Raw genomic sequence first — 56,601 nt, 5'->3', positions numbered from 1 at the left:
GTCGGGCGGCGTCCTGATCGGCCTCACCTCAGGGTCGACCGGGCGGCCCAAAGGCGTCGTCCAGTCCGAGCGGTCACTGCGCTATGCCGCCACGAGCACCATGACCGTCAACGGCCTGTCGCCCGGGGACGCCGTCGCCGCGATCGTGCCGCTGTCGTCGACGGCGGCGTACTGCTTCGGCGTCTACCTCTCCCTCCTGCTGCGCGGGCCACTCGTCATGACGGGGAAGTGGGACCGGGCCGTCGTCCTGCGGCGGATGGCCGAGGCCGACGTCCGCTGGACCATGTGCGTGCCGACCATGGCGCTGCAGATGGGCACCGAGGCTGCCGGCTCCGGCATCCTCCGAGGTGTCCGGTCGATCACCGTCGGCGGCGGACCCATGGACCGCGGCGCCCTGGCCCGGGCCGAGCAATCCCTGGGCACGAAGATCCTCCGCGTCTTCGGCATGTCCGAATGCCTCGGCCACACCTCGCCGAGCCCCGACGAACCCGAGGAGATCCGGCTCGGCAGAGACGGCCGCCCCTTCCCGGGTACGGAGCTCCGCGCGCTGACCCCCGACGGGCGGACCGCGGGCCCAGGCGTGACCGGACGGGCGCATGTGCGCGGCCCTTCGCTTTTCCTGGGCTACGCCCGCGACGGCAAGGTCGAGCCGCCGGCGCTGACGGAGGACGGCTTCCTGCCCACCGGCGACCTGTTGATGACCCATGAGGATGGCAGCATCAGCATCATGGGCCGCGAGAAGGACATCATCATCCGCGGTGGGCGCAACATCGACATCACCGAGATCGAGCGCGCGGTGGCCAGTTACCCGCGCGTGGCCAGGGCCTGTGTCGTGGCGGTTCCCGACGATGTCCTCGGCGAACGTGTGGCGCTGCTCGTCGTCACCGAGGACGGCGGAGGCATCGACCTCGCCGAAGTGACCGGACACCTGGAGAACGTCGGCCTGTCCAAGACCAAGTGGCCGGAATTCGTGTACGGCATAGGGGAGTTGCCCCAGACAAAGGTCGGCAAGCTCGACCGGCGCGGGGCCCGGGACCTGGCGGCCAGACTCCATACTCGTACGTCCGGGCGGTCCGGGTCCCGTCACTACGACCCGGCCTGACGAGGCAACATATTCGCGAACCGTGCCGCCGCGCACGCCCTCCGGCGTGATCCACGCGGCGGCACACCGATGAGGAGGATCATGACAGCGCGGTTCGACCAGGGCCCGTGGGCCGCAGCCGGAGTGCAGACCGTACAGCCCGGGGTGCACCGCGTTCCTCTGCCGCTTCCCAACGACGGCCTGCACGCCGTCAACGTCTACCTGCTGGAGGACCTGGCCGACGACGGCGGCATCGTCATGATCGACGGCGGCTGGGCGATCCCTGAGGCACGCAAGGCGCTCGAGGAGGCGCTGGCCGCCATCGGCCGCGACCTCGGCGACATCAGCCACATCCTGGTCACCCACATCCACCGCGACCACTACACGAACGCGGTGGAACTCCGCCGGCTGCTCGGCTCGCGCGTCTACCTCGGCGCGGGCGAACGCCCGGGCCTGGAGATGCTCGACCGACTGCGCAGCGACGTACCCGCCGGCTCACTGGAGACCCTGCGCACCGCAGGAGCCGGCGAACTCGCCGACCGTATCCAGGCGATGGACCACGGCGGCTACGACCCGAGCGTGTGGGAGGGGCCCGATCGCTGGCTCGCCGCCGAGACGCTCCGCTTCGGCGAGCGCGAACTGCATGTCGTACCAACTCCCGGACACACCAAGGGACATGTCGTCTTCCTGGACGAGCAACGGGAGCTGCTGTTCTCCGGCGACCACGTCCTGCCGCACATCACCCCGTCCATCGGTTTCGAGCTGGCCGAGCCGGGCGGCCGCCCGCTCGCCGACTACCTGGACTCACTGCGGCTGATGACCCGGTACGCCGACGCCCGCCTGCTGCCCGCGCACGGGCCGGTCGCCGACAGCGCCCACACACGTGTCGCCGAGCTGCTCGACCACCACGACGACCGGCTGGCCAAGAGCCTGACGGCGCTGGGCGAGGACACGCTCGACGCCCACGCGGTGGCGCGCAAGCTCGGATGGACGCGCCGGGCGGTGCCGTTCGGCGAACTGAACGCCTTCAACCAGATGCTCGCGGTCAACGAGACCGCGGCGCACCTGGATGTCCTGGTGCTGCGAGGGCGGGCGACGATGGCGTTCGTGGGCGGCGTGAACCAGTACACGCGCCTGCGATGACACCTATTCCTGCGATGACACCCAGGAAGATCACTCGTCCAGGTCCGGCAGCCGTGCCGGGGCCGGGCTGATGCGTTCGCCGTGCTGGTCGAAGACGAAGAGATGGGCCAGGTCGACCAGCAGGGGGACCTGCATGCCGAGGCGAAGCTCGATGTCGGGGGTGGTGCGGACCACCAGGTCACCGGGCAGGCGGTTCTCCTGAGCCGCCGGCTGATCCGGCCGCTCGTTCGGCTCGTCCGGCTCATCCAGGACCACGACCGGGCCGGCACGCAGGGCGCCCGCCCGACCCCGGATGCGATCCAGGACCGTACCGTCACGGCGGCGTCGACGGACGGCGCGTACGGGATGCGGGGCTTCCAAGTCCGGCACGAAGGCGGGCTGGGAGCCCGTGTTGAAGTGGACGAGGACCTCGTGCCCCTGGAACTCCAGATGCTCGACCAGGCCGCTGATCGCCACCTCTCCAGGACGCGCGGAGCCGGGCTTGGCGATGCGCACCGCCTCCGAGCGCAGCCCGACGATGACCTCCCGACCCTGCTGCACGCGCAGCAACTGGTGGTCCAGGGAGAGGGGTTCGGGCAGGCGCAGGTACTGGCGGCCCAGGCTGATGGACATCGCGCCGTCGAGCGGGGCGCGGACCAGGCCGCGCAGCAGGTTGATGCGGGGCGTGCCGATGAAGGCCGCGACGAACACGTTCCGGGGCAGCGAGTACACCGAGCGCGGGGTGCCCACCTGCTGGAGCACACCGCCGCGCAGTACGGCCACCCGGTCGCCGAGCGACATGGCCTCGGCCTGGTCATGGGTGACGTACACCGTCGTCACGCCGAGCTGCCGGGTGAGCGTGGAGATCTCGGCCCGCAGGTGGTTGCGGAGCTTGGCGTCGAGGTTGGACAGCGGTTCGTCCATGAGGAACGCGGTGGGATGGCGCACGATGGCCCGGCCCATGGCCACGCGCTGGCGCTCGCCGCCGGAGAGCTGGCGGGGGTAGCGGTCGAGCAGGTCCTCGATGCCGAGCATGCGGGCCGTCGCGTCCACGCGGGGGCCCCGGTCTTCGCCCGGGTTCTCGACGCGCAGCGGGAAGCCGATGTTGCCGCGGGTGGTCATGTTCGGGTAGAGGGCGAAGTTCTGGAACACCATCGCCATCGCCCGCTCCGACGGCTGCAGATCGTCGGCGGGCTCGCCGTCGAGCAGCAGCTCGCCCTCGGTGATCTCCTCGAGTCCGGCGATCATCCGGAGCACGGTGGACTTCCCGCAGCCGGACGGCCCGAGCAGCACGAGGAACTCGCCGGGCGCGATGTCGAGCGAGAGCCGGTCCACCACGCGGACGCCCCGCGTATAGGCCTTGCTCACGTGGTGCAGAGAGATGGCGCGTGTCATGGCAGGTGCCCCCGAGGGCTTGCTGAGCGCTGGTGCTCCGCTGTCGGAGGTCCCGGGCGGTCGCACGGGACTTCTTCAGTCACGGAAATTACACGCGACTTGAGTCACGGAAATTAACGGACCGCACATGTCCGAGGGAAGACCCCGCCGGTACCGGAATTCGAATGGTCCCGTCCCGCAACCAAGAAAGCGGACAGATCGCGTGCCGGATCTCTCTGTCTTGGGTACTCGGGATGGCCAGAGCCCAGCGAGTATCACGGTGGGAGGACGAAGATGATCTCCGACTTGGTGTTGGTGCCCGCAAGCGGCGCCCCGCTCGCAGGCGATCTGGTCGTCCCCGGCCCGGTGCGGTCGGTGGTGGTCATCACCGAGGGCAGCAGCAGCTCCCGGGGCAGTTCGCGCGACCGTGCGCTCGCCGATACGTTCCACCGGGCAGGCATGGGCACGTTGCTCCTTGATCTCCTCACCGAACTGGAGAAGCGGCAGGACGCGCGCTCGGCTCGGCATCTCTTCGACATCCCGTTCCTGGCCCAGCGGCTGGTGGATGCCATCGACTGGCTGGACCAGCGGCCGGAGACCGCCGGTGTCCCGGTGTGCCTGTTCGGCGGCGATTCATCGGCTCTGTTGGCGGCCGCGGAGCGCCCCCAACGCGTTGCTGCCGTGGTCGTCCGAGGCGGACGTCCGGACCTCACGTACGACGCGCTGCAGAGCGTCCGCGCCCCGGTGCTGTTCGTGGTCGGCGGCAACGAAGAGGCAGACCCACGCCTCAACCAGGAGGCTGCCGGAAAGCTCGGCGCGCCGACCCAGATCTACGTCGTGCGCGGCGCAACGCATCTGTTCCATGAGCCAGGGGCGCTGGAGGAAATCGCTGCCGCGGCCCGGCAGTGGTTCGCATCCCATGTGGAGAGCGGACCTCGCGCGGGGACAGGCCGGTGACGGCTGGGGCGGTACCTTCCGTACGCCGCCCCAACCGGCACCGGCTCGCGATCAGGCGGTGGTACGGAACGGGCCGGTCACCTCGTAGGTGATGCCGCCGGAGGAGCTGCCGCTCGTACCGCGCTGGCTGGAGAAGTACAGCCGCTTGCCGTCGGGCGAGAAGGCGGGGCCACAGATCTCCGAGCCGGACTGGCCGGTGATGCGCAGGAAGGGAGCCACGATGTCGTCGGGGGTGATGATGCAGATCTCCATGTTGCCGCCGTCCTCGGCGACGAACAGGTCGCCCGAGGAGCTGCCGGTGACGTTGTCGACGCCGGTCAGCGGTGCGGCTCCGTTGGTGACCAGGCTGTCGTCGTAGGCCAGTTCGTAGGTGCTGTTGAGCAGGTTGAGCTGCCAGACGCGGTTGTCGCCCTTGGTGGTGAACCAGACGGTGTCGCTGGCGTAGTGGCAGCCCTCGCCGCCATTGAAGATCTTGGCGCCGGAGACCTGGTCGCGGGTGTAGGTGGGGGAGCCGTCAGGGTCGGGCACGTTCGCCCAGGTGAAGGAGCCGGAGGTGCCGGTGCCGGCTCTCAGCACCTGGAGGGTGCCGGAGGCCAGGTCGCCCCAGGTGGTGGGGATGAACCGGTAGAAGCAGCCGTCCGACTCGTCCTCGGTCAGGTAGATCACCTTGCGCACCGGGTCGGTGGCGGCCGCCTCGTGCTTGAAGCGGCCCATCGCGGCGCGGCGGACGGCGGCCTTGGCGCCCCACGGGTCGGTCTCGTAGACGTAGCCGCGGCTGACCTCCTCGCAGGACAGCCAGGTGTTCCACGGGGTGGCGCCGCCCGCGCAGTTGTTCCGCGTGTTGGACAGGATGCGGTAAGCGCCGGCGATGGCGCCCGAGGAGCTGAACTTGACGGCACTCGCGCCGCCACCCGTTCCGACCTCCGAGTTGGAGACGTAGATCCAGCCGCTGCCGTCGGCGAAGCAGGCGCCGCCGTCGGGCGCGCTGTGCCAGGTGTACGAAGTGCCGGGGACCGTCTGGCTGGAACGGGCGATGACTCTGCTGGTGAAGCCGCTGGGCAGCATGATCCCGTTGGCGTCCGCGGCCAGCAGACCGCCGTACGGGCTGGTGCCGTTCTGGGCGGGGGCCGCATACGCGACGCCGTGCATGAGCGTGCCGCCGAAGACGGCGGCCGAGGTGCCGATCACTGCACCGCGCAGGAAGTTGCGACGTTCCACAGCTACTCCTTCGTCAAAGAAGAGCGAACGATGACTTGTTGAGCGCCGCCGACTGGTCACCGGGACCTTAGGGCCCCTGGCAGAGGCCCGTAAGGAGCCTTTGAACCAACTCTTCCTGGCCAACTGGTGGGCAGATGACGCGCAGAAACGATCAGTCCGGCACCAAATGAACGGACAGGGAATCCTCACGGACCAACTGATGGAGATCTTTTACGGCGTCGTCAGGCCCGGGCGCAGGACAGGACGAACGGCGTGCAGACGGCATGGTGGCCCAGGTGGACCTTGCGGCTGGTGTTGACGAACGTGGCGTGGCCGCCCAGGAGTTCGCTGCCGTGCGCCTCGCGGGCGTAGATCGGGGTAAGGCGGATACGCGCCCTCGGCAGCAGGCACAGCTGTCTGCTCTGCGGGTGCAGGAACTCCACGTCGAACCGGTCGCTGTCGACCAGGTCACTGATCACGAAACGGGAGCCGGTGGCCTCGGGACACCCAGGGACGTGACCGGCGGCGGCCGCGTCCAGCGCGCCCCGCCACCGCCCGGCCGAGTGGTCGCCGAAGAAGACCCCCCGGCTTCCCCAGGTGAACTCCGAGGCGTCGGAGTCGATCACCTTCAGCACCTTCTCGCGGCCACACGGCTTGAACTGCTCGACAAGCTCCGGGTCGGGCCGGGTCGGCAACACCTGCGACCACGGGACGCAGGCGCGGAGCACGCTCGTGGCCTCTGCCCCGAGCCGCTCGGCGATCGGGGACTCCAGGGCCGGGTCCCAGACCAGCGGGAGCAGGGCCTTGGTGCCGAAGCCGTGGAACAGCGGGTTGATCAGCCGCTCCGCCGCGGCGAAGATCTCCCGGCGCAGGGGCGCTCCGTACTGCCGCAGCTCCTTGACGTAGCAGAAACGCCAGCCCCTGCGCCCGTCGTCATGGAAACGGGAGAAGAACTCCACCTCCACCGGGCGGCCGAACTGCTCCCGCATGCGGCGGGCGGCGAGTTCGTTCTCCGGCAGGTACGTCGGGTACTGGTCGTCCATCCAGATCCGCTCGATTCCGCGCCGATGGAAGGCACGGAACAGCTCGTCGGCACCCACGCCGTACGCCCGCTCGAAGGCGTGCATCTTCCCGACGTTGCCGAAGGCCTCCTCGACCTCGGTCACCCGCGGTATGCCCTGGCTCACGACGACATCGAGCCGGAACAACTCGATACGGCGCTCCAGGTCGCGACCGCGCAGATCCTCGGGCACACCGATGTCCAGGGCGGCCCGGACGTGCGGATCCCCCTCCGCATACAGATCCTGCGCCGTGTCGCACAGCGCGAAGACGGCGGCCCCGAGGCGTTCGAGCTGCCGCGTCAGACCCGGCCCGAGCGGGAAGGGACGCGCGGCAACGAGCCATGGCGCGTGCTCCGGGTCGGACCCGCCGTACCGCACCTGCAGTGCGACGAGCGCGTCCTCGGCCCGCAGCGCCGCTCCGAGCCGGTCGGGGTCCTGCGCGGCAGGTACGTACACGACACCGGCCAGATCGCGCCGCAGCTCGGCCCGCGCGAAGGCCTTCACACAAGAACCCTAAGTCCATCGGCGCCGGGCGGCAGTAAGCCGTATGGCGGCCCTGCCGGAGACGGAGGGCACCCCACGGAAGAAAGCTGGGGAGGAAGCGCAACCACATGGATGTACTGGACGTGAGTGAAAGGCCGAGCCGATGTCGAAATACCTCTTCAAGGTCAAGCTGACGGTGGATGGACTGCAAGGACTGCTCAAAGAAGGCGGTACCGCGCGTCGCGAGGTCGTCGATCGCATGGTCCAGAGCCTCGGGGGCCGGGTCGAGTCGATGTACTGGGCTTTCGGTGACGAAGACGCCTACGTCACCGTGGACCTGCCCAGCAACACCTCTGCCGCGGCCATGGGTCTGATCACGTCGGCGGCCGGTGGCGTACGCACGAGCACGGTCGTCCTGCTGTCGCCCGACGAGATCGACGACGCGGCCCGTCAGAAAGTCGACTACCGCGCGCCGGGTGCGTGACGCACCGCTCCTCAAAACGGCCATGGCCCGCCGAGAGACTCGACCACCAGGGGAACCGGACCAGGCCACCGCGCTGTCTTCAGAGACACCATCCGATCTGCCGGTACGGGGGACTTCTGATGAGGCGGGTACGAGCATCGGTCTGGGCGGCGGCCGTGGCACTGGCTGCGGGAAGCCTTCTTGTGGGCTGTTCTCAGGAGTACGACGACAAGCGGGGCAAGGGCGACGCCCCGGTGAAGGGCAAGAAGGGCGACGACACCCCGGCCGAGGTCTACAACATGCCGGACGGCTTCGGGAATCTCGCCACCAAGTGCGTGGGGCACGGCTTCCGCGCGTATGTCACGACGAACGCGGGCGCTCCGTCGAACGTCCAGATCGTCGAGGACAAGTCATGCGCCGGCTGAGCACGACGGGCATCGCCACCTGCGGTGCGCTGCTGTTCGCCGTCCTGCTCACCGGCTGCTCCCAGGAGCGCGACGACGAGCGGGGCAAGGGCGACGCCCCGGTGAAGGGCCGGGCAGGGGAGGACACCGCGGCGGAGGTCTACAACTTCCCCGACGGCTTCGGGAACCTGGCCACGAAGTGCGTCGGGGCCGGCAAGCGGGGCTACGTCACCACAAGGTTCGAGGAGGACGCGGTGATCCTTCCGTCGAACGCGGTGATCGTCGACGACCCGCAGTGCGCGGCACCCTGACGCACCCCGCACTCGCCCCAAAAGGGACGGCGCACTTGGATCTCCCGTACCCCACACCCGCCTGCCACCGCCTCGAGTGGTGACGTCACTCGGGCGGGCGTACCGTCGAACGGTGCAAGCAGGAGTGGACGGAACCGCTCGCTGATCCCTCGCGAGGGTTCGACCTCCGGGGGTGCGACACGCCATGACCAGCAGCCCGCAGCCGGCCCCTTCAGCGCAGGCCACCACCAAGGAACCCGGCGGTGGCGGAAACGCGATGGCTCTGCTGGTCATCGCGTCCTGCCAGCTGATGGTGGTCCTGGACATCACCATCGTGAACATCGCGCTGCCGCACATTCAGCGCTCTCTGGAGTTCTCCACCACCAGCCTGTCCTGGGTGGTCAACGCGTACACGCTCACCTTCGGCGGGCTGTTGCTGCTCGGCGGCCGGACCGGTGACATCCTCGGCCGGCGGCGCGTCTTCATCTTCGGCGTGCTGCTCTTTGTGCTCGCCTCCCTGCTCGGCGGACTCGCGCAGAACGCCGGCCAACTCCTCGCCGCCCGCGCCCTCCAGGGCGTCGGCGGTGCCATCGCGTCCCCGACCGCCCTCTCCCTGGTCAGTACAACCTTCCGCGAAGGCCCCGAACGCAACCGGGCCTTCGGGGTGTTCGCCGCGGTCTCGGCGGGCGGCGGTGCCATCGGCCTGCTCGCGGGCGGAGTCCTCGTCGAGTGGCTGAACTGGCGCTGGGTGCTCTTCGTCAACGTCCCCATCGGGCTGCTCATCGCTCTCGCCATACCCCGCTGGATCAAGGAGTCGGAACGCCATCCCGGCCACTTCGACATCGCCGGCGCGCTGACCTCCACCGTGGGCATGGTGCTGCTGGTGTACGGATTCATCAGGGCTGCGCAGGAGGGCTGGCGGGACGGGCTCACGGTGGCCTCGTTCGCGGCGGCCGTCGTCATCCTCACGGTGTTCATCCTGATCGAGAGGCAGTCCAGACAGCCGATCACGCCCCTGCACATGTTCGCGGACCGTAACCGCGCGGGCACCTACGGCATGATGCTGTGCCTGGCCGCCGCGATCTTCGGCATGTTCTTCTTCCTCACCCTCTTCACCCAGAACGTGCTGGACTTCAGCCCGCTGCAGACCGGTCTCGCCTTCCTGCCGGTCAGCGCGGTCATCGCGATCGGCGCCGGGCTGGCCTCACAGTTCCTGCCCAGATACGGCCCCAAGCCCTTCATGGTGGTGGGCGGCATCCTGGCGGCGACCGGCCTGGCCTGGCTTACCCTGACCGACGTCCACTCCACCTACGCGGGCAGCGTCCTCGGCCCGATCCTCGTCTTCAGCCTGGGCATGGGCATGGAGTTCGTCTCGCTCACGCTCATGGCGCTCTCCAACGTCTCCACACACGAGACCGGCGCCGCCTCCGGACTCCTCAACGCCACCCAGCAGGTCGGCGGTTCGCTCGGCCTGTCCATCCTGGTCACGATGTTCGGCACGGCCAGCGGAAACGAGGCCGACAAGCAGGTCCCGCGCTTCCTCGAGCAAGCAACCCCGGCCGAACGCCTGCGGTTCGAGCGCACCGGGGACCTCCCGCCGCCCTGGGCCGACGAGGTCCTCACCGCAGGCGTCTCAGCCGCCTTCATCATGGCGGCGATCTTCGCCATACTCGCCGCACTGATCGCCGTCGTGGTCATCCAGGTCCGCCCCGCCGACCTGGAACGCCTGGGCGGAAAGGGCCTCGGCCCGGTCTGACACCGAGGCCCTTCAGGGCGGGCGATTCAGCGGTACGTGACCTTCAGGCCTCGCATTCGCCCGATGTTGTCGAACGACCCGAAGCCCACCCTGCCGGAGCCGAGCGTGGTGTCGACGGCCGTCATCAGCGGATACTTCGAGCCGTCGACGTACACCGCGATCTCACCGTTGCCCGCGCAGCGCACCACCCGCACCTTGTGCCAGTCGCTGTCGGTGATGGCCGGTGGGGCGCCCGTCCTGCCGTTCCACTGGTCCTCGATCCGGAGCCGGTCGGCGTCGTTGACGACGAAGATGCCGTTGTGCGGATAGATGGTGTTGTCCGTCGACAGATGGGCGTAGGAGAACTTCGTGTCCGACTGGTAGTCGAAGACGATGATCACGTCCCGGTTGGTGATCTCGACGGGGGTGTCGATACGGACCTCGGCATCGATCCGTACGGAGCCGAGAGCCGCCGGACCCGCGGTCAGCACGGCGTACTCGAAGGGCCGGCGCGGTCCGGGCCGCTGGACTCCGGGCTCGGCGAGGACGGCCTCATGGCCGGGGAACCGCCACTTCGACGGGGTGACAGGAGCCCAGTTCCGTCCGGCCATGACGTTACGGAGCGTGGAGCCGCCGGTGTCGCAGGAGGCGAACGTCCGGGTCCCGGTGACCTTCCAGATCTTGCCGTTGGCCTTGGAGAGCAGATACAGCTCGCCGTCCGCGTCCTGCCCGAAGCGCAGGTCCACCCGGGTGTCCCCGGCCAGGTCCCGCATGGTGACGCGCTTGCCGCTCTCGTCGTACACCATCAGGTCGTACAGCTGGGCCAGTTTCTTGCCGCGCCGCATGTCCTTGGAGTCGGCGAAGAGCAGACGGCCGTCGACGATGTCACCGAAGACGTACTTGCCGCGCAGCTGAGGCACGTCGTGGCCGCGGTAGACGAAGCCGCCCACGATGGCGCGGCCCACGTCGGAGGTGCAGTTCCAGTCGGCGGGCGGGTCGTGGTCGTAGGCGGCGACGGGATAGGTGTAGCCGTACTTCTCGTCGTCCTCGGGAAGCGGGAGCATCTGGTCGCAGGGGTCGGCGGCCGTCTTGTCGAAGATGAACGCGCCTTCGCGCTCGCTCCAGCCCAAGTTGTCGCCCGCGCGCACCTCGTAGACGGATTCGACGGCGTGCTGTCCGATGTGACCGAGGTACATGCGGTGGCCGCCACCGGTGTCCCAGCTGAAGCGGTGCGGGTCGCGCATGCCGTACGCGTAGATCTCGCCCAGTGCGCCGGGGGTGCGGGTGAACGGGTTCCGAGCCGGGATGCCGTACTCGCCGTTGGCGCTGTTCGTGCCGCGTGGGTCGATGCGCAGGATCTTGCCGTGGGGGAGGGAGAGGTCCTGCGGCTCGGTGTTCCTGACACCTTGACCGCCGTCTCCGACGGCGACATAGAGGAGCCCGTAATCGGAGCTGTAGGGGCGGGCATTGGGGTTGAAGTCGATCTGCTGGATGCCGTGGATCCGGCCCGCGAAGCCGATGCGCAGGACCTCTCGGCGGCTGCCCTGGAAGGTGTCGGCCGAGGGGTCGTCGGCGGTCCATTCGGTGATGATGCCGTGGTAGTTGGTCGCCGCCTGCTGCCGGAAGTCGGGTACGGCGGTGGTGGCGGAGGCCAGTTCGGTGTGGACGGTGTAGAAGCGGCCGTTGCGCTTGAAGCCGGGGTCGAAGGTGACGAACCCGAAGCCCTGGCCGAGGCCCTGGCTGGCGAAGAAGGCGGGGGAGAAGGTGGCGGCGATGTCGAGGTAGACGTGCGGGCTGCCGCCGCCGTCCTCGACGAAGTACAGCTTGCCGTTGAGGTCGGGGACGGCCATCCGGCCCGAACCGTCGGGGAGTTCGCTCAAGTAGTTGATCCGGGCGTGACGTATCAGCCGTGGATCGGTGACCGGGCCGGGCGGCGGCTCGGTCTTCGGGAAGGAGGCGTACTCCTCGACGGTCAGCCCGATGCCGGAGGTGGCGGGCCGCTCGGGGATGGGGTCGGTGATGGGCTCGGCCGCGGCGTGCGCCGTGCCGGGCAGGAAGACGAGGGCCGACAGCAGTAGGGAGAGGACAAGGAGAGGGGCCAGTACGAGGGATCTCGGTCTGACGCCAGGGGATGTGGTCATCGGTATCACTCCTTCGGTGCGCTCAGTGCCGGCCAGAGTTCGCCAGTCGGTACTGAGCCCGGACGCGGTCGCCGTCCACGGCCCGGTTGAGGAACATCAAGCTGTCCATGCGGCAGTCGCAGGGATTGCGTTCACCGGTGTTCTGCGGAAAGCTCCCGCCGATCTTGATGCCCCGGGGATCGGTCGGTGAGGCCCGGTGCGGTCCGGGTCCCGAGAGGTCCCAGGGGTCGCCGGAGACGGTGTAGAAACCGTCCAGCCGCTGCCCGTTGCGGTAGAGCGCCATGGCTCCGGTGTCGAAGTCGAAGCTCGCGGCGAGGAAGACCCACTTACCGTCGGGCAGCAGGGTCCGCCAGTCCTCGGAGGCGGCGAAGGTCTGGGAGCTCGCCCCATCTATGCGCCGGCCGAGGGCGACCAGCCGCAGTTCGCCGTTCACCTCGATGATCTCCAGCAGGCCGCGGACCGCGTGCCCGTCGGAGTCCCCGGAGAGCACGCCCGCCAGGCCGACGGCGCCGTAATAGTCGCCCGGGGCAGCCGTGTTGCTGTTCCGGCCCGGGTTCGGACCGGTCGCCTTGAACCAGCCCATGACGGTCATCCCCTTGGCCGCGTTGAAGGCCCGCAGACTCGGCACACCCGAAGCCCCGTACACGCCCGCCTTCCAGTCGTCGTTGCCGGCGGCGTCCGGATTCACCTGCCGCACCTGGAGCGAGGTCCGGCTGCCCCCGTGCGCCCCGTCCCGCGTACGCATCGCCGCACCGCCGCCCACCAGGTCGATGTCGGTACGCGAAAAACCCTGATCCCGCTCCCTCGCGGGGTTGCCGCGCACCGGGTGCTCGAAGTCGTAGTACGCCGCCAAGTACGGCCTGAGGGACGGGAGTACGGCACCCCGGTCCACCCCGGCTTCGGCAGGTGCCGATGCCAGTGCGGTCAGGGCTGTCAGAAAGGCGGCGAGAGCCACCGCCGTGTGCCGTCTGCGTCGCGTGAACATTCCACTCGCTCCTTTGCGAGGCGTTTCTACGAGCCGTGACTACGAGCCATGCCTGCGAGGCGCGTCATCGGCGGGCGGGCCGGCCCCCGAGATACAGCTCGCCCAGTTGCGGATCGGCCAGCAACTCCCGTGCCGGGCCCGAGACATGGACCCGGCCCAGGTCGAGGACGCAGCCGGTGTCGGCGGCCTCCAGGGCGCGCCGCGCGTTCTGCTCGACGAGCAGGACGGCGGTGCCCGCATCCCGCATCCGTACGATCTGCTCGAAGACGACACCGGTCGCCTTGGGATCGAGCCCCATCGACGGCTCGTCGAGCAGCACCACCCGGGGCTTGACCATCAGCGAACGCGCGAACTCCACCTGCTTCTGCTGCCCTCCGGAGAGCAGCCCGGCCAGGCTCGTCCACCGCTCCCCGACGACCGGGAAGAGGTCCCGTACGAACTCCACCCGCTCGGCGATGAGTTGCTTGTCCCGGAGGGTGTAGCCGCCGAGCAGCACGTTCTCGGCGACCGTCATCTCCCGGAACACGCTGTGCCCTTGGAGGACATGGGCGACTCCGGCGGCCAGCATCCGCTGAGGTCCATGGCCGGTGAGGTCCTTACCGTCGACCAGCACCCGGCCCGAGCGCGGGGCGAGAAGTCCGCTGGCGACCTTCAGGACGGTGGACTTGCCCGCGCCGTTCGGCCCGACCAGGCAGACGATCGCCCCGGCGGGGACCTGGACGGTCAGCCCGCGCAGCACCAGAGCTGCCCGGCCGTATCCGGCCCGAATGTCGTCGAGTTCGAGAAGGAAGGGAGAGGCAGGCGATGCGGAGTCAGTGTCGGTGTGCGTGTCAGACGCCAAGGTATGCCCCGAGGACTCGTTCGTCGGACTGGATCACGGAGGGCGGGCCCTCGGCTATCGGCCTGCCGCGGTCGAACACGACGACGTGGTCGCTCAGGCTCATGACCAGGTCCATGTTGTGCTCGACGATCAGGAAGGTGCGTCCCTCGGCGTTGAGCTCGCGCACCAGGTCGCAGATGCGGTCGATGAGCGCCGGGTTGACCCCGCCGGCCGGCTCGTCCAGCAGGATCAGTTCGGGCTCGCTCATCAGCACACCCGCGAGTTCCAGCAACTTCTGCTGCCCCCAGGACAGTTGGCGCGCCTCGGCCCGCTCCAGATGCTCGATGCCCATCCGCGACAGCCAGCCACGGGCCCGCTCGGTCTCCTCCCTCCGGCCCGCGCGGGCGAGCTGCCCCGCGAGGGAGGACGGCTGTACGGCGGCGAGGAGGTTGTCGAGCACGCTCATCCGCGGGAAGACACGGCACAGCTGGAAGGAACGCCCGATGCCGGCGCGGGCGATCCGGTGCGGAGGTTTTCGGGTGATGTCGCGCCCGCGGTAGGTGGTACGGCCCGCGTCCGCGCGGATCATCCCGGTGACGCAGTTGAAGAAGGTGGTCTTGCCGGAGCCGTTGGGACCGATCAGGGCGTTGACCTTGCCGTGGTGGAAGGTCACGGTGGCCGAGTCGAGCGCGGTGACACCGCCGAAGGCCTTGCTGAGGCCGACGGTTGCCAGACTCGGCCGAGTCCCGGGCTCAGCCGCCGCTTCCGCTTCGTTCACTGTTCCTCACCTCCGAACCGTCCGAACCATCCGAACCGTCCGAACCGTCCGTTCCGTCGTTTCCGTCGCGCTGTCCGTGCCGCTGCTTCAGTTCGGCGGCGGTCACCTCGCGAATGGAGGTCTCGCCGGACTTGCGGAAGCGGCCAAGCAGCGCGGTGGCGGCCGGGATGACCCCGTCCGGCATGAACATCACGACGACGCCCAGCAGCAGCCCCGCCACGACCAGATGCAGGGGCGTGTCGCCGTACTCGACCTTGGAGTACTCCAGGGCGTACCCGACGATCACGGCGCCGAGCAGCGGCCCGTACAGATGGCGTACGCCGCCCAGCAGCGCCATCAGCACCATGTACGCCCCGCTGAGGATGGAGAACTGGAAGACCGGATCGAGATCGCCGAACCAGAGCGCGTAGAGCCCGCCGGCCAGCGAGGTGAAGGCGGCGGAGACCACGAAGACGATGAGCTTGTAGGCGAAGGTGGGCGTGCCCAGCGACTGGGCCTTGTCCTCGTCCTCGCGGATCGCCTTCAGACCCATGCCGAATCGCGAGCGGTCGATGATCCACCAGGTCAGCAGGGCCACCGCGAGCAGTGCGGCGAACAGGAAATAGAAGGTCCGGTGGTGCTCGGAGCGCAGCATGCCCGGGAACGGCCGCGGTACGACCAGTCCCCGGGAGCCGCCGGTGAAGGAGGCCCAGCTCTGGAATACCAGCAGCAGGATGAGGACCAGGGCGATGGAGACGATGACGAAGGAGGCGCCGCGTACGCGCAGGGCGGCGTAGCCCACCGGCACGGCGAGCGCGGCCACCAGGGCGGCTGCCACGAACAGCGCGGCGAACGGCGGGAGTTCGGCCTTGGTGACCAGCAACCCCGTGCCGTAGGCGCCGAGTCCGGCGAAGGCGCCGTGCCCGAGCGAGATATAGCCGGTGAAGCCGCCGACGAAGTTCCAGGAGGTGGACAACACCGCGAAGTTGAGAATGGCGATGCCCACGGTGATCTCGTACGGGCTCGGGGCCATGGACGGGAAGGACAGGGCGACCGCGACGGCGGCCACCAGAGCGCCGACGTGCAGCAGGGTGCCCGTACGCAACCTGCCCGCCCGGAATGGGAGTTCAGAACCTCTGCGCAAGCCGCCCCCCGAAGAACCCCTGGGGCCGGAAGGCCAGGGTGGCGAAGAGCGCGACGTAGAAGACGGTCTGCGCCCAGGTGGTGGAGAGTTCCAGTTGGAGCAGGCTCTGCAGCATGCCCAGCGTCATGGCGGCGATGGCGGCTCCCGGCACGCTGCCGAGTCCGCCGACGACGATGATGGCCATCAGCGGGCCGATCCAATGCCAGTGCAGGGACGGGTAGATGGTGGTGTCGAGGGCGAGCGCCGTGCCGCCGACGGCCGCCGTGGCGAGGCCGAGGCCGAAGCCGTAGCCGGCGATCCGGTCGGTGTCGATGCCGAGCAGCTGGGCGGCTTCCCGGTGCTGGATGGTGGCGCGCAGCGCCTGGCCGAACCGGCTGTGCTTCATCAGCACATAGAGCCCCAGCAGGGCGAGCGCGGCCATACCGAAGGCGATCAGCTTGACCGCCGCGATTCTCGCCCCCAGGAACTCGAAGCCGGCCGAGCTGTAGCCGAGCCGGATCCGGCGCTGGGTGCCGCTGAACGCGTACCCGAGGAGTCCCTCGATGGTCAGGGCGACCGAGAAGGTGAGCAGCACCGACATCATGGTGAGGGTCGCGGGGCGGAGCCGGGTGAGGAGCAGCCGTTGCATGGCGACGCCCGCCGCGAAGAACAGCGGCACGGTGACGACCAGGGTGAGCAGCGGATCGATGCCGGTCTCCCGGTGGGCGTACCAGGCGAGGTAGGCGGCGAGGATCAGGAAGGCGGAGTGGGCGATCATCACGACGCGCATGACGCCGAAGTAGAGGGTCAGGCCTGCCGCGAGGAGGGCGTAGAGCCCTCCCAGCAGCACACCGAGGACGACGCTCTGGAAGACGAGGCTCGCGGAGGGCACGCCGGCCTCACCAGGCCGGCTTGGGGTGGACCAGATCCGCTTCCTTCTGCGCTTCGGGGAGCACGATCTGGATCTCCCCGTCGATCCATTGCTGGATCATGTGCGCGCTCTGCGGGCGGCCCTTGTCGTCCCACTTCAGCGGTCCGACGACGGTCTCCACCTCGTTGCCGCGCAGCCAGTCGACCAACTTGCTCTGGCATTCGGGGTCCTGGGAGGCGCAGTCGGCGGCCTCGACGGCCGCCGCGACCACCTGACCGGTGGTGTACGCGTTGGCCTCGTCCTCCTCCGGGGCCTTGCCGAACTGTTTCGTGTACTTCTCGACGAACTCCTTGTTGCTCGGATAGTCGGCCTTCTGTGTGTATCCGGTGGGCGCGAGGATGCCCTCGGTCTTGTTGCCGATGGCCTTCGCGAACTCCGGTTCGGTGGGCGCGGTGGAGAAGGCGGCCATCTTCGGCTGGTAGTCGAGCTGTTGGAGGGCGACGATCAGATTGACGCCGTCCTGGTACTGCGAACCGCCCACCACCATGTCCGCCTTCGAGTCGGCGATCTTGGCGGCGATGCTGCCGAAATCGGTGGTGTTGGGCGGGTAGACCTCGTCGACGACGGTCTTGACGCCGCCCTTCTCCAGCTTCTCCTTGAGTCCGTACGCGGTTCCCTGGGCGAAGGGATCGTCCATGGCGGCGTACGCGACGGTCTTGGGACGCTCGTTTGCCGGCAGGGCGAGGAGGTAGTCGGCCAGGTGGTTGTAGTGGTCGTTGGCGACGGCCGGCGCGGCATAGAAGAGGTTCTTGAAGCCCTGGTCGAAGACCTCGGGTGCGGCTCCCGCCGGTTCGACGAAGAGCATGCCGTACTCCTCGGCCACGCGGGCGGAGGGGACGACGAGCCGGGTGGAGAAGGGGCCGAAGACCAGGTCGACTTCGTCCCGGCCGATCAGCTGCTCGTAGTCGGAGACGACGCGGTCGGCATTCGACTGGTCGTCAAGGATCTTCAACTCGACTTTACGGCCGAGGAGTCCGCCCTTGTCGTTGACGATCTTCGCCCAGGCCTTGTAGCCACGTTCGACGCCCTTGCCGGGTTCGGAGAAGTCACCGGTGAGGGGTAAGGAGACACCGATCACGATGGAGTCATCGGATGAATCTCCGGAACCGGAATCACCGCCACAGCCACTGGCGGCCAGCGCCAGAGTGAGCGTTCCTGCGGCGATTCTCCCTTGTAGACGGCGTGTTGGTCTCATCGATGGACACCCCTCATCGGCTGGTCACCCGCATGGGCTGGCCGGAATCCGTGGTGCACGAAAGCGCTTTCGAGGGCGCTTTCATACTATGAAAGCTGTGTCCCACCGGTCTGGACAACAGTCGTGCACGTATCAGTTGTCCTTCGTGCGACGTTGAGGGACGTGACGTGCGCGGGTGAGTCGAAGGGGTCGGCAACGCCGGAAGAGAGCCGCTGTCACCGGGCTGCTCCCTGTGGCCGAGGACGACATCTCCGGCCCGAACCTCATACGCCGCGATCTCGGCGGGCGACGGAGCCCTCGTCCTCCTCGTCTGATGCGGAAACGTGGCTTCGACAGCTGTGCGCTCTCGTGCTTGCCCGGACCGCGCGCTTCTATCCTGGTGAGTGGTGTCCGGCTCGCTCTGGGCGAGGAGGGAGGCACCGTGTCCGAGGAGACCACCGGCAGCGAACAGGCGGCCCCGCAGGCGTTCTGCCACGAGATCGAGCAGGCGAGGGACGCGGTCGCCCGTGAGGCTTGGGCCGAGGCGTATGCCGCCTTGCATGACCTCGACCACGACCGGCTGACTCCTGACGACCTTGCCGCGCTCGCCGACGCCGCTTGGTGGACCAGCCGGGTTCCGGAGTCGATCGAGGCACGGATGGCGGCCTACTCGGGTTATGCCGCGGCGGGAGTCGACCGCCGGGCCGGGTACTGCGCCTGGATGCTCTTCTACGAGCATCAACTGGCGGGCCGTACGGCAGCGGCAGCGGGCTGGCTGCAGCGGGCGCGCCGCCATCTGAGCGGTGAGCCCGAGTGTGTCGAACAGTGCTATCTCGCCTGGGTCGAGGCAGAGGAGGCACAGCGGCGTGGCGCGTTCGGCGAGGCCATGAGCTGCGCGCGCCGGATGGCCGACATCGCGGAGCGTTGCGGCAGCGCCGATCTGCTTGCCATGAGCATCGATGCGCAGGCGGGTGTCCTGCTGGCCCAGGGACGGATCGCCGGCGGACTTGACCTGCTCGACGAGGTCATGTGCTCGGTGATGGCGGGCGAGCTCAGCCCGTTCTTCACCGGGTGGATCTACTGTCTGGGCCTTCAGCAGTGCATGGCCTGCGCCGACCTGGAACGCGCCGTCGAGTGGACCGACGCAGCGATGGCCTGGTGCGCGTCGATGCCCGAGGAGAACAACTACCGGGGACTGTGCCGCGTCCATCGGGTGGAGGTGCTCGAACTGCGAGGCGACTGGCCGGCCGCGGAGAGCGAGGCGACACTGACCTGCCAGGAGCTGCTGCCGTACGAGGCCCGGATGGCCGCCGAGGTGTTCTATCTGGCCGGCGGCATCCAGCGGCGGCGCGGCGACCTGGCCGCGGCCGAGGCCTCGTACGAACGTGCTCACGAACTGGGCCGGGACCCGCAGCCGGGCCTGGCCCTGCTGCGGCTCGCCCAAGGCAAGGCCGCCACTGCGTCCGCCGCCCTGCGGCTCGCCCTCGCCGGGGAGGACGGCGGCGGACCCGGCCGCCTCGAGCGCTGTCGGCTGCTTGCGGCTCAGGTGGAGGTCTGTCTTGCCCTCCGTCAGATGGATGAGGCCCGTACGGCAGCGGGCGAACTGGCGTCGACCGCGCGCGAGTGGCAGCAGCGGCGTGAGTCAGGAACGACCGTGCTGCACGCGACCTCCGCGCAGGCGAGCGGCGCGGTGGCACTGGCCGAGCACGACCTCGACCGCGCGCAGCGCCTGTTGCGGCGGGCACTGTCCCTGTGGCAGGAACTCGGTGTCCCGTACGAGGCGGCTCAGGTCCGTATGACACTCGCCGCCGCCGACCGGGCGGCGGGGGACGACGAAGGCGCTCGACTGGAGCTGCAGGCCGCGCACGCGGCCTTCGAGCGGCTGGGCGCGGAGCCTGATGCGCGGCGGGCGGCAGCCCTGCTCAGCGCAGTGCGGGATCAGCTCCCGGGCGGGCTCACCGAGCGGGAGGCCGAGGTGCTGCGCCTTGTCGCCGCAGGCCGGACCAACCGGTCCATCGCCTCCGAATTGATGATCAGCGAGCACACCGTCGCGCGACACCTCAACAACATCTTCGCCAAACTCGATGTGCCGTCGCGGGCCGCGGCCACGGCGTACGCCTACACCCACGGCCTCGCCTAGGCCAAGCCAGGCCTCCAGGCCTGGCACCGCATCCGTCCGGCCGCATGGGCTGTTCTTGCCATGCCCGTCCCGGCGACATGGGCCGTTCGGGCGATGAGCGGAGACGAGCTCTGTGCCTACAACGGTGCCGTACTCCTTCCCGAGCACACGGAAAGCCGGTGGTGGCCATGACCACCTACACACCCGCCCTCGACGAGACGCTGACGGAGCGGCTGAGGGAGGCCATCCGGGGCGAGATCATCGAGCCCGGGGACCCGGACTACGACGAAGCCCGCACCGTCTACAACGCGATGCACGACAAGCGTCCGGCGATCATCGTGCGGGCGGCGGACGCGGGCGACATCAGGGCCACGGTGAACTTCGCCCGGGACCACGAACTGCTCCTGGCCGTCCGCGGTGGCAGCCACAGCGTCCCCGGCTACGGCACCTGCGACGAAGGTGTCGTACTCGACCTCGGCGCCATGCGTGGGATCCGGGTCGATCCCGAGAGGCGCACGGCTCGGGCCGAGGGCGGCTGCACCTGGGCCGATTTCAACCACGCCACGCACGCCTTCGGTCTGGCCACCACCGGCGGAGTCGTCTCCACCACGGGAATCGGCGGGCTGACCACCGGAGGGGGCATGGGCCATCTGGCCCGGCGGTGCGGGCTGGCCTGTGACAACCTGATCTCCGTCGACCTGGTCACGGCCGATGGATCGTTCTTGACCTGCACCGACGAGCACAACGCCGACCTGATGTGGGCCGTACGCGGCGGAGGCGGCAACTTCGGGGTCGTCGCATCCTTCGAGTACCGGCTGCACCCGGTGGCCGACATTCTCGGCGGACCGACGTTTTATCCGCTCGACGGTGACGTGATACGGGCCTACCGCGAACTGATCGCCGATTCCGCCGAGGAGTTCAACGCCCTGCTGGTCGTCGGGCTCGGTCCGCCGCTGCCGTTCCTGCCCGAGCGCTGGCACGGTCGGCCGATGTGCGGGGTTCTCACGTGCTTCAGCGGCCCCGAGGACGAGGACGACCGGATCCTGGCCCGGCTTGCCGGCCTCGGCCCGGTCGTGGGACAGCATGTCGCGCGGATGCCGTACCCCGTCATCAACACGCTCTTCGACGAGCTGCTGCCCGCCGGCCTCTACCACTACTGGAAGGGCTCCTTCAGCAGAGGCCTCCCCGACGGTGCGATCGACGCCTACACCGAGTACGGCGCGACCACGCCCACCATCCAGAGCGCGACGGTCGTGTTCCCCATCGACGGTGCCTGCCATCGGGTGGGACCCGAGGAGACCGCGTTCGCCTATCGCGACGCAGACTTCTCCACCGCCCTCAGCCCTGCCCTGCCGACTCGCTCCGAGTGCGAGGCGAACATCGACTGGGCGCGTGCCTTCGCAGCGGCACTGGAACCCCATTCGACGGGGGGCGGCTACGTGAACTTCATGGACGCCGACGACCAGGACCGGGTGCGAGCCAACTACCGGCAGAACTATGACCGTTTGAGGTCCGTCAAACGGCGCTACGACCCCGGCAACCTGTTCCGCCTGAACCACAACATCGCTCCCTGAGAGATCGTTCGATGTCGGCCTCCCAGGGCGCGGTCGAGCCAGTGAGCAGGTGGACCTGTTCAGGATGATGCGGAGGAGTAGATGGCGGCCTCCTCGGAGGTGGCGGCGATGCCGTTCGGGCCGTTGAAGATTCGCTGACCCCAGCTGGTGAGCTGGTTCGGGTCGAAGTTCGTGACCATGTCCAGGTACTCGACCCCGCCGCCGTTGCCGCTCCAGGACCAGCCGAGGTAGCCGAGCCCGAGCTGCTGGGCGGTGGCCAAAATGGCGTCCTCGTCGGGGTTGCCGTCCGAGTGGTTGTGGCCGAACTCGCCCACCACGATGGGGAGTTTCGCGGTGACGAAGCGGTTCAGATAGTCGCGGACCTCCGCGGCGGTGTCGAAGACGCCGTACATGTGGACGGAGAAGATCGTGTTGGCGTCCGGGTCCGAGGCGAAGACCGAGGCGGCGTTGTTGCGCATGGTGAACGCCCAGTCCTGGCCCCAGTTGGGCGCGTCAACCATGATCGTGTGGTCGAGCCCGGCGCCGCGGAGCTTCTGGATCGCGGCCTTCGTGTCCGCCGTCCAGCTCAGGAAATTGAGGTTCCCGTGCGGCTCGTTGCCGATGTTGACGATGACGTAGTCCTCTTGGCCGCTCAGCGCGCTCTGCACGCTGATCCAATAATCCGCGGCCCGCGAGAGCGAGACACTTCCGCTCTGTTCCCAGTAACCGGTCGTGTCGTGGACCTCCAGCACGCAGATGAGCCGGTTCTGCTTGCACTGGCCGACGACGTTGGCCACGTCGGCGGCGTCGTTACGGGTCCACCGGTCACCGCTGGAGAGGACGACCCGTACGGTGTTGGCGCCCTTCGCCTTGATGTGCGCGAGCGAGCTGATCCGGTCCGGAAACCAGGTGTGAGCGTGGTTGACCCCCCGCATCACGAAGTCGTTCCCTGACGCCTCCAGCAGCCGGCCGTTCTCGATGCGGAAGCCGGTGGCGGCGGCATGAGCTGGGGCGCCGAGGCCGAGCAGGGGGAGGAGCAGGGCGGCGACGAGGCCGAGAGCCGGGGCGATCCGTAAAGGCAAGTGGCGGGTGCTGCGCATGGTGTTCTCTTCTCTGAGTCAGGTGGGAGCGCTGGCGATCACCATCAATCGTTGTCATTAACACGTCAAGACCGACTGTGCAGCTGGTCGACCGGGACCTCGGACGGATAGAACTGGGCGTACCAGCGCCGCAGCGCCCGGATGCCCTTCTCATGGGGCAGCAGGACCGGGCGCGACTGGTGGATCTTGTGATCCCAGATCCGGACCTCCTCGCGCACCTCGCCCAGGGCCTCCGCCCGGAAGACGAGCTTGAGAAGAGGCACCAGGAACGGCAGCCGGGCCGGCTTGCGGAGGTAGTACAGCATCCGCATCTCGCTCATGCGGTCGTCGACGGGCGTCGTCAGGGCGACCGCGGTGACCGAGAGGACGGGCCCGTGGGAGCGGACCACCATGACGCCCGGTCCGTACATGAACGCATCGAAGGTGTTGTTGATGTCCCAGCCGAGTACGCGCCGCCCGATCCGGCCGCGGACCTCGGCGAAGGGCCCGTCCGTCCGCAGGTCCTGTACGGGCGGTTCGCTCTGGCCGTGGATGAAGTGGAAGTGGGACTCGTCCACGATGTTCTCGCGCATCTCCTGGACATGGATACGCGCCCGGCAGGTGTCGTCGATCGGCTTGGCGAAGTCCCTGTCCGCCGCTTCCGGGATCTCCGGCACGTCCCACGCCGGCTCGCCAGGCCCGGCGTACACGAAGACCAGCCCGCTGTGCTCACGAACTGGAAAGCCGCCGATGGACACCTTCGGCGTCCGGACCGCGAACGGCGCCTCCACACACCGCCCGTCCGCACCGAACCGCCACCCGTGGAACGGGCACTCCACCGTCCCGTCCACGACCTTCCCGCCCACGCCCAGATGCGCCCCGTAGTGCGGACAGTGCGCGTCCCGCACGGCCGGCTGACCGTCCGCTCCACGGAAGGCGATGAGGGCACGCCCGAAGTAGTGCAGGCTGACGACCCGGCCGGGGCGTAACTCGGCGCTGCGGAGAACGGCGTACCACCCATGCGGAACAGTCGGCATCGGGTACGCGTCGGCGCGCGGATCACGCGGCAGGGCAGCGAGGGTGTCATGGCTACGACGAAAAGACATGGCGCCGAGGCTAACTTGGTCTCCCCGACGGGCCGTCAGATATCGGCCGTCTCCACCGGCAGGGTCTCGGTTCCGGTCGGCATCATTTCCAGCCGTACGCGTACGCGGCGACCCACGTGACCTCGAGCTGGGCGCTGCTGCCCGGAGCCGCTCCCGGCCCCTGCAGGGCGCTTTCGTTCTGGAGCACCCAGGACAGGGGGCGGTTCGGGACGCCTCGGGTGTCGTGGCCCGTCTGCCGGCCGTCCACGAAGAACCGCACATGCCCCGGCGTCCACTCGGTCGAGACGGTGTGCCACTCGGTCCAGTCGTCGGCCCCCGGGAAGTAGCCCTGCTCGCCCCCACCGCAGGGGTGATGGAAGGCGGTGAGCTGGCCGGTCCACTCGCCTTCGGGGTGGTCCATCTCGCAGCCTCCGCCGTAGTGCAGCCAGGCGGACTTGTAGCCCGGAGCGAGCTTCGTCACCTTGATACGGGCGCTGTATTTGCCGTACTTCATCTGCATGACGGCACGCGGCACCACTGCCGCGGCGTGCACCGGACCTCCGTCGGCGGGCCGCCACATCCGGATACGCATCCTGCCGTCGCCGTTCTCCGCGGGACCTACGCTCACGGTGTCCTCCGGGTGGTAGACACCCACAACCTCCCGGCCCCGGTCGCGCGCGGTGTCGGGCCAACCCGTCGGATACGCCCACCAGTTGTCCCGGTACGCACCGCTCAGGCCCCGGCAGTACGCGGCCGAGGTGTCGACATGGTGATCGCAGTCGCTGAACGCGCCCAGCGGCACTCGGTCCCCGTTGAAGTCCTCCGCGAGGACCTGCCAGAACGGGCCGCAGTCGCCGCGCGGCAGTTCGGTGCCGGTGGTGCGGCAGGCGTCGGCCGGCGCGGGCGCCCCGTCGGCACGGGGGACGCCGAGGAGCACGGCCAGGAGCATGAGACCGAGGGGCGGCAACAGGGCGCGCTTACGGCGGTTCGGCGCTGCGTGTGAACCCATCGGGAGGCTCCTTCGGCTTCTCGGCCCGTGTGCGGTGGGACGTGCTGCGCGAAGGAGCATCCTGGCGGTGGGGCAGGGGCGGCGCCATCCCTCGTACGCGACGCGTACCGGACCGTCGGGCTCCGCCGTCGACCGCGTACGAGGCGTCCGGCCACGCCCGGTAGCCTGGCGGAGTGACTGGCTCGGAAGCATCTCCCTCGTTTCGCCTCGCGTACGTTCCGGGGGTGACGCCCGCCAAGTGGGTGCGGATCTGGAGCGAGCGGCTGCCCGATGTTCCGCTGACCCTCGTCGATGTGCCGGCCGCTGAGGCGTCCGATGTGTTGAGGAGCGGGGGCGCCGATGTGGGGGTGGTGCGGCTTCCGGTCGACCGTACGGTCTTCAGTGCGATCCCTCTCTACACCGAGTCGACGGTGGTCGTGGTGCCGAAGGAGCACCTGGTGACGGCGGCGGATGAGGTGAGCGTCGGGGATCTTGCCGACGACGTCGTGTTCCATCCGCTCGATGACGTGCTCTCCTGGGAGCGGTTGCCGGGGCGTCCCGCCATTGAGCGGCCTGCCACGACGGCGGATGCCATTGAGCTCGTGGCGGCGGGGGTGGGGCTGCTCGTCGTCCCACAGTCGTTGGCCCGTCTGCACCATCGCAAGGACCTCACGTTCCGGCCTGTGGTCGATGCGCCTCAGTCGAGCGTTGCGCTGGCGTGGCCCGAGGACGCGACCACCGAGCTGGTTGAGGACTTCATCGGGATCGTCCGTGGCCGGACGGTCAACAGCACGCGCGGGCGTACGCCGGCTCCCGCGCAGCCGAAGGCCAAGCGCCGCGAAGCGGCGGACGGCCGCCGGAAGCCCGCCTCGAGCGGCAGAAGCCGTGGAAGCGGCGGCGGAGCGAAGGGTGGCAGGCGTGGGAAGCCTCGGCGTCGGTCGTAGGTGGCAATTCCCCAATCCCGCCCCTTCCCGAAGCTGGGGCTGCGCCCCAGGCCCCCGCCAGGGGGTGGTGGGTCACACTGCGCGTCGCGGCTGCGGGTGCGTTGTGGCTGGTCGCGCAGTTCCCCGCGCCCCTGAAAAGCCTGCGACTGCCCGCACCCGGAAGAGCAAGCGAACCCGAAATGGCCCGCGCCCCGGAAGGGGCCCGCGTCCCGGAAGGAGCTCGCGCCCTCGTACCAGCCCGCGCGGGAAGCCCGGACCCCCGACTACCCGCACCTTCCCTCCGGTGGGAGGGGACGTGGGCCGGTGCGTCCTATGCCCGTCGCTTAGCTTCGGTCTGGGCACTGCTGCGCCCTGTGTCAGTACGGGGTCGTATGCCCTGTTGGCGACGGGCTGACGCACCGGCCCGCGGCCCCGCACCCACCACGTACCCCAGGGGCGCGGGGAACTGCGCGACCAGCCACGACGGACCGTCAGCCGCCCAACTGCCGGAGGCACCCCGCGGGGAACTGCGCGACCAGCCACGACGGCGCCGCACCCGCCCAACCGCCGGAGGCACCCCGCACGGCTGCGCGACCAGCCACGACGAACCGTCAGTCGACAACGAACCCAACCGCACAACCGCCGGAGGCGCCGGTGGGGGCGATGCAACTGCGGACCCGGAAACGGCCGACCTTGTTCCCCTCCACCTCGGTGAGCCGGACGGCAACCGGTCCGGCGAACGAGTAGCCCTGCTCCGCGGCGTGCCTGCGCACGTGGTTCGACAGGTAGTTGTCCAACGGGCCTCTGCTGTCGGCCAGTTGCCGATGCGACTCCGGCGGCAGTTCGATGACGAAGACATTGGGCACCAGGATGCGTTGCCGGTCCAGAATCAAGGCACGGTCGTCGCATTCCTGGTGCAGTGTCCTCACCAGCTCTGTTTGGTCCTGTTGTCTGTGGACGGGCGGGATGAGCAGGGTCCACAGAGCATTGCTCCATCGCTCCATGGCCTGTTCCAGGGCGGTGAGGGATTTCATCCTCTGCCGCTGCCCGCCGCATTGCTGGGCACACTCCTCCGTACGGGTGTTGACCCAGACGGATACGGGCGCTGACGTGCGTTCGCGTGTCGGGGGATGACTCAAGTTTCTCTGGGCAAGCGAGAAAAAGGTCAGCGTCCACCACCGGAGGCCTGTGATCGTGCATTCATCCGAGGAAGAAGGGGAAGACCACCAACCCCTCCAACTGACAAGTCCGCAGAGCGCGGAACGGGCGAGGAATGTGGCGCGCGGATTCTTGTCCGCGGTAGCCGCACGTGCTGGAGCCGAGACGGATGCCGTGCTGCTCGTGGTGTCGGAACTGGTCACCAACGCGGTCCGGCACGCCGGCGGGGTGACCCGACTCAATCTGACGGCCGGACCGGGAACAGTGACGGTGTCGGTAGAAGACGCCAGCACCACCGCCCCGCAGCCGCGGCGGACTGACGCGGTCAAACCGGGTGGGTTCGGTTGGCACCTGGTGCACGAGCTGTCCGCAGATGTGCGGGTCAGCATCGGACCCCGAGGAAAGACGGTGTCCGCAGTCCTGCCGTTGTCCCACTAAGGGGTCGCTGTCACCCTGCCAGGGAGCAGGTCCGGGCGCCGCGCCACGACTGGGCGCCCGGACCAACCCAGTGCCCCGCACCCTCCACGAACCCGCCCGCCCGACCGCCGGAGGCACCCCGTGATGGCCACGATCGAGGCCGCGACGCCCGGACTGCGCGCCCGCGCCCGCGCCCGCGTGCGCGAGCGCGAGCGAGAGCGCGCCGACGCATGACGCCCCCACCGATGGCTGAGGACGGCGAGAGCCCGGCCGCCGCGGCGGCCCGGCTCACCGGCCACCCGGCGACCAGCGAGCGCCGTCTGTCCGGCGCCCTGGCCGAAGTCACCCTGAACGGCGGCCAGTTGGTGATGGTCAAGCGCGCGGATGATCCGGGCGCGGCCCGCGCCGAGGCGGCCGGCCTGTACTGGCTGGCGGACGCCGGCACGGTCCGTATCCCGGCGGTGCACGGCCACGACGAGCGCTGGCTCGTGACTGACCGCGTCCCGACCGGGCGCCCCAGCGCCGAGGCCGCGCTCCGGTTCGGCCACGACCTGGCCGCGCTGCACGCCACGGGCGCGCCCCAGTTCGGCGCCCCACCACCCGGCGGATCCGAGGACGCGTACATCGGCCTCGCCCCGATGCGCAACGTCCCCGGCACCGACTGGCCACGCTGGTACGCCGAGCACCGCGTGCTGCCCTACCTGCGCCGAGCGGTCGACGACGGCACCATCCGCCAGCCCGAGGCGACCGTCATCGAGCGCGTCTGCGAGCGCCTGCCCGAACTGGCCGGCCCCGCCGAGCCGCCCGCCCGGCTGCACGGCGACCTGTGGAACGGCAACGTGCTGTGGGGCGCCGACGGACACGCCTGGCTGATCGACCCGGCCGCGCACGGCGGGCACCGGGAGACGGACCTGGCCATGCTCCACCTGTTCGGCTGCCCGCACCTGGACCGAGTGCTGGGCGGCTACCAGGAAGCGGCGCCGCTCGCCGACGGCTGGCCGGACCGCATCGGGCTGCACCAGCTCTTCCCCCTGCTGGTACACGCGGTGTTGTTCGGCCGCGGTTACGCCGAGCAGGCCCTCGCGGCGGCCCGGTCGGCCCTGGCGAAGTGACCCGCTGACGGGACACCCTGCCCTTCGAGCGTGACCGACGCGGACCGCACGTCACGGTGAATCGGTGTCGCAGAGCCGGTCAGTGGAACGCCCGACCCGCCTTGTCGTACCGCGACGATCTCGGCCGCGATGGACAGGGCCGTCTCCTCGGGCGTACGGGCGCCGAGGTCGAGGCCGATCGGGGAGCGCAGGCGGGCCAACTCCCGTTCGGTGACGCCGACTTCACGCAGCCGTCGGTTGCGGTCCTCGTGGGTGCGACGCGAGCCCATCGCACCGACGTACGCGACCGGCAGCCGCAGGGCCGCCTCCAGCAGTGGTACGTCGAACTTGGCGTCGTGGGTGAGCACGCACAGGACCGTGCGGCCGTCCGTCTCGGTGCGCCGGAGGTAGCGGTGCGGCCAGTCGACCACGATCTCGTCCGCCTCGGGGAACCGCACCCGCGTGGCGAAGACGGGACGGGCGTCGCACACGGTCACGTGGTAACCGAGGAACTTGCCCGCCCTGACAAGCGCCGCGGCGAAGTCGATCGCACCGAAGACGATCATGCGGGGCGGCGGCACGCGTGACTCGACGAACACCGTCAGGGCGACCCCGCAGCGCGACTCTCCCCCAGACTCCGTCCGGGGGGACCCCCATCTCGCTTCGCTCGCGGAAATGTCGAACGTGCCCGTGCGGCCGGCGTTCAGCAGGGCGCGGGCCTCGTGCACCACCGTGCGGGCCAGCTCGGGGTGCCCGCCGAGTTCGCCTTCGTACGATCCTTCCCCGGACTCCGTCCGGGGGGATCCCCATCTCGCTACTCCCCCAGATTCCGTCCGGGGGGACCCCCATCTCGCTTCGCTCGGGCGGACGAGCAGCGCCCTGCCCAGCAGTTCGACCGGTCCCCGGACCACGCGGGCGAGGGCCGCCGCCTCACCCCCTGCGGCGGCTGAGAGTGCCGACGCGAACACCTTCCTGCCCGGCGCGTCCGCACCCACCGGCGTGACCAGGACCTCGACGACCCCACCGCAGGTCAGTCCCACCGCGAAGGCGTCCTCGTCGCTGTATCCGAACCGCTCGCGCACCACCTCGCCGTCCTGGAGCGCCTGGACGCACAGGTCGTACACCGCCCCCTCCACACAGCCGCCGGAGACCGAACCGATGGCCGTGCCTTCGCTGTCGACGGCGAGCGCGGCGCCCGGACTGCGCGGTGCGCTGCCGCTCACGGCCACGACGGTGGCGACGGCGAAGGCGCGGCCCTCCTCGACCCAGCGATTCAGCTCCTCGGCGAGATCAAGCACTCCTGACCCCCTGCGCTGCCAGCAAGAGCCGGTCCGGCCGGATCGGGAGCTGCCGGTGGCGTACGCCGGTCGCGTGCCAGACTGCGTTGGCGATCGCCGCCGCGGCGCCCACGATCCCCACCTCGCCGATGCCCATGATCCCGACGGGGTCGTCCGGGTCCGGATCGTCGACCCAGTGCGCCTCGATGAGCGGTACGTCGGCGTTCGCCGCGAAGTGGTAGCCCGCGAAGTCGGCGCCGACCAAGGCACCCGACGCCGGGTCCCGGAACGCCTCCTCGTGCAGTGCCATGGACAGCCCCCAGATCATCCCGCCGATGAACTGGCTGCGCGCGGTCAGCGGGTTGATGATCTGGCCGGCGGCGAAGACGCCCAGCATCCGCCGCACGCGCACCTCACCGCTGGTGACGTCGACGGCGACCTCGGCGAACTGGGCTCCGAAGGAGTGCCGTTCCTTCTGCGCGAGGGCGCCGACCGCCTCGGAGGTGTCCGACCGGGCGGTGATGCCCTCCGGTGGGATGCCGCCGCCCAGGGCCAGTCGCTCCCGCAGCTCGCGCGCTGCGAGCATCACCGCCCATGCCCAGGAGCGGGTGCCCATCGAGCCGCCGGCGAACATCGCCGGGCCGAGGTCGCTGTCCCCGATGTGCACGCGGACGAGCCCCGGCTCCACCGCCAGCGCCTCCGCGGCGACCAGGGCCAGCGCGGTCCGTGCTCCGGTTCCGATGTCCGTCGCGTTGATCCGTACGGTGAAGGTGCCGTCCGCCTCCGCGGTCATGGCCGCCGTGGACGGGCCGACCCCCGAGGAGTGCGTGGCCGCCGCCGTGCCCGTCCCGAGCAGCCAGCGACCCTCGCGGCGCAGTCCGGGACGGGGATCGCGCTCCGCCCAGCCGAACCTGCGGGTACCGTCCTCGAAGCAGGCGAGCAGGTTACGGCTGCTGAACGGCAGCCCGGACACGGGACCCACCTCGGGTTCGTTGCGGGCCCGCAGCGCGATCGGGTCCACGCCACACTTCTCGGCGAGTTCGTCGAGCGCCGACTCCAACGCGAACGAACCCGACGCCGCGCCGGGCGCGCGCATGAAGGTCGGGGTCGGCACGTCGAGCCGTACGAGCCGATGGGTGGTGTGGTGCGCGTCGGCGTCGTACAGCACGCGCCCCACGGCGGCGCTCGGCTCCAGGAACTCGTGCACGGTCGACGTGAGGGCCTGCGCCTGGTGGTCGAGTGCGCGCAGCCGCCCGTCGGAGTCGGCGCCGAGCCTGATCCGCTGCGCCGTCGGGCTGCGGTAGCCGACGAGCGAGAACATTTGACGGCGTGTCAGCACCATCCTGACCGGGCGCTGAAGGACGGTCGCGGCCATCACGGCGGCCACCTGGTGCGGTCGGACGCCCTTGGACCCGAAGCCGCCGCCGACGTGCTCGGACCGCACCCGTACCGAGGCCGGATCGAGGGAGAACAACTGCGCGAGCTCACCGGCCACCCACATGGTGCTCTGGTTGGAATCGACGACGTCGAGCCGGCCGCCGTCCCAGTGAGCCGTCGCCGCGTGCGGCTCCAGCGTGCTGTGGTATTCCTCCGGTGTGGTGTACTCCGCGTCCACGACGACGGCGGACGCGGCCAGTTCGGCCTCCACGTCGCCCTTCACCTCGTCCGTCGGCACGACGGAGTCCGCCGGCGTGTACACATCCGGACGGCCGGCGAAGAAGGCGACGTCGTGCGGCTCCTCGTCGTACTCGATCACGAGCGCCTCGGCGGCCTCCCTGGCCTGCTCGGACGTCTCGGCCACGACCAGCGCGACCGGCCAGCCCGCGTAGGGGACCTGATCGTGCTGGAGGATCGCGAGGGCCGGGTCCGGCGGGCCCACGATGCTCATGTAATCGGTGGTGACGCGCGGCGCGTTCTGGTGGTGCAGGACGGCGAGCACGCCGGGCATCGCGAGGACGGGGTCGGCCTCCACGGATCGGATGCGTCCGCGGGCGATGGTGGACAACACCAGCCAGCCGTGGGCCAGTTCGTCGAACGGGATCTCTCCGGCGTAGCGGGCGGCTCCGGTGACCTTGTCCCTGCCCTCCACGCGGATGTGCGCGGTGCCGACCGCACCGCTCATCGGGGTGGCCCGGGTCGTCGTGGTCATCGGGCGGCCTCCTCGGCGAGTTCGGTGAGTACGGCCACGACCAGGTTGCGCATCAGTGTCATCTTGTATCCGTTGCGGGGCAGGGGAGTGGCGGCGGCCAGTTCGGCGTCCGCGGCGGCGGCGAAGGCGTCGGCCGTCGCCGGCCCCCCGGTCAGGGCCCGCTCGGCCTCCCGGGCTCGCCACGGCCGGGACGCGACCGCCCCGAAGGCCAGTCGCACGTCGCGTACGAGCCCGTCCTCGACGTCGAGCGCGGCGGCGACCGAGCCGATCGCGAAGGCGTACGAGGCACGCTCGCGCACCTTGCGGTAGCGGGAGTTGGCGGCTGTGGGCGTCGGCGGCAGGGTGAGGCCGGTGATCAGCGCGCCGGGTGGCAGGGCGGTCTCCAGATGCGGGGTGTCACCCACGGGCAGATAGAAGTCGGCGAGCGGCAACTCACCCGGCCCGTCCGCGGTTTCGTATGACACGACGGCATCAAAGGCGGTGAGCGCCACCGCCATGTCCGAGGGGTGGGCGGCCACGCAGTGCTCGGAGGCGCCGAGGATCGCGTGGTTGTGGTGCTCGCCCTCGATGGCGGGGCATCCGCTGCCGGGGACGCGCTTGTTGCACGGCTTGGTCACGTCGGTGAAGTAGCCGCAGCGGGTGCGCTGGAGCAGATTGCCGCCGACGGTGGCCATGTTGCGCAGTTGCCCGGAGGCGCCGGCCAGCACGGCCTGCGTCAATGCCGGGTAGCGGCGCCGGACTTCGGGGTACGCGGCGAGGTCGCTGTTGGTGACGGTGGCGCCGATGCGCAGACCACCGTCTCTCGTCGACTCGATCCGGTCGAGGGGCAGTTCGCGTACGTCGACGAGCCGCGCGGGCCGTTCCACGCCGGTCTTCATCAGGTCGACGAGGTTGGTGCCGCCGCCCAGGTAGCGCGCGTCCGGATCGGCGTCGAGCAGCGCGACCGCGCCGGAGACATCGAGGACGCGCTGATAGCCGAACTCCCTCATGCGGCTGCCTCCTCGGCCTCGGCCTCGGTCGTCTGCGCCTCTGCCGCCTGTGCGACTGCCTGCACGATGGACACGTACGCGCCGCAGCGGCACAGGTTGCCGCTCATCCGCTCCCGGATCTCGTCCGCGCTGAGCGGTGGGGGCCCCGCTTCGGGTCGTACGTCATCGGTGACGGCGCTCGGCCAGCCCGCCGCGTGTTCCTCGATCACGCCGAGGGCCGAACAGATCTGGCCCGGAGTGCAGTAGCCGCACTGGTAGCCGTCGAGATCGAGGAACGCCTGCTGTACGGGATGCAGTTGCTGGCCCTCGGCGACGCCTTCGATGGTGGTGATCTCACGCCCCTCGGCGGCCACCGCGAGCTGGAGACACGAGACGGCACGGCGTCCGTCGATCAGTAACGTGCAGGCACCACACTGACCTTGGTCGCAGCCTTTCTTGGTACCTGTCAGGTCGAGATGCTCGCGCAGTGCGTCGAGCAGGGTGGTGCGGTGGTCGACGGGCAGGGTGTACTTCTCGCCATTGATGTTGAGGATAATGGCGCTGTACGTCGGGGGAACTGGGGTCATGGTCGGCCTTCCTTCGCGTGGGTGGTGCGCGTCGAAGCCGGACGGGACAATGCGGGTCGGCGAACAGTTCCGGCCGTTCGCGCAGGGGTGTCCGCGGTTAGAGTGGACTTAAGCGGACAACTGTCCGGTAGTCAGAAACCTAACGGCCAGTTGTCCGCTTAGCAAGGGAGGCCCTGACGTGATTCCTGGAAGGAGGACGGGTGCAGGACAGAAATGACGCGCCAATGCGCTCGGACGCGCAACGGAATCGCGAGCGCATCCTTGAAGTGGCCCTGGTGGAGCTGACCCGTTCAGCAGATGCTCCGCTGAGTTCGATCGCGAAGAAGGCGGGGGTCGGGCAGGGCACGTTCTACCGGAACTTCCCCAGCCGCGAAGCTCTCGTCCTGGAGGTGTATCGCCACGAAATGCAGCAGGTCGCCGACGCCGCGGCCCAGTTGCTGCAGACCCGCGCACCGGACCAGGCGCTGCGCGAGTGGATGGACCGCCTGGCCGAGTACGCCATGGCCAAGGCGGGGTTGGCCGACGCCATGAGCAAAGCGACCAGTGCGCCCGGGGGGCCTGCGCGACCGGGGCACGGCCCCGTGAGCGAGGCCGTCGCGCTCCTGCTGAAGGCGAACGAAGAGGCCGGCACCATCCGCCCCGGGGTGACACTCGACGACTTCATCCTCGCCATCACCGGCCTCTGGCACATCGATCCCCAGGGGGACTGGCAGGACCGCGCCGGGCGACTCATGGACCTCGTCATGGACGGCCTGCGCGCCGGCGCTCCGGGGCGCTGAGCGGGCGCCGTCGAGGGGCGATGCTCAACCGGCCGCCTGGCTGCTGTCCCGGAGTTTGCCCCAGCCGTGCCAGCGGTCGATCTCCAGCCAGGCGCTGACCCGGGCACGGTTCCGTTGCGGGTACGGGCGACCGCCATAGTGCCGGGACAAGCGGTCGATGTCGGCCAGGCCCTCGTCGTCGCGGATTTCGACCACCCGGCCGATGAGCGTGACATGCGTGTACCAGTTGCCCTCGTCGAGCACCGTGAGCGTGACCCGCGGGTCGTTGCGCAGATGATCGAGCCGCTTGCGGCCCTCGTCCATGTTGACCAGTACTCGCCCGTCGTCCTCCCAGAGGTACCAGGTGGCCGCGGACACCGGCTGCCCGTCGGAGCGCACCGTGGCGATGACAGCCGGGTTGGGCTTCTTCAGCATGGCGACGGCGGCGTCCGGGAGCGGCGGCTTCGACATAAGTCCTCCTGCTGGTCGCGATCTTCGCGTTCCTCATATGGTGCACGGCCGCGTGATGCGGATCCACGGTTGGTGCGCCCCCACGCTGCCACCACGTTTGCCTCCCGCGCAGGGGGAACGCGTCACGGTGACGGAGCCAGGAGAGGAGCCGATCATGAGCAGTGCAACCGGACTGCGGGTCGTCGTCACCGGTGCCACCGGGAACGTGGGCACCAGCGTGATGCGTCTTCTGAGCGAGGATCCGCAGGTGGACTCCGTACTCGGCATCGCGCGCAGGCTGCCCGACGAGCCGCCGGTGTCGTCGGCAAAGTGGGCCGCGGTGGATCTGACAGCGGAGTCCGAGCTGACCAAGCACTTCGAGGGAGCCGACGCCGTCGTCCACCTGGCCTGGAAGCTCCAGCCCGCCCGGGACCCGGCGGTCACCTGGCGCACCAATGTGCTCGGCAGCGTGAAGGTGTTCCACGCGGCGGCCACCGCCAAGGTGCCGACGCTGGTGTACGCCTCCTCGGTGGGCGCCTACTCGCCGGGTCCGAGGGAGCGTGCCGTGGACGAGTCATGGCCGACGCATGGCTGGCCGGAAGCGGCGTACTGCCGTGAAAAGGCCTATGTGGAGCGGGTGTTGGACACCTTCGAGTATGAGCGGCCGGAGACGCGCGTGGTCCGTATGCGGCCCGCCTTCCTGTTCAAGGAGGAGTCGGGGAGCCAGCAGCGCCGTCTGTTCGCCGGGCGCTTCAAGCCGGGACCGCTGGCCCGGCCGGAGCTGCTGCCCGTGCTGCCGGACGTCCGCGGATTGCGCGTACAGGCGCTGCACACCGAGGACGCGGCCGAGGCGTACCGGCTCGCCGTGACCAGCGATGTCCGTGGCGCCTTCAACCTGGCGGCCGAACCGCCGCTGGACGCCGAGGTGTTGGGTGAGCTGTTCCACTCCCGGCTGGTGCGGATGCCCCGCAAGGCGGCGCGGTCCGCGCTCGCCGCGGCCTGGGGTCTGCACCTGGTGCCCGCTTCGCCGCAGCTGTTCGACGCGGTGCTGCGGCTGCCCCTCATGGACTGCACTCGGGCCCGCCACGAACTGGGCTGGCGGCCGCGGTACACCGCGATCGAGGCGGTCGAGGAAGTCCTGCAGGGCATGCGCGAGGGCGCCGGCGAGGAGACCGCCCCGCTGGCGGGCGCGAAGGTCGGCTGACCCGGCCCCTCGGAGGTGAGCCCTTCAGCGGATGAGCGTCGCGAAGGCGGGTACTCGCCGAGCGCCTCCGGCGACGACGAGCAGCCGGGCGAGCAGCCGGCGGCCGGGGCAGCCGACGAGCAGCGGTGAAGGGAGCGCACGATGAGGGCCGTGACCTGGCAGGGCAAGCGCGAAGTACGGGTGGAGACCGTACCCGTCCCGGAGATCGAGGAACCGACGGACGCGATCGTACGCATCACCTCCAGCGGGCTCTGCGGCTCCGATCTGCATCTGTACGAAGTGCTCACCCCGTTCATGACACCGGGCGACATCCTCGGGCACGAGCCCATCGGCGTGGTCGAGGAAGTCGGCTCCGAGGTGACCGGGCTGAAGCCGGGCGACCGGGTCGTCGTGCCCTTCCAGATCGCCTGCGGGCACTGCTGGATGTGCGGCGCCGGGCTGCCCACGCAGTGCGAGACCACCCAGGTGCACGACTCGGGCATGGGCGCGGCGCTGTTCGGCTACACCAGGCTGTACGGCGGCGTGCCGGGCGCCCAGGCCGAGTATCTGCGGGTCCCGCAGGCGCAGTTCGGGCCGATCAAGGTACCGGACGGGCCGCCGGACGACCGCTACGTCTATCTCTCGGACGTCTTGCCGACGGCCTGGCAGGCCGTGCAGTACGCCGACATCCCGCCCGGCGGATCCGTCGCCGTCCTCGGCCTCGGACCGATCGGCGACATGTGCTGCAGGATCGCCCGGCTCCAGCGGGCCGAGATCGTCATGGGCGTCGACCTGGTGTCGGAGCGGCTGCGCCGGGCGCGCGAGCGGGGCGTGGAGACGTACGACCTGCGGCGGTACGAGGGACGCAAGGAACTCATCGAGGAGATCCGCGACCGGACCGACGGCCGTGGGCCCGACGCCGTGATCGACGCGGTGGGAACGGAGGCCCACGGCAGTCCCGTAGGACGGACCGCTCAGCAGATGTCCGCGATGCTGCCCCGCGCGTGGGCCGCCCGGCTCGCCGAACGGGCCGGCACCGACCGGCTGGCCGCGCTCCTCACCGCCATCGAACTGGTGCGGCGCGGCGGCACGATCTCGCTGAGCGGGGTCTACGGCGGCATGGCCTCGCCGCTGCCGCTGATGACGATGTTCGACAAGCAGATCCAGCTCCGGATGGGCCAGGCGAACGTACGGCGCTGGGTCGACGACATCCTGCCGCTGCTCACCGACGAGGACCCGCTAGGAGTCGACGGCTTCGCCACCCACCGGCTTCCGCTGGAGGAGGCGCCGCACGCGTACGAGATCTTCCAGCGCAAGCAGGAGGAAGCGGTGAAGATCCTCTTCCAGCCTTGAACCAAGAGGGCCGAGGGGCGCCAGATCAGGACGACGCAGCCGAGCGTACGAGCCAGTCGTACGCGGCCCGCGCCGTGAACTCGCTCTGGCCGTCGCGCAGCAGCAACCCGGCCGTGGCGAACGCCGGGTCGTCGGCCTGCGCCGCCAGGTACGGGATCGCGATGCAGCGCATCCCGGCCGCGTGCGCCGCCGCCGCGCCCGGAGCGGCGTCCTCGAGGACCACACAGTCCGCCGGGGCCGCTCCCAGTCGGCGTCCCGCCTCCAAGAAGACGTCCGGAGCGGGCTTGCCCCGGTCGACCTCCTCGGCCGAGACGACGGTGCGCAGCGAGGCGTCCAGGCCTGTGCCCGCCAGGATCGCCTCGATGGCCTCCCGCGAGGAACCCGAGGCCACGGCCATACGTACGCCCTCGGCGGCCAGCAGCTCCACGAACTTCCGCATCTCCGGATAGACGTGCGTGGCGGTGCGGGCCAGCGTCAGGTAGCGCCGGTTCTTCTCCGCGAGCAGCACGTCCCGCGGGGCCTCGAGGGCGTATCGCTCCTTCCAGTGAGCGACCGTCTCCGCGGTGCTGATGCCGACGTACTCCTCGAAGTCCGTCCAGGTGAAATCCGTGACGCCGTGCTCGGCGAGCGTCTGACGTCCTGCCTCGTAGTAGTTGGGCTCGCTGTCCACGAGTGTGCCGTCGAGATCGAAGATGACCGCGGTGCCGCCGAGAGTGCTCATGGCTTCCAGGATGCCAAGGGCGGGTTATCGGCCGTTGAACTGCTCTCGGCCGCCGATCGGTCTTTTGGCGTCTGGTCTTTTGGCGTCACCGGTCAGTTCTTGGCCGCGCGCCCGACCGCCTCCACGAGCGGCAGCAGCCGGTGCGGAACGCGCTCCCGCAGCGCCACCTCCGTACGGGTGCGGACCACGGCCGGCAGGCTGATCAGCGCCTGGATCACATCCTCCAGATGGGCGTTGTCGCGCGCGACGACCCGGGTCAGCAGGTCACCGCCGCCGGTGATCGAGAACGCCTCGATGATCCCGGTACTGCGGCCAGGGCGTCGCCCACCTCGTCGAGATGGCCCTGCGTGACCTCGATGTGCACGAAGGCGAGCACGGGGTGGCCGAGCGCGGCGGGGGAGAGGGAGGGGCCCGTGCCGGTGATCACGCCGTCGCGTTCCATGCGGTCGAGCCGGGCCTGGAGCGTGCCGCGGGCGATGCCGAGGGTGCGGGCGTACTCGCGGACGCTGGTGCGGGGCTGCTCCAGGAGCAGTCGCAGGATGCGGGTGTCGAGTGCGTCGACGGCCATGGTCCGTTGGCCTCCCTGCGGTCTGGGCTGATCGCCCCCGACTGTACCAATGGCTCAGCCGATCGCGAGCCTGTTGAGCCACTGCCCTCCCCTCGCTTACCTTGTGGCTGTACATGGCGTCGTGAAGCGCCGGACGGCAAGGAAGCCGGAACCGGACCCGCGGCGCCATTCCCATGTCCAGAAGGTCGTTGTGGTGAAGAAGATGTTCATGGCCCCGGATCCGGGGCTGGTACGGCTCCGGCTCGCGCTGCGGGCGGTCCTCGGCGTCGGTCTCGCGGTGACGACCTGCGAACTCGCCGGGCTCTCGCTGCCCGCCTCGATCACGGGCGGGCTCGCCGCGCTTCTCTCGCTGTTCACGGTCGGCGACCCGACCGTGCGCGGCCAGGCGGCCACCACTGCTCTGCTGCCCGTCGTCGGCTTCCCTGTGCTCGCCCTCGCCACCGTGCTGCACTCGGTGCCGGCCGTGCGGGACGCGGTCTGGCTCGCCGTGATCTTCTGCGGGGTGTACGCCCGCCGCTGGGGGCCGCGTGGTCACGCGCTCGGCATCTTCGCGTTCATGACCTTCTTCATCACCCAGTTCCTGCACGCCGTCCCCGGTCAACTGCCGCAGCTGTACGCCGCGATGGCCCTGTCGCTGGCCGCCACCTCGGCCGTGCGCTTCGGCGTGTGGTGCATCGAGCGACGTACCCCGCCGCCGGCGCTTCCCGCCCCGCTCGACGGTCGCGGGCTCGCCCGGCCGACCACCCGGCAGGCCTTCCAAGCGACGGCCGCCTGCGCCTTCGCGATGGCGGCGGGCCAGTTCCTGTCGCACGAGCGCTGGTACTGGGCCGTAGGCACCGCCTGGTGGATCTTCGTCAACACGGCCTCCCGCGGCGAGACGCTGGTACGCGGCTTCCGGCGCCTCGTCGGCACGGTCACCGGAATCGCTGCCGGGCTGCTGATCGCCGTACCGCTGCACGGCGCGCCGACGCCCACGGCAGTGATCGTCGCCGTGTGCGTGTGGGGCATCTTCTACACGGCGGCGCTCTCGTACAGCTGGATGATGTTCTTCGTCACCGTCATGGCGGGCCTGCTGTACGGGCTCCTCGGCGTGCTGCATCCGGGGTTGCTGGGGCTGCGTCTCGCCGAGACCGCGGCCGGTGCGCTCGGTGCCGCGCTCGCCGTCGCACTGATCCTGCCGGTCACCACGCACGCGGTGACCGATCGCTGGGTGGCGCGGGCCGTGCACGCCGTACACGACTGCACCTCGGCGGCGGCCCGGCGCCTTGCCGGTGACCTGGACGCCGACCCCGCGCGGCCCGCCGCGGAGTTGGAGGCGCTGCTCGGCCGGGTACGGTTCGCGCTCGCCCCGCTGGTCCACCCGCTCAACCCGATGCGGGCTCGCAAGGCCAGGGCCCGGCAGGTGCTCGCGCTGCTCGACGACTGCGCCCGCGAGGTACGCGGTCTCGCGGCCGTCGCCGCCGACCCCGACGCCTCGCACGACGCCCGCCTCACCGCGGCGTGCGGACGGGTCGAGGCGGCGATCGAAGGGCTTAGCGCTCCGCTGAGAGCCCGGCGCGTCAGCTACGGGTCCGTCGTGGCTGGTCGTGCGCCCAAGCTCTCGGCTTCGCTCGAACCCGGGGGAACCCGCATCGCGGCGGAACCGCAAATGTCCCAGCCCCGCGCCTCTTTGGAGCGCTACCGCACCGCACCGGAGCTTGCCGGACTCGGCGCGATGCCGGAACGTGCCGTGGCGTCGTCCGCGGGGACGCCGGGCGTGGGAGTGCCGGCCGCGGGGGCGCAGGACGTAGGGACGCCCAGCCACGACCGCGGAGCCGACCAGGCTCTCGCCCACCTCCACAGTCTGGAGCACGCGCTGGCCGCTCTGGCCGCGCCGCTGCAGGGCTCCTCGACGGCGAGGGCCTGAGCACGCACGCAAGCCGTCACACGGGCGGTCTGCTTGGTCCAGTCCTTTGATCGTCTGCTGCTACCGTCGCCCCGACAGCGCGGCACCGAGAGGGGACGGCAGTGGCAGACGGCGGCAGGCGGCAACGGCGTGCGTTCATCGGCTCGTTCACGGCGGCTGGAGGTCTCGGTGTCCTCACCGCGGCCCTCGACGAGGACAGCGGCGCACTGACGGCTCTCAGCAGCGTTGACAGCGTCCCCGACCCTTCGTACCTCGCACTGTCGCCCACCGGGGACATGCTCTACACGGTCGTCGAGACGGCCGAGGGCGCGGTGGCCGCGTACCGCGTCAAGGGCGACAAACCGGAACTCGCGGGCCCGCCGGTCCCGGTTGACGGCAGCGGGCCCACCCACCTCTGCGTGCACGCCGGACACGTCCTGACCGCCAACTACGGCTCCGGCAGCGTCAGCGCCGTGCCCATCCGCGCGGACGGCACCCTGGAGAGCGCCGCCTCCGGTGTGCTCCAGCACTCCGGCGCAGGCCCGCACACCCAGCGTCAGCAGGGCCCGCACGCCCACCAGGTGCAGCCCGACCCGAGCGGGCGGTGGGCCGTGAGCGTCGACCTGGGCACGGACTCCGTACGGGTGTGCGCGCTGCGGGACGGGGCGCTCGAGGTGCACCGCGAGATCGCGCTGCGCCCCGGGTCGGGGCCCCGCCACCTCGCGTTCCATCCGGACGGCGAGCACGCGTACGTGGTCAACGAGCTCGCGCCCACCGTCACCGTCTGCCGCTGGGACGCCGCTGACGGCACCCTGCGGCCGGTCGGCGAGACGCCGGTGCTGCCGGTCGCCCCGGACGGCGACGCGTACCCCTCGGGCATCGTCGTTTCACCTGACGGCCGCTTCGTGTGGACCGCCACCCGGGGCCAGGACGTCCTCTCCGTGCTCGCGGCCGACGCGGACGAGCTTCGCCCGGTCATCACGGTGCCCTGCGGCGGCAACTGGCCGCGCGCGCTCGCCCTCGCCCCTTCGGGACGCTTCCTGTACGTGGCGAACGAGCGCTCCGGCGACGTCACCTGGTTCGCGCTCGACCAGGACACCGGCATCCCGCGCCGCGGCGGCTCCATCGAGGCGCCCGCGGCGTCGTGCGTGGTGTTCGACTAGCGACCAGACACGACTGGCGACCAGACACGACTGGCGACCAGACACGACGAAGGGCCCGTTCCTGCGAGAGGAGCGGGCCCTTCGTCGTACAGCGTGCGGTGTCAGCGAACCGGCGCACCCTGCGGCTGCTGCGGGGCGATGCCCAGTGCCGTCGTGTACTTGGAGAGCGCGAGCTTGCCGATCGCCGGGTACGCGCCGAGCCCCTCGGCGGCGGAGCAACCCGCCTCCTTCGCGGCCGCGTCGAGAAGCGTCGAGTCGAGCTCGGGGCCGATCAGGTACGGCGCGAGCGCCAGCTGCTGGGAGCCCGAGGAACGCAGCTGCTCGGCGGTGGAGGCGATCGCGCCCTCCTCGTCGAGCGCCGCCGCCATCACCGGCACGGCGAGGCGGGCGGCGAGCAGCATGCCGGTGATCCCGGCCGCCTGTACGGCCTCCTCGCCACCCACGGACGCCAGGATGATGCCGTCCGCGGCGGTCGCCACGGTGAACAGCCGGGCGCGGTCGGCGCGCGCCAGACCCGCCTCGGAAAGACGGACGTGCAGCGCCTCGGCGAGCAGCGGGTGCGGGCCGAGCACATCGGTCAGCTCGGCAGCGACACGGCTCTCCATGACCGCCTGGCGGATACGGCGCAGCAGCGCGTTGTCCGGGCCCGCGAGCAGCGGCACGACGACGGCGACGGGGCCCTCCGGCTCCCTGACGTCCACGCCGGCGGCACGGGCCTGCTCAAAGCGTGCGGTGCGCTCCTCAGCGGCGTGCACAAGCACCGACTGAAGCGTGGGGAACTCCGATTCGTCACCGTCGAGGTACCCGATCCGGGCGTCGAGGCCGGGCAGCTCGGAGCGTGCGATGCTCACGACCTCCTCGGCAAGGCTGCGCACGGCACCGCTGGGCGTGCCGGGCACCGCGAGGAGCAGCGCGGGCGCGCCCTCGGGAGCCGACAGCGGCTCCGGACGGCGGTGCCGCCCGGGCTGGCGGGGTCGCGGCATTCGTACTGGCAGGCCGGACTCGGGCCCAGTGGGGGAGCTCATGGCGCCGCATGTTACTGGTTTCTGGGGCTCCCCTGTTCGGGGAGGGTGCAGGTGAGCGGTATACGTCCGGTTTTGTCTGATGAGTTACGTACGGATTGATCTCTTTGCGTACGTACGGATCAAGGGCCGGGGGTCTCGGGTGCCGGGGTCTCCGCTGCGAGGGCCTCGGGCGTGTGGGGCTCCGCCACCACGTGCAGCATGTCCACCTCGCGCGGCAGCGTCAGCCGGTCCTCGGCCAGGTCGGCGGCGATGCGTACGGCGCCGGCGAGCGGATCGCCCGCGGCCGGAACCTGTCGCGCATACGGCAGCCGGTCCGTCAGCGCGGCACGCAGGGGTACGAGCAGGGGGTCGCCCATCTTGAACAGTCCACCCGTAAGGGCGACTTGGACTTCCCCGGTGACCTCGTCGCTGGTGGGACAGACCGCGTGGGCCGCGTCGGCGATGTGCCGGGCTGCCTCGGCCAGGATGCCCGCGGCCACCGGGTCGCCGTCCGCGCAGACGGCCACCTCGGGTGCGAAGGACGCGAGCAGGGCGGGGCGGTCGGTGCGCGGGTAGAGCTGCCCGGGCCAGGTGTCGGCCGGGCCGAACATCGCCTCGCCGCGCGCCAGGAGCGGGGCCGATCCCCCGGAGCGTCCGTCGTGCGCGCGCAGGGCCGCTTCGAGTCCGGCTCGCCCGATCCACGCCCCGCTGCCGTGGTCGCCCAGCAGATGGCCCCAGCCGTCCGCCCTGCGCCAGCTCGTCCGCTCCATGCCGATCGCGATCAGACCGGTGCCGGCCGCGACCACCGCACCCGGCCGCTGCCCCAGTGCGCCCACGTACGCGGTGACCCCGTCTGCGGCCAACGCGAGCCTGTGCACGCCCAGTTCGCGTGCCAGCGCGGACGGCAGGTCGGCGCGCAGGGAGTCACCCAGAGAGGTGTAACCCGCGGCCCCTACGGTGACGGCGGCGAGTGTGGCGATCCCCGCGTCCGCCATCAACTGCCGCGCCATCGGCACCAGTTGCTCCACCAGATGCCCGGAGTCGATACCGCGCGGCCCCGTCCGCACCGGCTCCCTGGACTCCAGCGGAGCCGTACTCCCGCCGTCCAGGCCCTCCTGGCCACCCTTGACCGCCAGTACGGCCCGCAGACCCGAACCCCCGGAGTCCACACCCAGTACGCCCGACAGCTCGCCGGGACCGGTCACGGCAGCCGCCAGTCCACGGGTTCGCCGCCCTGACGGACCAGCAGGTCGTTGGCGCGGCTGAACGGGCGCGAACCGAAGAAGCCGCGGTCCGCCGACATCGGCGAGGGATGCGCCGACTCCACCGACGGCAGGTCACCGAGCAGCGGCCGGAGGTTACGGGCGTCGCGCCCCCACAGGATCGACACCAGCGGCCCACCACGCTCGGCCAGCGCTCTTATCGCCTGCTCCGTGACCTCCTCCCAGCCCTTGCCCCGGTGCGCGGCGGGACGGCGCGGGGCTGTGGTCAGCGCCCTGTTGAGCAGCAGCACGCCCTGCTTGGTCCAGGGCGTCAGGTCGCCGTTGGACGGCTGCGGCAGACCCAAGTCGCTGCCCAGCTCCCGGTAGATGTTGATGAGGCTGCCGGGCAGCGGCCGCACCTCGGGCGCGACCGAGAACGACAGCCCCACCGCATGTCCCGGTGTCGGATAAGGGTCCTGGCCGACGATGAGAACCCGGACCTCCTCGAACGGCTGCTGGAAGGCACGGAGCACATTCGAGCCCGCCGGGAGATAGGTGCGTCCCGCGGCGATCTCCGCACGCAGGAAGTCGCCCATCTCGGCGATCCGTCCGGCCACGGGTTCCAGGGCCTTGGCCCAGCCCGGTTCGACGATTTCATGCAACGGTCGTGGAGCCACGGCGTCACCCTACTGGCGCCCGGACGGGCTCCATCAACCGGTGGCCGCGGAACGACCAAGCGTGATACGTCCGTTGACGGCCAGGGGTGGCCAGGGCTCAACAGGTGACCGCGAGAGCTCAGTCGATCACCGCCGCCCGTACGCACAGCACATCCGGCAGATGCGACGCCAACTGCCGCCAGCTGTCCCCGTCGTCGGCCGAGGCGAACACCTCTCCGTTCCGATTGCCGAAGTACACGCCCGCCGGGTCCGCGCCGTCGGTGCACATCGCGTCGCGCAGCACCGTGCCGTAATGGTCCTCTTGCGGAAGTCCCGCCGAGAGCGCCTCCCAGGTCTTGCCCGCGTCCGCCGTGCGGAAGACCCGGCATCGGCGCTCGGCCGGGACCCGGTCCGAGTCGGCGGTGATCGGGAACACATACGCCGTGTCCCCGCGGTGCGGGTGAGCGGCCGCGGCGAATCCGAACGTGGACGGCAGGCCCTCGCCGATGTCCGTCCAGTGCGCGCCCGCGTCGTCGCTTCTGTAGACACCCCAGTGGTTCTGCAGATACAGCCGGTCCGGCGTCGCCGCGTCCTGTGCGATCTTGTGCACGCACTGGCCGAACTCCGGGTTCGGATCGGGCAGGAACACCGCGGAGACACCGGAGTTGGAGGGCGCCCAGCTCTCACCGCCGTCCTGCGTACGGAAGACACCGGCCGTGGAGACAGCGACCGTCACCGCGCGCGGATCGCGCTGGTCCGTGATGACCGTGTGCAGGCCCTCTCCGCCGCCGCCTGGCACCCACTGCGAGCGCGTCGGGTGCTCCCACAGGGGACGGACGAGTTCGAAGGTCTCGCCGCGGTCCTCGGAGCGGTACAACGCGGCCGGTTCCGTGCCCGCGTACACCACGTCCGGCTCGGCCGCCGCCGGATGCAGCTGCCACACCCGCTCCAGCGAAGCCCCCGTGTCCTGGGGGAACTTGACCGCGGGCTTGGCCGGTTCGGTCCAGGTGCGGCCCAGGTCGTCGGAGTGGAACACGGACGGGCCCCAGTGCGCGCTGTCCCCGCCGACGAGGAGCCGCGGCACATCGCCGCGGGTGTCGATGGCGACGGAGTAGACGGCCTGCGCGTTGAAGTACGGACTGTCGTCGAACTCCCAGGCGCCGCCGCGCCGTCGCCCGATGAACAGGCCTTTCCGTGTGCCTACGGTGAGCAGTACGTCGGCCATGCCGACCACCTCCGGACGTCGTTGTCAGCAGACACGGGTCAGTCTGCACCCAGGCACTGACAATCACCTCTGGACGCGCCATCCGCGCAGGTCAGACGGTATCTCGGCGACCAACGGTGATGTGGGGAACGTCTCCCTGTGAGCACCGGGGCGATCGCTCGCGTATGGGAGGGAGGGGGACTGGTGCGTCGGTGAGGAGATTGGGGCGTTCGATGGCGGCATTCCGTGGTCCGAAGGTGTGGCTGTGGCGATGGCGGCGCAACCCGCTGCGGCGCCGCAGCGACGAACTGGAGTCCTGGCTCCTGCTCACCACCTGGACCCTGATGCTGGTCACCGGTCTGTTCGCCGGACTGGGGACGGCACACGCGGTCGAGAGCACCCTGGCCCAGCAGCGCGCCGAGTGGCATCCCGTCCTCGCCCTGACCACTAAGAACACCCCCGCCGCGAGCACCTCCGCGGCCAGCCACGAACGGATCTGGGCCGAGGTGCGCTGGACCGCGGCGGATGGTGCGCCGCACACCGGCCAGGCGCGTGTCGACCCCGGCAGCACCGCCGGTACCCCCGTCGTCGTGTGGACGGACCGCGACGGCCGCCTCGTCACCAAGCCTGCCAGCGCGCACCAGGCCGGACTGCGGGCCGGAATGTCCGGGGTGCTGGTGGGCGCCTGCGCCGCCGCCGTGCCCCTCGGCGGCGGGCGGCTGTTGCGCAAGCGCCTGGACCAGCGGCGCATGGAGCAGTGGGACGCGGAATGGGAGAAGTTCGGCCCGCAGTGGGGGAGGAAGACGGGCTGAGGGGGCGCGCTCAGACGGACCGGTGGTACTGGTCCGGAACGTGCGCCTCGGCGCCGAGTTCCCGCGCCGCATGCCGGGCCCATGACGGGTTGCGCAGCAGCTCCCGGCCCAGCAGCACCGCGTCCGCCTCACCATTGGCGACGATCTTCTCGGCCTGCTCGACCTCGGTGATCAGGCCGACCGCGGCGACGGGCATGGACGTCTCGCTCTTCACGCGGGCGGCGAAGGGAACCTGGTAGCCCGGGCCGACGGGGATCCGGACCCCCGAGGCGTTGCCGCCGCTGGAGACGTCCAGCAGATCGACGCCATGGGCAGTCAGTTCGGCGGCGAAGCGGACCGTGTCGTCGGCCGTCCAGCCGTTCTCCTCCAGCCAGTCGGTGGCCGAGATCCGGAAGAAGAGGGGCTTGTCGTCCGGCCATACGGCCCGTACGGCGTCGACGACTTCGAGAGCCAGGCGTGTGCGGTTCTCGTACGAGCCGCCGTACGCGTCCGTGCGGCGGTTGGAGTGCGGGGAGAGGAACTCACCGATCAAGTAGCCGTGCGCACCGTGGATTTCGACGATCTCGAAGCCGGCGGCGAGAGCGCGCCGCGCGGCGTCGGCGAACTGCTCGACGACCTCCCGGATCCCCTCGACCGTGAGCTCGGTCGGCACCGGGTGGTTCGCGTCGAAGGGGAGCGGGCTGGGCCCGAGCGGCTGCCAGCCGTGCACCTCGGGACCGACCGGAGCGCCGCCCTTCCACGGGCGGTCGGTCGAGGCCTTGCGTCCGGCGTGCGCGAGCTGCACGGCCGGAACGGTGCCCTGCCCCTTGAGGAAACCGGTGATCCGGCGGAAGGCCTCGGTCTGTGTGTCGTTCCAGATGCCGAGGTCGTACGGCGAGATCCGGCCCTCGGCGCTGACGGCCGTGGCCTCGACGACGATCAGCCCCGTACCGCCGGTGGCGCGCGCCGCGTAGTGCGCGAAATGCCAGTCGTTCGGGGCGCCCACGTCCGGGCCTTCGGGCGCCGCCGAGTACTGGCACATCGGGGGCATCCAGACTCGGTTCGGGATGGTCACATCGCGCAGGGTGTAGGGCTCGAAGAGCGCGCTCACGGCGGACTCCAATCGTCACGGGGCCGGGTTACGACTCGTACGATAAGCATCGTAGTACGGGAGATGTCAAACTACGAGAGTTCTCGTACAATGAAACCCTCCGGAGCGATACTGCCCTCGGAGACCTGGGAACCCGCCGGACCTCCGGACCCGAAGGCCCGAGCACAAGGACTGGAGCCCGCCGTGACGACCGCCGCCCCCACCAGCAGCCGTGAACTCCCGCACCCCACACGCGAGGAGCTCCGGCTGGAAGCCGTGCTGCACGCACTCTCCGACCCCATGCGGCTCCTGGTCGTACGAGAGCTCGCCGCCGACGGCGACGAGCTCTCCTGTTCGCACTTCGACCTGCCCGTCACCAAGTCCACGACCACGCACCACTTCCGGGTGCTGCGCGAGAGCGGAGTGATCCGGCAGGTCTACCGGGGCACCGCCAAGATGAACGGGCTGCGCCGGGACGACCTGGACGATCTCTTCCCGGGACTTCTCGACAGCGTCCTCGCCGCCGCCGCTCGTCAGGCCGACCGCCTCGAGGACAGCTGAACCGCCCTTGGAGACACGGCAGTTGAAGAGCAAGCCCCTTACCGGGCGTTCGCCGCCCGGGCCGCCTCCATCAGCGACTGCCAGTCCGGAAGCTTCACCACGCTCCGACCCAATGAGGCCCCCAGCTCCGCCTCCGCCCGCTCGATCGCCAGCCAGCCCGACCACTCGACCGGCCGCAGACCCTCCGCACGCAGCACCTCGAGGGGATCGTCCGGCACCTCACGGCGTACGAGTTCGGGGGCGTCCTCCAGCAGCGAGGTCACCGTCTCCTTCGAGCAGGGCCGGTTGGTGCCGATCACTCCCGTCGGACCCCGCTTGATCCACCCCGCCACGTACTCGCCCGGCGCCACCGAGCCCTCGCGCAGGACCCGTCCCGCGAGATGCGGCACCGTGCCGCGTTCGGCGTCGAAGGGCAGACTCTCCAGCGGCACCCCGCGATAGCCGACCGAGCGCAGGACCAGCTGCGCCTCGATGTCCTCGTACTGCCCCGTGCCCGTCACGCCGCCGTGTCCGTCCGGCACCGTCCGCTCGAAACGCACCGCGCCGACCCGTTCCCCGGCGGGGAGCAGCTCGACCGGGCGCAGGAAGAAACGGAGCCGGATCCGCCGGGAACCGCCACTCGGTGGCTGGGTGGCCCAGCCGCGCAGCACCTCCACGTTGCGGCGCTGGGCGGCGGGGAGCGCGGAGGGGTCCGCGTACGCCGGATCGAGCGCCAACTCCTCGGGGTCCACGACCACTTCGGTGTCGGGCAGTGTGCCCAGCTCCCGTAGCTCCTTGGTGGTGAAGCGGGCCTGGGACGGGCCGCGCCGCCCCACCATCTGGATGTCCCGCACCTGGCTGTGGGCCAGCGCGGCGAGGGCTCCCTGCGGCATGTCGGTGGGGCTCAGCTCCGCGGCGCTGCGGGCCAGCATCCGGGTCACGTCCACCGCGACGTTGCCCACGCCGATGACGACGGCCGCCCGCGCGCCGAGCACGAAGCCGTCGGCGGTGGCGTCCGGATGCGCGCTGTACCAGGACACGAACTCGGTCGCCGACCAGCTCCCCGGCAGCTCCTCGCCGGGCACTCCGAGATGCCGGTCGGTGGCGGCTCCCACGCAGTACACGACCGCGTGGTACAGCTCCCGCAGCCGGGCGGCCGGCACCCCGCCCGGGCCGACCTCGACACCGCCCAGGAACCGCACCCGCTCGTGCTCCAGAACCGTACGCAGATTGTTCTGCAGCGACTTGATCTTCTCGTGGTCGGGGGCCACGCCGTACCGCACCAGTCCGTACGGGCACGGCAGCCGGTCCAGTACGTCCACGTGGACCCCCGGCACCTGGCTCTGCTGGACGAGACTCTGCGCGGCGTAGACCCCACTCGGCCCCGAACCGACCACGGCGACGTGCAGCACGGCGGAACTCCTTCCCGTAGGAGAACGAGGAGATCGCTGCTACCTCCAGAATCGCACCGAGCCGCCGTCCACGGGAGGGCCACGAACGCGTCGCTACGCCACCGGAGTGCACCACCCGGGCGCCGTGCGTGCCGTCGTCAGGGCATGTCCCGCATCTTGTTGATCTCCGTCGTCTGCTGGGCGATCACGTCGTCGGCCATTTCGCCGATCTGGACGTTGTTGCCCTGTGCGAGCACATCCGTGGCCATGGTGATGGCGCCGTCGTGATGGGTGATCATCAGCTTGATGAACAGCTCGTCGAAGGCCTTCCCCTTTGCGGCACGCAACTTCTTGAGCTGGGCCTCGGTCGCCATACCGGGCATCGCTTCATGGTCGTGCGCCTGGCCCTTCTTCGCGCCGCCGTGCGCGTGCTGCCAGGCCTTCATGGCGTCGATCTCCGGCCCCTGCGCGGCCGCGATCCGCTCGGCGAGGCGCTTGACCTGGGTCGACTCGGCGCGTTTCGGGGCGAGTTCGGTCATGTCCAGGGCCTGGGCGTGATGCTCGATCATCATCCGCGCGTAGTCGAAGTCCGCCGAGTTGGGGGAGTCGTCGGGCAGCCGCTTCTCGGCGTCCTCGGCGGAGAGCGTCTCGGCCGCCTCGCCCGGTTTCCCCGGAGCGATCACCGAAGGGCCCTTGCCCGACGCGGACTTGGGGTCGTCGTCCGAACCGGTGCAGCCGGCGAGCGTGAGCACGGCGACCGTCACGGAGGCGGTGACCATGTGACGGTACGTACGACGGATGAGCACAGCGGCCTCCTGTGGCACATGAAAGGGCGGACACCTTGTGGGTGTTGAGAGACGTCCTACCCCGTTACCGATCGCCGATGACATGTTGCCGTTCGTGAATGATCGGAGAGATTCGTTACGACTGCATTGCGCCCTGTTGTTCTGAGCATGATGAAGACGATACTGCCGTGGTGCCTTAACCGTTCAACTGCGAACGGCTACAAGGGAGGACGCAGTGACCCTGTTGAACAACCACCGAACACGGCGCAGACGACTGGGAGTTGTCGCCACCGCGGCCGGACTCCTGGCCGCGCTGCTCACGGCCGGTCCGGCGGTCGCCACCCCGGACCCGGGGGACACGCCGGCCACCCCGGACAAGGTCTCCAAGAGCAAGGCGGCCGAGGTCAGGGAAGCGATCGAGAGCGGCGACATACCCGGCAAGGACGAGATCGTCCACTCGGACAACATCACCCACGTCGGCAACACCCCCAAGGACGCCCTGCCCGGCACCAACTCCGACCTGGCCTTCCAGGGGAAGTACGCGTACGCCGGCAACTACGACGGCTTCCGCGTCTTCGACATCAGCAACCCCAAGGCCCCGAAGACGGTCGCCCAGGTGCTCTGCCCCGGCTCGCAGAACGACATCTCCGTCTCCGGCAACCTGCTCTTCCTCTCCACCGACTCCTCGCGCAGCGACAACTCCTGCAACAGCACCTCGCAGCCCGCGACCGAGAAGTCCTCGTGGGAGGGCATGAAGATCTTCGACATCAGCGACAAGCGGAACCCCCGCTACGTCGCCGCCGTCGAGACCGCCTGCGGCTCGCACACGCACACGCTGGTGCCCGAGCGCCGGAACGTCTACGTGTACGTCTCCTCGTACTCGCCCAGCGCCACCTTCCCGGACTGCAAGCCGCCGCACGACGGCATCTCGGTCATCAAGGTGCCCCGCAAGGCGCCCCAGAAGGCGGAGGTCGTCGGCTTCCCGGTGATCTTCCCCGGTGAGGGTCCCGACGGCGGCGGCAACCCCGGCGCACCCACCAACCCGGGCGTCTCCAAGACCACCGGCTGCCACGACATCACCGTGCTGCCCTCCAAGGACCTCGCGGCGGGCGCCTGCATGGGCGACGGCATCCTGTTCTCCATCAAGGACCCGGAGAACCCGAAGGTCATCGACCAGGTCCAGGACAACGTGAACTTCGCGTTCTGGCACTCGGCGACCTTCAACCAGAAGGCGAACAAGGTCGTCTTCACCGACGAGCTGGGCGGCGGCGGCGCGGCCACCTGCAACGCGGCCATCGGACCCAACCGCGGCGCCGACGGCATCTACGACCTCGTCGGCAAGGGCGACAAGCGCAAGCTGGTCTTCAAGAGCTACTTCAAGATCCCGCGCCACCAGGCGGACACCGAGAACTGCGTGGCCCACAACGGCTCGCTGATCCCCGTCAAGGGCAGGGACATCATGGTCCAGGCCTGGTACCAGGGCGGCGTCTCCGTCTGGGACTTCACCAACTCCTCGAAGCCCAAGGAGATCGCCTACTTCGAGCGCGGTCCGATCGCCACAGACGCCCTGACGTTCGGCGGTAGCTGGTCGGCGTACTACTACAACGGCTACATCTACTCGAACGACACCGCTAAGGGCTTCGACGTCCTGAAGATCAGCGACCGGCGTACGGACCCGGCGAAGTGGATCCGTATGTCCGAGCTGAACGTGCAGACCCAGCCGGACTACTTCGGCTGGTGGGGCTGATCGGCGCGGCCGGCTCGGCTTGCCGCGTCGGCTTCGCGGTCCTGGGGCGAGAAGAATCGTGACAGGTCTGCGCCACAGGTCCCGCCGGGCGCTTCGGCGTCCGGCGGGACACCCAGCTCCCAGTCGAGCCGGTACCGCTTGAACAGCTCGGCCCGCAGGGTCGCCAGCGGCATCGGAACGCCCGGCACCAGGGCCGCGAACACCGAGCCCATCAGCAGCGCCCGCAGCATCGGATAGTCGGCGGCGGGGTCCGCGGAACCGTACCGGGAGACGGTGTCCTTGAGCAGCTCCGCCAGGCGCTGCTGCTCCGGGCACTGCACCAACCCCTCGGCCTGCAGTATCCCGGCCATGTGCTGGCGCATCAGCACCGGATGGTCCCGGGCCAGGCCCAGGACCGCGTCGATGGCGCGCGCCAAGCGCTCCCGCCCGTCCTCGGTGCGCGGCTCCCGCTCCAGCGCCTCCCGGAGCGTGCAGTGCATCAGCCGGTGGACAGCCGACTGCACGAGCTGCCGCTTGCCCGGGAAGTAGTACGAGACGAGTCCGCGCGCGGAGCCCGCACGGTCCGCGATGTCGCCAAGTGTTGTCGCCTCGTAACCATGCGCGCTGACCAGCTCAAGTGCCGCCTGCAGCAGCTTTTCCCGGGATCGCCGCCGCAACTCTTCATTGACCGAGCGGCTGCGGGGGGACATCCTGTAACTCCTGTGTTGACTGGCTGCCAGCCAACTATACTCAGCGGGTCCATGGCGACCCCTTCTCAGGGGTCCCTCTCGGGCTGCCGTCCGCCTGGGCGACGCGGGGGATCGTCCAGGCGGACGGGAATCTCAGAGCCGTCAGCCGACCAGGTCCAGCACCGGTCGCAGCCCGTCCGGGCGCTCGGTCACCGGCAGATGGTCGACGAAGTGCACCCCGCAGCCCAGAGCCGCCGCGCCGCCGTCCGCATGGCGGCTGTCGCCCACCATCAGCACGTCCCGCGGATCGACGCCGAGGGCGTCGCAGGCGATCGCGAACAGGCGTGGGTCCGGCTTCTGGATGCCGTGTTCGTACGACAGGACGTAGGTGTCGACGTACGGGTCGATGCCGTGGTCTCGGAAGACGGGCCGCAGATCCCAGCCGATGTTGCTGACCACGCCGACCGCCACACCGCGCTCACGCAGCGCGCCCAGCACCTCGGCCGTGTCGGGGTACGGGCGCCACGCGGCCGGTGCCATATGGCGGGCGTACAGCGCGTCGTGCAGGGCGGGATCGGGCAGCGGCACCTGACGGGAGAGGCCGGTGTACGCGGCGCGGTGCAGCGCGGCGCTCTTGTCGCGGATCTCCCACACATGGGCGAGCTCATCGGGGATCCGCCGCGAGGGGAAGGACCCGCCGGGCAGCGCGCCCACCTCGTCCAGTTCCCGGGCCGCGCGGATCAACTCGGGCTCGGGGAGGGACACTTCGGCCTCGGCCAGCGTCGTGCGCAGCCAGGACTCGGTGGATTCGATACGGAAGAGCGTTCCGGAGAAGTCGAATAAGACAGCAGTCACGCGCTGGACCTTACCGGTGTTCCTGTTCTTCCTGTTGGGCAAGTGGCCGCTGTGGCACATCGGGCGAAGGCGCCCGCCACCGCTCGTACGCCACCACCGTCAGCGCGACGGTCAGCGCGCCGAGCAGCCAGCCGCCGAGCACGTCCGTCGGCCAGTGCACGCCGTTCCAGACGCGGGTGAGGCCCACACCGATCACGGAGACCGCCGCGAGGGTCAGGGCGATGCGCCACAGGACGCGCCCGGCGCCGTACAGGTGCAGGAGCCACAGCAGCAGGCCGCAGACCACCACCGCCGTCATGGCGTGGCCGGACGGGAAGGCGGCGTAGTGCGCCGAGTCCACGGGGTCGCGCCACACGGGGCGCTCCCGGCCGACCGCGGCCTTCATGCCCTGCTGGAGCAGGGTTCCGAGCAGGGTGGCGGCAGCCAGCCACAGGGCGGGCCGCCAGGCCGAGCGCCGGATGATCAGCCAGAGCACGGTCGCCGTGGCCAGGGCGCGCATGGTCCAGGGGTCCCAGACCCAGTCCGTCAGGATGCGGGACGTCTGCGTGACGTCGGGCTCGTCGACCGCCCACCCGTGCGTCGTACGCGCGATGTCGCCGTCCAGGTCCATCAGCGGGCCCCAGGACAGGGCGACGAGCGCGATCAGCAGCACGGACGGGACAGCGAGGGCCACCGCGGCGCGGACGGCGGTTGTGGGGGCCGCGGTGCGGGGTGGCGAGTCGACGGTGGGGGAGTGCATGGAACGATTCTCGCGGACCGCTGGGGCCGAAGGCCAACTCCGGGGCGTACGGCGACTTGTGCGCTTCGTTACCCCAGCGCCCGTAGCCCCGGCACGAACGCCACCAGCAGCGGAACCACGGGCACCAGCGCCGCGGACGCCGTGAGCCGCAGCCGATGGACGGGCGGAAGGCGGTCCGGGGGAGTGAGCAGACGGTTCACACGCTGCGGGACATGGGCCTGCGGGGTGGGGCAGGGGCCGAACACGCCCCGGTCCTCGTTCAGTTCCACCAGTGCGAGGGCGGTCGTCAGGCGGCCGAAGCGGCGGGACGCCATGTCGTCGGCGGCCAATTCGACCAGGCGGTGCATCTCGTCGCGGAACGCGGCGAACACGGGGACCTGCGGAAAGCCGTTGGCCAGCGCCGCCGAGGAGTGCAGCAGCCAGTCGTGCCGGGCTCGGGCGTGCCCCTGCTCGTGGGCGAGTACGGCGTCCAGCTGGCTCCCTTTGAGGCGGCGCAACGCGGCGGTGGTGATGACGAGTTGGGGAGCTGCCCCGGGCAGCCACCAGGCATCCGGGCGCTCGCCTTCGAGCACGACGAGGCGGTCGCCGCCGGGCTCCTCGCCGGGCAACAGCGGGGCGCGCACCTGGAGTTCGGCCCGCTCGCGGCGGCGGCGCGCACGGGCCCGTACGATCTCGCGGACCAGCATCGCCGCGGTCCACAGGCCGCCGCAGGCGAGCGCCACGGCGGTCGCGGCGGCCCAGGGGCTGGCTTCGGCGAGTGCGTAGGCGTCCACGACGTGGTGCGGGGCCGGTGCGAACACATGGCCGCGCACCGCCTGCCAGGCGGCAGCCGCGCTGAGGGTCATCGACAGCACGCAGCACAGCAGGACCGCCACCACCACGCACTGCCACACCCAGAGGGCGACCACCGGTTCGCGGTCCGCCCAGTCGGCTCGGGCGAGCAGCCGCGGAGCCAGGACGGCGGCCAGGGCGCCGAGCAGCAGCAGTGCCGCGGGGACCATCATGGGGCCAGCCTATTTGGGCGGCGCGGCAAGGGGATACGGGCTGCCGGGGCAAAGTGACACAGACCACGATCTCGTACAGGCCCCGCGCACGCCCGTCACATGGTGAGCAGCATGGCGAGCATCCCGATGCCCATCGAGAGCCGGCAGGCACACGCCAGTTCCGGGCGATCGGCCAGTTGGACCGTGCGGGCGCCTCGGGTGCCTCGGGCGCCCCCTTCGGGTCTGGCGACGGCGACCGGCACCAGGCGCGTACCAGTCCACAGCACATACCCGGTGAAGTACGCGAGGAGCGCCCCCGTCAGCACGGGTGGCCCGGAGTGGGTCCCGCCCGCCATCACCGCCGCCATGTAGACCATCGCGGACGCGCCCACCAGGTGGTGAAGGTGATGGCGGTCAGCCCGCGCCGCCCACAGGGCCTGCAGCGCGGCTATGCCGAACACGGCCGCGCCGGCGAGCCAGGCCCAGCGCGGCGGCGACAGTGCGGCGGCGGGTACGGCCATCGCGGCCATGCCGAATCCCATGAGCGCCTCACCGCCCGCCGTACGTCGCTGCGCCTCGACGGAACTCCGCATCCGCAGCAGACCGTAGACCCCGGTCGCCGCGCACAACGCGACGAGCAGCCAGAGCGCCGGCACCGGTCCGTGCACCGCGCACCTCCTCGATCGACGGTGTTCGGACAGTCCGGTCGAAGAGATGCCCCGGCCTGCTCGCGTGCACGCGAGCGCAAGGGTGTACGCGGGGAGCGCCCGGGGTTCACTTCCCTCCGGAGCGGGCGCTGCGCGCCGGGCGGAGCGGACACCGTACGCTCGCAGCATTGGTACGACTGCAGGACTGCACGCACTCGGGGGCGCACAGGCATGACGACAGCGAATGGGCGGGCGACAGCGGGGGACACCGTCGGGGAGGTGGTGCGGCAGTGGCGGACGGTGCATCCCGACCTGGACACCAGTCCCATAGAGATCATCGGCCGTATCAACCGTTGTGCCGCCCTGCTCCGGGAGGCGGAGGACGCCCCGCTGCGCCATGCCGGGCTCACCCGTCCCGAGTTCGAGCTGCTGGCCGCGCTGCGCCGCACCGGCCGGGAGCTGACCCCCGGTGAGTTGGCCCGGGAGACCTTCTCCTCCGCCGCCGCCGTCGCCAAGCGGCTCAAGCAACTGACCGGGCGCGGCCTCGTCGAGCGCCGCGGCGACAGCCGCGACCGGCGCGTCGCCCACCTGCGTCTCACCGACGCCGGACGCGAGCTCGTCGATGAAATCGTCCCCGAACAACTCGCGTACGAGACGGCCGTCCTGTCCGGCCTCGACACCTCGACGCAGGGCGAACTCGGCGCGCTTCTGGGGGAGTTGCTGGGC

Annotated in this window: 53 protein-coding genes and 1 pseudogene (2 of these 54 cut by a window edge); 21 read left to right on the top strand and 33 right to left on the bottom strand. The window is 70.3% G+C overall.

All coding sequences use genetic code 11. From position 1 onward, the window contains the following. Both OHT21_RS01955 and OHT21_RS01950 read left to right on the top strand, forming a co-directional pair. On the top strand, positions 1–1,102 hold the 3' portion of the coding sequence (locus OHT21_RS01955) for a class I adenylate-forming enzyme family protein (protein WP_328766395.1). It extends 434 nt beyond the left edge of the window; the window shows 1,102 of its 1,536 coding nt (coding positions 435–1,536); the start codon falls outside the window, past its left edge; its stop codon occupies positions 1,100–1,102. An 81-nt stretch (positions 1,103–1,183) separates the two neighbouring features. Continuing rightward, positions 1,184–2,224 (top strand): MBL fold metallo-hydrolase, encoded by a 1,041-nt coding sequence (locus OHT21_RS01950; RefSeq protein ID WP_328766394.1) that lies wholly within the window; start codon positions 1,184–1,186, stop codon positions 2,222–2,224. Between the two features lie 30 nt (positions 2,225–2,254). On the opposite strand, the gene OHT21_RS01945 is transcribed toward OHT21_RS01950, so the two are convergent. Further along, positions 2,255–3,598: an ABC transporter ATP-binding protein gene (locus OHT21_RS01945; protein WP_328766393.1), complete on the bottom strand. Its 1,344-nt coding sequence runs from the start codon at positions 3,596–3,598 to the stop codon at positions 2,255–2,257. Positions 3,599–3,871: 273 nt separating this feature from the next. Here OHT21_RS01945 and OHT21_RS01940 point away from each other — a divergent pair, with 273 nt between their 5' ends. Continuing rightward, on the top strand, positions 3,872–4,534 hold the full coding sequence (locus OHT21_RS01940; RefSeq protein ID WP_328766392.1) for a dienelactone hydrolase family protein: 663 nt from the start codon (positions 3,872–3,874) through the stop codon (positions 4,532–4,534). A gap of 51 nt (positions 4,535–4,585) precedes the next feature. Here OHT21_RS01940 and OHT21_RS01935 read toward each other — a convergent pair whose 3' ends face one another. Both OHT21_RS01935 and OHT21_RS01930 read right to left on the bottom strand, forming a co-directional pair. Next, positions 4,586–5,752, bottom strand: coding sequence for an alkaline phosphatase PhoX (locus OHT21_RS01935; RefSeq protein ID WP_328766391.1), 1,167 nt, complete (start codon positions 5,750–5,752; stop codon positions 4,586–4,588). A 221-nt stretch (positions 5,753–5,973) separates the two neighbouring features. After that, positions 5,974–7,296 carry a hypothetical protein gene (locus tag OHT21_RS01930; protein ID WP_328766390.1) on the bottom strand — a complete coding sequence of 441 codons (1,323 nt, stop codon included), beginning with the start codon at positions 7,294–7,296 and terminating at the stop codon, positions 5,974–5,976. Positions 7,297–7,438: 142 nt separating this feature from the next. Here OHT21_RS01930 and OHT21_RS01925 point away from each other — a divergent pair, with 142 nt between their 5' ends. The 4 genes from OHT21_RS01925 to OHT21_RS01910 all read left to right on the top strand — a co-directional run bounded on the left by OHT21_RS01925 (position 7,439) and on the right by OHT21_RS01910 (position 10,188). Continuing rightward, on the top strand, positions 7,439–7,759 hold the full coding sequence (locus OHT21_RS01925) for a GYD domain-containing protein (RefSeq protein ID WP_328766389.1): 321 nt from the start codon (positions 7,439–7,441) through the stop codon (positions 7,757–7,759). A gap of 182 nt (positions 7,760–7,941) precedes the next feature. Then, complete coding sequence (locus OHT21_RS01920) at positions 7,942–8,163, top strand: hypothetical protein (protein WP_328766388.1); 222 nt, start codon at positions 7,942–7,944, stop codon at positions 8,161–8,163. Then, complete coding sequence (locus tag OHT21_RS01915; protein WP_328766387.1) at positions 8,151–8,453, top strand: hypothetical protein; 303 nt, start codon at positions 8,151–8,153, stop codon at positions 8,451–8,453. The genes OHT21_RS01920 and OHT21_RS01915 overlap by 13 nt, the downstream gene beginning before the upstream one ends. A gap of 184 nt (positions 8,454–8,637) precedes the next feature. After that, positions 8,638–10,188 carry an MFS transporter gene (locus tag OHT21_RS01910; RefSeq protein WP_328766385.1) on the top strand — a complete coding sequence of 517 codons (1,551 nt, stop codon included), beginning with the start codon at positions 8,638–8,640 and terminating at the stop codon, positions 10,186–10,188. Positions 10,189–10,214: 26 nt separating this feature from the next. On the opposite strand, the gene OHT21_RS01905 is transcribed toward OHT21_RS01910, so the two are convergent. From OHT21_RS01905 to OHT21_RS01875, 7 genes are all read right to left on the bottom strand, one after another. Beyond that, positions 10,215–12,308 (bottom strand): PQQ-dependent sugar dehydrogenase, encoded by a 2,094-nt coding sequence (locus OHT21_RS01905; protein ID WP_328766384.1) that lies wholly within the window; start codon positions 12,306–12,308, stop codon positions 10,215–10,217. A gap of 22 nt (positions 12,309–12,330) precedes the next feature. After that, the gene (locus tag OHT21_RS01900) at positions 12,331–13,293 is read right to left on the bottom strand and encodes a hypothetical protein (RefSeq protein WP_328766383.1); all 963 of its coding nucleotides are present in this window, start codon (positions 13,291–13,293) and stop codon (positions 12,331–12,333) included. Positions 13,294–13,357: 64 nt separating this feature from the next. Further along, entirely contained in the window at positions 13,358–14,134 is a 777-nt protein-coding gene (locus OHT21_RS01895) for an ABC transporter ATP-binding protein (RefSeq protein ID WP_328766382.1), read from the bottom strand. Beyond that, a complete protein-coding gene (locus tag OHT21_RS01890) occupies positions 14,124–14,891 on the bottom strand; it encodes an ABC transporter ATP-binding protein (protein ID WP_328766381.1) in 768 nt (255 codons plus the stop codon). The genes OHT21_RS01895 and OHT21_RS01890 overlap by 11 nt, the downstream gene beginning before the upstream one ends. Next, positions 14,866–15,975 carry a branched-chain amino acid ABC transporter permease gene (locus OHT21_RS01885; RefSeq protein ID WP_328766380.1) on the bottom strand — a complete coding sequence of 370 codons (1,110 nt, stop codon included), beginning with the start codon at positions 15,973–15,975 and terminating at the stop codon, positions 14,866–14,868. The genes OHT21_RS01890 and OHT21_RS01885 overlap by 26 nt, the downstream gene beginning before the upstream one ends. 22 nt (positions 15,976–15,997) lie before the next feature. Then, positions 15,998–16,885 carry a branched-chain amino acid ABC transporter permease gene (locus tag OHT21_RS01880; RefSeq protein ID WP_189322697.1) on the bottom strand — a complete coding sequence of 296 codons (888 nt, stop codon included), beginning with the start codon at positions 16,883–16,885 and terminating at the stop codon, positions 15,998–16,000. A 7-nt stretch (positions 16,886–16,892) separates the two neighbouring features. Continuing rightward, positions 16,893–18,002: an amino acid ABC transporter substrate-binding protein gene (locus OHT21_RS01875; protein WP_328766379.1), complete on the bottom strand. Its 1,110-nt coding sequence runs from the start codon at positions 18,000–18,002 to the stop codon at positions 16,893–16,895. Positions 18,003–18,540: 538 nt separating this feature from the next. Here OHT21_RS01875 and OHT21_RS01870 point away from each other — a divergent pair. Together OHT21_RS01870 and OHT21_RS01865 are read left to right on the top strand one after the other, a co-directional pair. Further along, the gene (locus OHT21_RS01870; RefSeq protein ID WP_328766378.1) at positions 18,541–20,238 is read left to right on the top strand and encodes a LuxR C-terminal-related transcriptional regulator; all 1,698 of its coding nucleotides are present in this window, start codon (positions 18,541–18,543) and stop codon (positions 20,236–20,238) included. A 167-nt stretch (positions 20,239–20,405) separates the two neighbouring features. Then, on the top strand, positions 20,406–21,791 hold the full coding sequence (locus OHT21_RS01865) for an FAD-binding oxidoreductase (RefSeq protein WP_328766377.1): 1,386 nt from the start codon (positions 20,406–20,408) through the stop codon (positions 21,789–21,791). Positions 21,792–21,850: 59 nt separating this feature from the next. Here OHT21_RS01865 and OHT21_RS01860 read toward each other — a convergent pair whose 3' ends face one another. The 3 genes from OHT21_RS01860 to OHT21_RS01850 form a co-directional block, all read right to left on the bottom strand. Next, complete coding sequence (locus OHT21_RS01860) at positions 21,851–22,870, bottom strand: glycoside hydrolase family 5 protein (protein ID WP_328766375.1); 1,020 nt, start codon at positions 22,868–22,870, stop codon at positions 21,851–21,853. A 65-nt stretch (positions 22,871–22,935) separates the two neighbouring features. Continuing rightward, positions 22,936–23,955, bottom strand: coding sequence for a Rieske 2Fe-2S domain-containing protein (locus tag OHT21_RS01855; protein ID WP_328766374.1), 1,020 nt, complete (start codon positions 23,953–23,955; stop codon positions 22,936–22,938). An 82-nt stretch (positions 23,956–24,037) separates the two neighbouring features. Further along, on the bottom strand, positions 24,038–24,943 hold the full coding sequence (locus OHT21_RS01850; RefSeq protein ID WP_328766373.1) for a glycoside hydrolase family 16 protein: 906 nt from the start codon (positions 24,941–24,943) through the stop codon (positions 24,038–24,040). Between the two features lie 173 nt (positions 24,944–25,116). Here OHT21_RS01850 and OHT21_RS01845 point away from each other — a divergent pair, with 173 nt between their 5' ends. Beyond that, entirely contained in the window at positions 25,117–25,866 is a 750-nt protein-coding gene (locus OHT21_RS01845) for a LysR family substrate-binding domain-containing protein (RefSeq protein WP_328766372.1), read from the top strand. A 590-nt stretch (positions 25,867–26,456) separates the two neighbouring features. Here OHT21_RS01845 and OHT21_RS01840 read toward each other — a convergent pair. Next, positions 26,457–26,879, bottom strand: a complete 423-nt coding sequence (locus tag OHT21_RS01840) for a DUF3662 domain-containing protein (RefSeq protein WP_328766371.1) — start codon at positions 26,877–26,879, stop codon at positions 26,457–26,459. 154 nt (positions 26,880–27,033) lie between these two features. Here OHT21_RS01840 and OHT21_RS01835 point away from each other — a divergent pair, with 154 nt between their 5' ends. Together OHT21_RS01835 and OHT21_RS01830 are read left to right on the top strand one after the other, a co-directional pair. Beyond that, positions 27,034–27,441: an ATP-binding protein gene (locus tag OHT21_RS01835; RefSeq protein ID WP_328766370.1), complete on the top strand. Its 408-nt coding sequence runs from the start codon at positions 27,034–27,036 to the stop codon at positions 27,439–27,441. Positions 27,442–27,665: 224 nt separating this feature from the next. Continuing rightward, the gene (locus tag OHT21_RS01830) at positions 27,666–28,532 is read left to right on the top strand and encodes a fructosamine kinase family protein (RefSeq protein WP_328766369.1); all 867 of its coding nucleotides are present in this window, start codon (positions 27,666–27,668) and stop codon (positions 28,530–28,532) included. On the opposite strand, the gene OHT21_RS01825 is transcribed toward OHT21_RS01830, so the two are convergent. The 4 genes from OHT21_RS01825 to OHT21_RS01810 are packed head-to-tail and all read right to left on the bottom strand — an operon-like array spanning position 28,484 to position 33,492. Then, positions 28,484–29,809 (bottom strand): XdhC family protein, encoded by a 1,326-nt coding sequence (locus tag OHT21_RS01825; protein WP_328766367.1) that lies wholly within the window; start codon positions 29,807–29,809, stop codon positions 28,484–28,486. The two genes, OHT21_RS01830 and OHT21_RS01825, sit on opposite strands and share 49 nt — an antisense overlap. Then, on the bottom strand, positions 29,802–31,937 hold the full coding sequence (locus tag OHT21_RS01820) for a xanthine dehydrogenase family protein molybdopterin-binding subunit (protein ID WP_328766366.1): 2,136 nt from the start codon (positions 31,935–31,937) through the stop codon (positions 29,802–29,804). Before OHT21_RS01820 ends, OHT21_RS01825 begins: the two co-directional genes overlap by 8 nt. After that, complete coding sequence (locus OHT21_RS01815; RefSeq protein ID WP_328766365.1) at positions 31,934–32,926, bottom strand: FAD binding domain-containing protein; 993 nt, start codon at positions 32,924–32,926, stop codon at positions 31,934–31,936. The genes OHT21_RS01820 and OHT21_RS01815 overlap by 4 nt, the downstream gene beginning before the upstream one ends. Next, positions 32,923–33,492, bottom strand: coding sequence for a 2Fe-2S iron-sulfur cluster-binding protein (locus tag OHT21_RS01810; RefSeq protein WP_328766364.1), 570 nt, complete (start codon positions 33,490–33,492; stop codon positions 32,923–32,925). Before OHT21_RS01810 ends, OHT21_RS01815 begins: the two co-directional genes overlap by 4 nt. Before the next feature lie 224 nt (positions 33,493–33,716). Between OHT21_RS01810 and OHT21_RS01805 the strand changes: the two genes are divergently transcribed. Then, positions 33,717–34,271, top strand: a complete 555-nt coding sequence (locus tag OHT21_RS01805) for a TetR/AcrR family transcriptional regulator (protein ID WP_443050611.1) — start codon at positions 33,717–33,719, stop codon at positions 34,269–34,271. 24 nt (positions 34,272–34,295) lie between these two features. Here the strand turns inward: OHT21_RS01805 and OHT21_RS01800 are convergent, their stop codons facing one another. After that, positions 34,296–34,721 carry a PPOX class F420-dependent oxidoreductase gene (locus tag OHT21_RS01800; protein WP_328766362.1) on the bottom strand — a complete coding sequence of 142 codons (426 nt, stop codon included), beginning with the start codon at positions 34,719–34,721 and terminating at the stop codon, positions 34,296–34,298. 154 nt (positions 34,722–34,875) lie between these two features. Between OHT21_RS01800 and OHT21_RS01795 the strand changes: the two genes are divergently transcribed. Together OHT21_RS01795 and OHT21_RS01790 are read left to right on the top strand one after the other, a co-directional pair. Next, a complete protein-coding gene (locus OHT21_RS01795; RefSeq protein ID WP_328766361.1) occupies positions 34,876–35,904 on the top strand; it encodes an NAD-dependent epimerase/dehydratase family protein in 1,029 nt (342 codons plus the stop codon). Between the two features lie 141 nt (positions 35,905–36,045). Then, positions 36,046–37,236, top strand: coding sequence for a zinc-dependent alcohol dehydrogenase (locus OHT21_RS01790; protein WP_165338413.1), 1,191 nt, complete (start codon positions 36,046–36,048; stop codon positions 37,234–37,236). Between the two features lie 25 nt (positions 37,237–37,261). Here the strand turns inward: OHT21_RS01790 and OHT21_RS01785 are convergent, their stop codons facing one another. Together OHT21_RS01785 and OHT21_RS01780 are read right to left on the bottom strand one after the other, a co-directional pair. Continuing rightward, positions 37,262–37,957 (bottom strand): HAD family hydrolase, encoded by a 696-nt coding sequence (locus OHT21_RS01785; RefSeq protein WP_328766360.1) that lies wholly within the window; start codon positions 37,955–37,957, stop codon positions 37,262–37,264. A gap of 92 nt (positions 37,958–38,049) precedes the next feature. Continuing rightward, positions 38,050–38,525: pseudogene (locus OHT21_RS01780) on the bottom strand (Lrp/AsnC family transcriptional regulator). 202 nt (positions 38,526–38,727) lie between these two features. Between OHT21_RS01780 and OHT21_RS01775 the strand changes: the two are divergent. Together OHT21_RS01775 and OHT21_RS01770 are read left to right on the top strand one after the other, a co-directional pair. Then, a complete protein-coding gene (locus OHT21_RS01775; protein ID WP_328773932.1) occupies positions 38,728–40,431 on the top strand; it encodes an FUSC family protein in 1,704 nt (567 codons plus the stop codon). A gap of 101 nt (positions 40,432–40,532) precedes the next feature. Beyond that, positions 40,533–41,573 (top strand): lactonase family protein, encoded by a 1,041-nt coding sequence (locus OHT21_RS01770; RefSeq protein WP_328766359.1) that lies wholly within the window; start codon positions 40,533–40,535, stop codon positions 41,571–41,573. A gap of 101 nt (positions 41,574–41,674) precedes the next feature. On the opposite strand, the gene OHT21_RS01765 is transcribed toward OHT21_RS01770, so the two are convergent. The 4 genes from OHT21_RS01765 to OHT21_RS01750 form a co-directional block, all read right to left on the bottom strand. Then, entirely contained in the window at positions 41,675–42,598 is a 924-nt protein-coding gene (locus OHT21_RS01765; protein ID WP_328766358.1) for a sirohydrochlorin chelatase, read from the bottom strand. A 119-nt stretch (positions 42,599–42,717) separates the two neighbouring features. Beyond that, a complete protein-coding gene (locus OHT21_RS01760) occupies positions 42,718–43,782 on the bottom strand; it encodes an N-acetylglucosamine kinase (protein ID WP_328766357.1) in 1,065 nt (354 codons plus the stop codon). Continuing rightward, positions 43,779–44,456, bottom strand: coding sequence for a uracil-DNA glycosylase (locus OHT21_RS01755; protein ID WP_328766356.1), 678 nt, complete (start codon positions 44,454–44,456; stop codon positions 43,779–43,781). The genes OHT21_RS01760 and OHT21_RS01755 overlap by 4 nt, the downstream gene beginning before the upstream one ends. A gap of 118 nt (positions 44,457–44,574) precedes the next feature. Beyond that, a complete protein-coding gene (locus OHT21_RS01750; RefSeq protein WP_328766355.1) occupies positions 44,575–45,660 on the bottom strand; it encodes a WD40/YVTN/BNR-like repeat-containing protein in 1,086 nt (361 codons plus the stop codon). Between the two features lie 212 nt (positions 45,661–45,872). Here OHT21_RS01750 and OHT21_RS01745 point away from each other — a divergent pair, with 212 nt between their 5' ends. Then, positions 45,873–46,451: an Rv1733c family protein gene (locus tag OHT21_RS01745; RefSeq protein ID WP_328766354.1), complete on the top strand. Its 579-nt coding sequence runs from the start codon at positions 45,873–45,875 to the stop codon at positions 46,449–46,451. Between the two features lie 10 nt (positions 46,452–46,461). On the opposite strand, the gene OHT21_RS01740 is transcribed toward OHT21_RS01745, so the two are convergent. Further along, positions 46,462–47,541: an NADH:flavin oxidoreductase/NADH oxidase gene (locus OHT21_RS01740; RefSeq protein ID WP_328766353.1), complete on the bottom strand. Its 1,080-nt coding sequence runs from the start codon at positions 47,539–47,541 to the stop codon at positions 46,462–46,464. Between the two features lie 183 nt (positions 47,542–47,724). Between OHT21_RS01740 and OHT21_RS01735 the strand changes: the two genes are divergently transcribed. Beyond that, entirely contained in the window at positions 47,725–48,081 is a 357-nt protein-coding gene (locus OHT21_RS01735) for an ArsR/SmtB family transcription factor (protein WP_328766352.1), read from the top strand. A gap of 38 nt (positions 48,082–48,119) precedes the next feature. Here the strand turns inward: OHT21_RS01735 and OHT21_RS01730 are convergent, their stop codons facing one another. Further along, on the bottom strand, positions 48,120–49,472 hold the full coding sequence (locus OHT21_RS01730; RefSeq protein ID WP_328766350.1) for an FAD-dependent oxidoreductase: 1,353 nt from the start codon (positions 49,470–49,472) through the stop codon (positions 48,120–48,122). Positions 49,473–49,609: 137 nt separating this feature from the next. Continuing rightward, positions 49,610–50,230, bottom strand: coding sequence for a DUF305 domain-containing protein (locus OHT21_RS01725; protein ID WP_328773931.1), 621 nt, complete (start codon positions 50,228–50,230; stop codon positions 49,610–49,612). Between the two features lie 241 nt (positions 50,231–50,471). On the opposite strand from OHT21_RS01725, the gene OHT21_RS01720 reads away from it, so the two are divergent. Next, a complete protein-coding gene (locus tag OHT21_RS01720) occupies positions 50,472–51,983 on the top strand; it encodes an LVIVD repeat-containing protein (protein ID WP_328766349.1) in 1,512 nt (503 codons plus the stop codon). On the opposite strand, the gene OHT21_RS01715 is transcribed toward OHT21_RS01720, so the two are convergent. From OHT21_RS01715 to OHT21_RS01695, 5 genes are all read right to left on the bottom strand, one after another. After that, on the bottom strand, positions 51,962–52,672 hold the full coding sequence (locus OHT21_RS01715) for a TetR/AcrR family transcriptional regulator (RefSeq protein ID WP_328766348.1): 711 nt from the start codon (positions 52,670–52,672) through the stop codon (positions 51,962–51,964). The two genes, OHT21_RS01720 and OHT21_RS01715, sit on opposite strands and share 22 nt — an antisense overlap. 141 nt (positions 52,673–52,813) lie before the next feature. Further along, positions 52,814–53,506, bottom strand: a complete 693-nt coding sequence (locus tag OHT21_RS01710) for an HAD family hydrolase (RefSeq protein WP_328766347.1) — start codon at positions 53,504–53,506, stop codon at positions 52,814–52,816. 10 nt (positions 53,507–53,516) lie between these two features. Then, positions 53,517–54,245 (bottom strand): phosphatase PAP2 family protein, encoded by a 729-nt coding sequence (locus OHT21_RS01705; RefSeq protein WP_328766346.1) that lies wholly within the window; start codon positions 54,243–54,245, stop codon positions 53,517–53,519. A gap of 68 nt (positions 54,246–54,313) precedes the next feature. Beyond that, on the bottom strand, positions 54,314–55,249 hold the full coding sequence (locus tag OHT21_RS01700) for a M56 family metallopeptidase (RefSeq protein ID WP_328766344.1): 936 nt from the start codon (positions 55,247–55,249) through the stop codon (positions 54,314–54,316). A gap of 95 nt (positions 55,250–55,344) precedes the next feature. Next, the gene (locus OHT21_RS01695; protein WP_328766342.1) at positions 55,345–55,896 is read right to left on the bottom strand and encodes a DUF5134 domain-containing protein; all 552 of its coding nucleotides are present in this window, start codon (positions 55,894–55,896) and stop codon (positions 55,345–55,347) included. A gap of 210 nt (positions 55,897–56,106) precedes the next feature. Here OHT21_RS01695 and OHT21_RS01690 point away from each other — a divergent pair, with 210 nt between their 5' ends. Beyond that, positions 56,107–56,601 carry the 5' portion of a MarR family winged helix-turn-helix transcriptional regulator gene (locus OHT21_RS01690; protein ID WP_328766341.1) on the top strand. 36 nt of this gene lie beyond the right edge of the window, so 495 of the gene's 531 nt are visible here — the first part of the coding sequence; it begins with the start codon at positions 56,107–56,109; its stop codon lies beyond the right edge, outside the window.

It is taken from the genome of Streptomyces sp. NBC_00286 (assembly GCF_036173125.1).
In the GTDB taxonomy this organism is placed as follows: domain Bacteria; phylum Actinomycetota; class Actinomycetes; order Streptomycetales; family Streptomycetaceae; genus Streptomyces.
This window is presented reverse-complemented; position numbering and strand designations above follow the sequence as displayed.

Excerpts from the sequence above, each read along its gene's own strand:
- OHT21_RS01950 (WP_328766394.1), top strand. The coding sequence starts at position 1,184 with ATGACAGCGCGGTTCGACCAGGGCCCGTGGGCCGCAGCCGGAGTGCAG.
- OHT21_RS01805 (WP_443050611.1), top strand. The coding sequence starts at position 33,717 with ATGCGCTCGGACGCGCAACGGAATCGCGAGCGCATCCTTGAAGTGGCC.
- OHT21_RS01840 (WP_328766371.1), bottom strand. The coding sequence starts at position 26,879 with ATGAAATCCCTCACCGCCCTGGAACAGGCCATGGAGCGATGGAGCAAT.
- OHT21_RS01945 (WP_328766393.1), bottom strand. The coding sequence starts at position 3,598 with ATGACACGCGCCATCTCTCTGCACCACGTGAGCAAGGCCTATACGCGG.
- OHT21_RS01860 (WP_328766375.1), bottom strand. The coding sequence starts at position 22,870 with ATGCGCAGCACCCGCCACTTGCCTTTACGGATCGCCCCGGCTCTCGGC.
- OHT21_RS01915 (WP_328766387.1), top strand. The coding sequence starts at position 8,151 with ATGCGCCGGCTGAGCACGACGGGCATCGCCACCTGCGGTGCGCTGCTG.
- OHT21_RS01700 (WP_328766344.1), bottom strand. The coding sequence starts at position 55,249 with ATGATGGTCCCCGCGGCACTGCTGCTGCTCGGCGCCCTGGCCGCCGTC.
- OHT21_RS01810 (WP_328766364.1), bottom strand. The coding sequence starts at position 33,492 with ATGACCCCAGTTCCCCCGACGTACAGCGCCATTATCCTCAACATCAAT.
- OHT21_RS01790 (WP_165338413.1), top strand. The coding sequence starts at position 36,046 with ATGAGGGCCGTGACCTGGCAGGGCAAGCGCGAAGTACGGGTGGAGACC.
- OHT21_RS01815 (WP_328766365.1), bottom strand. The coding sequence starts at position 32,926 with ATGAGGGAGTTCGGCTATCAGCGCGTCCTCGATGTCTCCGGCGCGGTC.
- OHT21_RS01830 (WP_328766369.1), top strand. The coding sequence starts at position 27,666 with ATGGCTGAGGACGGCGAGAGCCCGGCCGCCGCGGCGGCCCGGCTCACC.
- OHT21_RS01910 (WP_328766385.1), top strand. The coding sequence starts at position 8,638 with ATGACCAGCAGCCCGCAGCCGGCCCCTTCAGCGCAGGCCACCACCAAG.
- OHT21_RS01865 (WP_328766377.1), top strand. The coding sequence starts at position 20,406 with ATGACCACCTACACACCCGCCCTCGACGAGACGCTGACGGAGCGGCTG.
- OHT21_RS01925 (WP_328766389.1), top strand. The coding sequence starts at position 7,439 with ATGTCGAAATACCTCTTCAAGGTCAAGCTGACGGTGGATGGACTGCAA.
- OHT21_RS01705 (WP_328766346.1), bottom strand. The coding sequence starts at position 54,245 with ATGCACTCCCCCACCGTCGACTCGCCACCCCGCACCGCGGCCCCCACA.
- OHT21_RS01905 (WP_328766384.1), bottom strand. The coding sequence starts at position 12,308 with ATGACCACATCCCCTGGCGTCAGACCGAGATCCCTCGTACTGGCCCCT.
- OHT21_RS01745 (WP_328766354.1), top strand. The coding sequence starts at position 45,873 with ATGGCGGCATTCCGTGGTCCGAAGGTGTGGCTGTGGCGATGGCGGCGC.
- OHT21_RS01795 (WP_328766361.1), top strand. The coding sequence starts at position 34,876 with ATGAGCAGTGCAACCGGACTGCGGGTCGTCGTCACCGGTGCCACCGGG.
- OHT21_RS01775 (WP_328773932.1), top strand. The coding sequence starts at position 38,728 with ATGTTCATGGCCCCGGATCCGGGGCTGGTACGGCTCCGGCTCGCGCTG.
- OHT21_RS01900 (WP_328766383.1), bottom strand. The coding sequence starts at position 13,293 with ATGTTCACGCGACGCAGACGGCACACGGCGGTGGCTCTCGCCGCCTTT.
- OHT21_RS01750 (WP_328766355.1), bottom strand. The coding sequence starts at position 45,660 with ATGGCCGACGTACTGCTCACCGTAGGCACACGGAAAGGCCTGTTCATC.
- OHT21_RS01855 (WP_328766374.1), bottom strand. The coding sequence starts at position 23,955 with ATGTCTTTTCGTCGTAGCCATGACACCCTCGCTGCCCTGCCGCGTGAT.
- OHT21_RS01765 (WP_328766358.1), bottom strand. The coding sequence starts at position 42,598 with ATGAGCTCCCCCACTGGGCCCGAGTCCGGCCTGCCAGTACGAATGCCG.
- OHT21_RS01850 (WP_328766373.1), bottom strand. The coding sequence starts at position 24,943 with ATGGGTTCACACGCAGCGCCGAACCGCCGTAAGCGCGCCCTGTTGCCG.
- OHT21_RS01715 (WP_328766348.1), bottom strand. The coding sequence starts at position 52,672 with ATGTCCCCCCGCAGCCGCTCGGTCAATGAAGAGTTGCGGCGGCGATCC.
- OHT21_RS01940 (WP_328766392.1), top strand. The coding sequence starts at position 3,872 with ATGATCTCCGACTTGGTGTTGGTGCCCGCAAGCGGCGCCCCGCTCGCA.
- OHT21_RS01820 (WP_328766366.1), bottom strand. The coding sequence starts at position 31,937 with ATGACCACGACGACCCGGGCCACCCCGATGAGCGGTGCGGTCGGCACC.
- OHT21_RS01800 (WP_328766362.1), bottom strand. The coding sequence starts at position 34,721 with ATGTCGAAGCCGCCGCTCCCGGACGCCGCCGTCGCCATGCTGAAGAAG.
- OHT21_RS01725 (WP_328773931.1), bottom strand. The coding sequence starts at position 50,230 with ATGGTCACCGCCTCCGTGACGGTCGCCGTGCTCACGCTCGCCGGCTGC.
- OHT21_RS01785 (WP_328766360.1), bottom strand. The coding sequence starts at position 37,957 with ATGAGCACTCTCGGCGGCACCGCGGTCATCTTCGATCTCGACGGCACA.